The 56,672-nt window shown below is 64.7% G+C and carries 56 protein-coding genes and 2 tRNA genes (2 of these 58 only partly in view); 20 read left to right on the top strand and 38 right to left on the bottom strand.

Translation table 11 applies throughout. The annotated features are described in order from the left end of the window. On the bottom strand, window positions 1–407 hold the beginning of the coding sequence (locus ASC78_RS04160; RefSeq protein WP_055796806.1) for an asparaginase. 571 nt of this gene lie to the left of the window's left edge; 407 of the gene's 978 nt are visible here — the first part of the coding sequence; the start codon lies at window positions 405–407; its stop codon lies off the left edge, out of view. Between the two features lie 73 nt (window positions 408–480). On the opposite strand from ASC78_RS04160, the gene lexA reads away from it, so the two are divergent. From lexA to ASC78_RS04115, 9 genes are all read left to right on the top strand, one after another. After that, on the top strand, window positions 481–1,155 hold the full coding sequence (lexA, locus tag ASC78_RS04155; RefSeq protein WP_055796803.1) for a transcriptional repressor LexA: 675 nt from the start codon (window positions 481–483) through the stop codon (window positions 1,153–1,155). A 139-nt stretch (window positions 1,156–1,294) separates the two neighbouring features. Further along, the gene (locus tag ASC78_RS04150) at window positions 1,295–1,666 is read left to right on the top strand and encodes a hypothetical protein (RefSeq protein ID WP_055796801.1); all 372 of its coding nucleotides are present in this window, start codon (window positions 1,295–1,297) and stop codon (window positions 1,664–1,666) included. 92 nt (window positions 1,667–1,758) lie between these two features. Beyond that, entirely contained in the window at window positions 1,759–2,766 is a 1,008-nt protein-coding gene (locus tag ASC78_RS04145; protein ID WP_055796799.1) for a D-2-hydroxyacid dehydrogenase family protein, read from the top strand. A gap of 58 nt (window positions 2,767–2,824) precedes the next feature. Continuing rightward, a complete protein-coding gene (locus tag ASC78_RS04140) occupies window positions 2,825–3,982 on the top strand; it encodes an MFS transporter (protein WP_055796797.1) in 1,158 nt (385 codons plus the stop codon). A 128-nt stretch (window positions 3,983–4,110) separates the two neighbouring features. Next, entirely contained in the window at window positions 4,111–5,631 is a 1,521-nt protein-coding gene (locus ASC78_RS04135; RefSeq protein WP_055796793.1) for a 3-hydroxyacyl-CoA dehydrogenase, read from the top strand. 31 nt (window positions 5,632–5,662) lie between these two features. After that, window positions 5,663–6,442, top strand: a complete 780-nt coding sequence (locus ASC78_RS04130; protein WP_055796791.1) for an oxepin-CoA hydrolase, alternative type — start codon at window positions 5,663–5,665, stop codon at window positions 6,440–6,442. Window positions 6,443–6,501: 59 nt separating this feature from the next. Beyond that, entirely contained in the window at window positions 6,502–7,221 is a 720-nt protein-coding gene (locus tag ASC78_RS04125) for a Crp/Fnr family transcriptional regulator (protein ID WP_055796788.1), read from the top strand. 1 nt (window position 7,222) lies between these two features. Continuing rightward, window positions 7,223–8,329, top strand: coding sequence for a phosphotransferase (locus ASC78_RS04120; RefSeq protein WP_055796785.1), 1,107 nt, complete (start codon window positions 7,223–7,225; stop codon window positions 8,327–8,329). Between the two features lie 30 nt (window positions 8,330–8,359). Then, the gene (locus ASC78_RS04115; protein ID WP_055796782.1) at window positions 8,360–9,631 is read left to right on the top strand and encodes an acyl-CoA dehydrogenase family protein; all 1,272 of its coding nucleotides are present in this window, start codon (window positions 8,360–8,362) and stop codon (window positions 9,629–9,631) included. Between the two features lie 82 nt (window positions 9,632–9,713). On the opposite strand, the gene ASC78_RS04110 is transcribed toward ASC78_RS04115, so the two are convergent. The 5 genes from ASC78_RS04110 to ASC78_RS04090 all read right to left on the bottom strand — a co-directional run bounded on the left by ASC78_RS04110 (window position 9,714) and on the right by ASC78_RS04090 (window position 15,256). Continuing rightward, window positions 9,714–10,193, bottom strand: a complete 480-nt coding sequence (locus tag ASC78_RS04110) for a GNAT family N-acetyltransferase (protein ID WP_055796779.1) — start codon at window positions 10,191–10,193, stop codon at window positions 9,714–9,716. After that, entirely contained in the window at window positions 10,190–11,533 is a 1,344-nt protein-coding gene (gene glmM, locus ASC78_RS04105) for a phosphoglucosamine mutase (RefSeq protein ID WP_055796775.1), read from the bottom strand. Before glmM ends, ASC78_RS04110 begins: the two co-directional genes overlap by 4 nt. Before the next feature lie 26 nt (window positions 11,534–11,559). Further along, window positions 11,560–12,432, bottom strand: coding sequence for a dihydropteroate synthase (gene folP / locus ASC78_RS04100; RefSeq protein WP_055796772.1), 873 nt, complete (start codon window positions 12,430–12,432; stop codon window positions 11,560–11,562). Window positions 12,433–12,492: 60 nt separating this feature from the next. Further along, a complete protein-coding gene (gene ftsH / locus ASC78_RS04095) occupies window positions 12,493–14,409 on the bottom strand; it encodes an ATP-dependent zinc metalloprotease FtsH (RefSeq protein WP_055796770.1) in 1,917 nt (638 codons plus the stop codon). Between the two features lie 178 nt (window positions 14,410–14,587). Then, window positions 14,588–15,256 carry an RlmE family RNA methyltransferase gene (locus ASC78_RS04090; RefSeq protein WP_055796767.1) on the bottom strand — a complete coding sequence of 223 codons (669 nt, stop codon included), beginning with the start codon at window positions 15,254–15,256 and terminating at the stop codon, window positions 14,588–14,590. Between the two features lie 90 nt (window positions 15,257–15,346). Between ASC78_RS04090 and ASC78_RS04085 the strand changes: the two genes are divergently transcribed. Together ASC78_RS04085 and ASC78_RS04080 are read left to right on the top strand one after the other, a co-directional pair. Beyond that, window positions 15,347–15,826 (top strand): YhbY family RNA-binding protein, encoded by a 480-nt coding sequence (locus tag ASC78_RS04085; protein WP_055796764.1) that lies wholly within the window; start codon window positions 15,347–15,349, stop codon window positions 15,824–15,826. A 26-nt stretch (window positions 15,827–15,852) separates the two neighbouring features. Continuing rightward, window positions 15,853–16,572: a hypothetical protein gene (locus ASC78_RS04080; protein ID WP_055796761.1), complete on the top strand. Its 720-nt coding sequence runs from the start codon at window positions 15,853–15,855 to the stop codon at window positions 16,570–16,572. A gap of 46 nt (window positions 16,573–16,618) precedes the next feature. On the opposite strand, the gene ASC78_RS04075 is transcribed toward ASC78_RS04080, so the two are convergent. The 22 genes from ASC78_RS04075 to rpsB form a co-directional block, all read right to left on the bottom strand. Beyond that, the gene (locus tag ASC78_RS04075; RefSeq protein ID WP_055796758.1) at window positions 16,619–17,044 is read right to left on the bottom strand and encodes a DUF4149 domain-containing protein; all 426 of its coding nucleotides are present in this window, start codon (window positions 17,042–17,044) and stop codon (window positions 16,619–16,621) included. A 13-nt stretch (window positions 17,045–17,057) separates the two neighbouring features. Next, window positions 17,058–17,534 (bottom strand): transcription elongation factor GreA, encoded by a 477-nt coding sequence (greA, locus tag ASC78_RS04070; protein WP_055796756.1) that lies wholly within the window; start codon window positions 17,532–17,534, stop codon window positions 17,058–17,060. Window positions 17,535–17,597: 63 nt separating this feature from the next. Further along, window positions 17,598–18,467, bottom strand: coding sequence for a Kdo hydroxylase family protein (locus ASC78_RS04065; RefSeq protein ID WP_055796754.1), 870 nt, complete (start codon window positions 18,465–18,467; stop codon window positions 17,598–17,600). 5 nt (window positions 18,468–18,472) lie between these two features. Continuing rightward, a complete protein-coding gene (gene carB, locus ASC78_RS04060) occupies window positions 18,473–21,721 on the bottom strand; it encodes a carbamoyl-phosphate synthase large subunit (RefSeq protein WP_055796752.1) in 3,249 nt (1,082 codons plus the stop codon). A gap of 1 nt (window position 21,722) precedes the next feature. Continuing rightward, complete coding sequence (locus ASC78_RS04055) at window positions 21,723–22,262, bottom strand: ORF6N domain-containing protein (protein WP_235504981.1); 540 nt, start codon at window positions 22,260–22,262, stop codon at window positions 21,723–21,725. A 10-nt stretch (window positions 22,263–22,272) separates the two neighbouring features. After that, the gene (gene carA / locus ASC78_RS04050) at window positions 22,273–23,442 is read right to left on the bottom strand and encodes a glutamine-hydrolyzing carbamoyl-phosphate synthase small subunit (protein ID WP_055796746.1); all 1,170 of its coding nucleotides are present in this window, start codon (window positions 23,440–23,442) and stop codon (window positions 22,273–22,275) included. A gap of 198 nt (window positions 23,443–23,640) precedes the next feature. Then, a complete protein-coding gene (locus ASC78_RS04045; protein ID WP_055796743.1) occupies window positions 23,641–24,435 on the bottom strand; it encodes a TrmH family RNA methyltransferase in 795 nt (264 codons plus the stop codon). An 8-nt stretch (window positions 24,436–24,443) separates the two neighbouring features. Next, window positions 24,444–25,163 (bottom strand): ribonuclease HII, encoded by a 720-nt coding sequence (gene rnhB / locus ASC78_RS04040; protein WP_055796740.1) that lies wholly within the window; start codon window positions 25,161–25,163, stop codon window positions 24,444–24,446. Continuing rightward, on the bottom strand, window positions 25,135–26,283 hold the full coding sequence (lpxB, locus tag ASC78_RS04035; RefSeq protein WP_082517420.1) for a lipid-A-disaccharide synthase: 1,149 nt from the start codon (window positions 26,281–26,283) through the stop codon (window positions 25,135–25,137). Before lpxB ends, rnhB begins: the two co-directional genes overlap by 29 nt. A gap of 13 nt (window positions 26,284–26,296) precedes the next feature. After that, window positions 26,297–27,085: an acyl-ACP--UDP-N-acetylglucosamine O-acyltransferase gene (lpxA, locus tag ASC78_RS04030; protein WP_055796737.1), complete on the bottom strand. Its 789-nt coding sequence runs from the start codon at window positions 27,083–27,085 to the stop codon at window positions 26,297–26,299. 23 nt (window positions 27,086–27,108) lie between these two features. Then, a complete protein-coding gene (fabZ, locus tag ASC78_RS04025) occupies window positions 27,109–27,558 on the bottom strand; it encodes a 3-hydroxyacyl-ACP dehydratase FabZ (protein WP_055797294.1) in 450 nt (149 codons plus the stop codon). A gap of 23 nt (window positions 27,559–27,581) precedes the next feature. Further along, window positions 27,582–28,559, bottom strand: coding sequence for a UDP-3-O-(3-hydroxymyristoyl)glucosamine N-acyltransferase (lpxD, locus tag ASC78_RS04020; RefSeq protein ID WP_055796734.1), 978 nt, complete (start codon window positions 28,557–28,559; stop codon window positions 27,582–27,584). A 16-nt stretch (window positions 28,560–28,575) separates the two neighbouring features. Further along, window positions 28,576–29,121, bottom strand: a complete 546-nt coding sequence (locus tag ASC78_RS04015; protein ID WP_055796731.1) for an OmpH family outer membrane protein — start codon at window positions 29,119–29,121, stop codon at window positions 28,576–28,578. Then, entirely contained in the window at window positions 29,122–31,557 is a 2,436-nt protein-coding gene (gene bamA, locus ASC78_RS04010; protein WP_055796727.1) for an outer membrane protein assembly factor BamA, read from the bottom strand. It abuts the gene before it with no gap. Window positions 31,558–31,595: 38 nt separating this feature from the next. Then, on the bottom strand, window positions 31,596–32,966 hold the full coding sequence (rseP, locus tag ASC78_RS04005; RefSeq protein ID WP_055796724.1) for an RIP metalloprotease RseP: 1,371 nt from the start codon (window positions 32,964–32,966) through the stop codon (window positions 31,596–31,598). Window positions 32,967–32,991: 25 nt separating this feature from the next. Then, window positions 32,992–34,179, bottom strand: coding sequence for a 1-deoxy-D-xylulose-5-phosphate reductoisomerase (ispC, locus tag ASC78_RS04000; RefSeq protein ID WP_055796722.1), 1,188 nt, complete (start codon window positions 34,177–34,179; stop codon window positions 32,992–32,994). Continuing rightward, complete coding sequence (locus ASC78_RS03995) at window positions 34,176–35,021, bottom strand: phosphatidate cytidylyltransferase (protein WP_055796718.1); 846 nt, start codon at window positions 35,019–35,021, stop codon at window positions 34,176–34,178. The genes ispC and ASC78_RS03995 overlap by 4 nt, the downstream gene beginning before the upstream one ends. Before the next feature lie 29 nt (window positions 35,022–35,050). After that, complete coding sequence (uppS, locus tag ASC78_RS03990) at window positions 35,051–35,794, bottom strand: polyprenyl diphosphate synthase (protein WP_055797292.1); 744 nt, start codon at window positions 35,792–35,794, stop codon at window positions 35,051–35,053. 8 nt (window positions 35,795–35,802) lie between these two features. Then, on the bottom strand, window positions 35,803–36,372 hold the full coding sequence (frr, locus tag ASC78_RS03985; RefSeq protein ID WP_055796714.1) for a ribosome recycling factor: 570 nt from the start codon (window positions 36,370–36,372) through the stop codon (window positions 35,803–35,805). An 11-nt stretch (window positions 36,373–36,383) separates the two neighbouring features. Next, window positions 36,384–37,106, bottom strand: coding sequence for a UMP kinase (pyrH, locus tag ASC78_RS03980; protein WP_055796713.1), 723 nt, complete (start codon window positions 37,104–37,106; stop codon window positions 36,384–36,386). A gap of 102 nt (window positions 37,107–37,208) precedes the next feature. After that, entirely contained in the window at window positions 37,209–38,132 is a 924-nt protein-coding gene (gene tsf, locus ASC78_RS03975) for a translation elongation factor Ts (RefSeq protein WP_055796709.1), read from the bottom strand. Between the two features lie 81 nt (window positions 38,133–38,213). Next, complete coding sequence (gene rpsB, locus ASC78_RS03970) at window positions 38,214–38,969, bottom strand: 30S ribosomal protein S2 (protein WP_055796706.1); 756 nt, start codon at window positions 38,967–38,969, stop codon at window positions 38,214–38,216. A 220-nt stretch (window positions 38,970–39,189) separates the two neighbouring features. Here rpsB and ASC78_RS03965 point away from each other — a divergent pair, with 220 nt between their 5' ends. The 3 genes from ASC78_RS03965 (at window position 39,190) to ASC78_RS03955 (ending at window position 43,343) form a co-directional block, all read left to right on the top strand. Further along, entirely contained in the window at window positions 39,190–40,515 is a 1,326-nt protein-coding gene (locus tag ASC78_RS03965) for an amidase (protein WP_055796703.1), read from the top strand. A gap of 50 nt (window positions 40,516–40,565) precedes the next feature. Beyond that, the gene (locus ASC78_RS03960; protein WP_055796700.1) at window positions 40,566–41,819 is read left to right on the top strand and encodes a D-amino acid dehydrogenase; all 1,254 of its coding nucleotides are present in this window, start codon (window positions 40,566–40,568) and stop codon (window positions 41,817–41,819) included. Between the two features lie 69 nt (window positions 41,820–41,888). Continuing rightward, window positions 41,889–43,343, top strand: coding sequence for an NAD(P)H-hydrate dehydratase (locus ASC78_RS03955; RefSeq protein WP_055796697.1), 1,455 nt, complete (start codon window positions 41,889–41,891; stop codon window positions 43,341–43,343). A gap of 12 nt (window positions 43,344–43,355) precedes the next feature. Here the strand turns inward: ASC78_RS03955 and ASC78_RS03950 are convergent, their stop codons facing one another. Together ASC78_RS03950 and rnr are read right to left on the bottom strand one after the other, a co-directional pair. Further along, complete coding sequence (locus ASC78_RS03950) at window positions 43,356–44,120, bottom strand: SDR family oxidoreductase (protein WP_055796694.1); 765 nt, start codon at window positions 44,118–44,120, stop codon at window positions 43,356–43,358. 55 nt (window positions 44,121–44,175) lie between these two features. After that, window positions 44,176–46,455 (bottom strand): ribonuclease R, encoded by a 2,280-nt coding sequence (gene rnr / locus ASC78_RS03945; RefSeq protein WP_055796691.1) that lies wholly within the window; start codon window positions 46,453–46,455, stop codon window positions 44,176–44,178. Window positions 46,456–46,535: 80 nt separating this feature from the next. Here rnr and ASC78_RS03940 point away from each other — a divergent pair. From ASC78_RS03940 to ASC78_RS27360, 4 genes are all read left to right on the top strand, one after another. After that, window positions 46,536–46,620, top strand: a tRNA-Leu gene (locus ASC78_RS03940). Window positions 46,621–47,107: 487 nt separating this feature from the next. Then, window positions 47,108–47,500, top strand: a complete 393-nt coding sequence (locus tag ASC78_RS03935) for a YkvA family protein (RefSeq protein ID WP_055797289.1) — start codon at window positions 47,108–47,110, stop codon at window positions 47,498–47,500. A gap of 73 nt (window positions 47,501–47,573) precedes the next feature. Continuing rightward, window positions 47,574–47,852, top strand: a complete 279-nt coding sequence (locus ASC78_RS03930) for a hypothetical protein (RefSeq protein WP_055796688.1) — start codon at window positions 47,574–47,576, stop codon at window positions 47,850–47,852. 56 nt (window positions 47,853–47,908) lie between these two features. Beyond that, window positions 47,909–48,097, top strand: a complete 189-nt coding sequence (locus tag ASC78_RS27360) for a hypothetical protein (RefSeq protein ID WP_157634376.1) — start codon at window positions 47,909–47,911, stop codon at window positions 48,095–48,097. A 78-nt stretch (window positions 48,098–48,175) separates the two neighbouring features. On the opposite strand, the gene rimO is transcribed toward ASC78_RS27360, so the two are convergent. The 6 genes from rimO to ASC78_RS03900 form a co-directional block, all read right to left on the bottom strand. Next, window positions 48,176–49,582, bottom strand: a complete 1,407-nt coding sequence (gene rimO / locus ASC78_RS03925) for a 30S ribosomal protein S12 methylthiotransferase RimO (RefSeq protein WP_055796685.1) — start codon at window positions 49,580–49,582, stop codon at window positions 48,176–48,178. 39 nt (window positions 49,583–49,621) lie between these two features. Continuing rightward, the gene (gene phaR, locus ASC78_RS03920) at window positions 49,622–50,182 is read right to left on the bottom strand and encodes a polyhydroxyalkanoate synthesis repressor PhaR (protein ID WP_055796683.1); all 561 of its coding nucleotides are present in this window, start codon (window positions 50,180–50,182) and stop codon (window positions 49,622–49,624) included. Window positions 50,183–50,266: 84 nt separating this feature from the next. Beyond that, entirely contained in the window at window positions 50,267–50,635 is a 369-nt protein-coding gene (locus ASC78_RS03915) for a hypothetical protein (RefSeq protein ID WP_055796680.1), read from the bottom strand. 170 nt (window positions 50,636–50,805) lie between these two features. Next, window positions 50,806–50,882, bottom strand: a tRNA-Val gene (locus ASC78_RS03910). 48 nt (window positions 50,883–50,930) lie between these two features. Then, entirely contained in the window at window positions 50,931–53,174 is a 2,244-nt protein-coding gene (locus ASC78_RS03905; protein ID WP_082517418.1) for a RelA/SpoT family protein, read from the bottom strand. A 7-nt stretch (window positions 53,175–53,181) separates the two neighbouring features. Next, window positions 53,182–54,141 carry an alpha/beta fold hydrolase gene (locus ASC78_RS03900; protein WP_055796677.1) on the bottom strand — a complete coding sequence of 320 codons (960 nt, stop codon included), beginning with the start codon at window positions 54,139–54,141 and terminating at the stop codon, window positions 53,182–53,184. A 66-nt stretch (window positions 54,142–54,207) separates the two neighbouring features. Here ASC78_RS03900 and ASC78_RS03895 point away from each other — a divergent pair, with 66 nt between their 5' ends. Then, a complete protein-coding gene (locus tag ASC78_RS03895) occupies window positions 54,208–54,978 on the top strand; it encodes a 3-hydroxybutyrate dehydrogenase (RefSeq protein WP_055797283.1) in 771 nt (256 codons plus the stop codon). A gap of 24 nt (window positions 54,979–55,002) precedes the next feature. Here ASC78_RS03895 and ASC78_RS03890 read toward each other — a convergent pair whose 3' ends face one another. Continuing rightward, the gene (locus ASC78_RS03890; RefSeq protein ID WP_055796674.1) at window positions 55,003–55,713 is read right to left on the bottom strand and encodes an SIMPL domain-containing protein; all 711 of its coding nucleotides are present in this window, start codon (window positions 55,711–55,713) and stop codon (window positions 55,003–55,005) included. A gap of 57 nt (window positions 55,714–55,770) precedes the next feature. Beyond that, window positions 55,771–56,133 carry a hypothetical protein gene (locus ASC78_RS03885; protein ID WP_055796671.1) on the bottom strand — a complete coding sequence of 121 codons (363 nt, stop codon included), beginning with the start codon at window positions 56,131–56,133 and terminating at the stop codon, window positions 55,771–55,773. A gap of 172 nt (window positions 56,134–56,305) precedes the next feature. Here ASC78_RS03885 and ompR point away from each other — a divergent pair, with 172 nt between their 5' ends. Then, on the top strand, window positions 56,306–56,672 hold the 5' portion of the coding sequence (gene ompR, locus ASC78_RS03880; protein ID WP_012747691.1) for an osmolarity response regulator transcription factor OmpR. 365 nt of this gene lie beyond the right edge of the window; the window shows 367 of its 732 coding nt (coding positions 1–367); its start codon is at window positions 56,306–56,308; the stop codon falls past the right edge of the window.

The following is a 56,672-nucleotide window of genomic DNA, read 5'->3' as shown; positions in this document are numbered from 1 at the left end:
GGACCGTCTGGCGAAAGCGAGCTTGCCGGACGCATGGCACAGGTCAGCACCACGGGCTTGCCGGTTGCGAGCACTGCCTGGAGAAAAAAAGCTGTCTCTTCGATGGTGTCGGTACCGTGCGTGATCACCACGCCCGCCACGTCGGGGTCAGATAGAAAGAGTGCGCAGCGCCGAGCCAGTTGCAGCCAGACATCGAAGCCCATGTCCTTGCTGTCGAGCTGCGCCACCTGTTCGGCTTCGAGCACCACGCCCTCGGGCGCATCGATATCGCCGAGCAGGTCAGCCACCGCCACCTGCCCTGCGGTGTAGCCGATGTTGTCGCCGCCGCTGGCTGCGCGGCCCGCGATGGTTCCGCCGGTGCCCAGCACCACAACGCGCCGCAGGCTTGGCGAAAGGGAATTGACCATGCTTGCCAACTTTTAAAAACTGGTTAAAAATACAGGTACTGGATATTCAGCCAGTGCCGCAAGGAACCCACATATGCAGTTCGCCGTGAAGCTTACCGCCCGCCAGCAGCAAATCCTGGATTTGATCCAGAGCGCCATCGCACGTACTGGCGCTCCGCCCACGCGGGCCGAAATTGCCAATGAGTTGGGTTTCAAGTCGGCCAATGCCGCCGAGGAGCACCTGCAGGCGTTGGCCCGGAAGGGCGTGATCGAACTCGTCAGCGGTACTTCGCGCGGCATTCGCCTCAAGGGCGATGCGCTGCGTTCGCTCAACGAGTCGCGCAACAACCAGTTTTCCCTTTCGCTGCCCGGCATGGCGCAGCTTGCGCTGCCGCTCATCGGCCGCGTCGCGGCGGGCTCGCCCATCCTTGCGCAAGAGCACGTCGACCAGACCTACTACGTCGAGAACACGCTGTTCCAGCGCCAGCCCGACTACCTGCTCAAGGTGCGCGGCATGTCCATGCGGGACGCCGGCATCATGGACGGCGACCTGCTCGCCGTGCAAGCCACCAAGGAAGCACGCAACGGCCAAATCGTGGTGGCCCGCCTCGGCGACGAAGTCACGGTCAAGCGCCTCAAGCGCAACAAGCAGGTCATCGAACTGCACGCCGAGAACCCCGACTACCCCACCATCATTGTCCAGCCCGGCGAACCCTTCGAAATCGAAGGCCTGGCGGTCGGCCTCATTCGCAACACCATGCTGATGTAGGCCCTTCGGCCTGCAGAAACCAGCATCCCCATCCGGCCGCAACAGGTGGCGGGCGTATGGCGCAATGTCGCCATCACCCTGTTGCGTCCCTTCAAAGAAATCCTGCCTGTGTTCAACCTCAGACTTTTTTGGAGTTCACATGGGAATCGCCCTCCTCACCATCGTTGATTTGTGGATGCCGCTGCAATCGCTGGCAAGCCGTCTGCTGCCGGCGCGCCGGCCTCGTCACCGCGACAGCGTCAGTGCGTCCGCGGGGTTGCGCTACGTTGCGGTGCGCCCGGCCTGCACGGCGCGGGCTCATGCTTCGGCACCCCCCAAAGCGGCGCCGGCACCGAGCCGTCCGCTTCGCGTCATTCGCGTGGTCGATGGACCCCAGGGCCAAAAACGCAGCACCAACCGCATGGTGATCTCGGGTCGAATGGCCGACGTCTGCGCCGAACTCGACCGGCTCGCCGCGCTCGAAGCCATGGAAGCGCTCAGCGCCGCAGCGCGCCCCACGCACCTGCACTGAATCCGTGCATGCCCCGGTGACCATGGCCCGGGGCGGGTATCCAAACGTTCACGCGAGCGTCAGGTCAATGCTGCGAGGCACAATTGCACGCCATGAACATTGTGATCCTCGACGATTACCAGGACGCCGTGCGCAAATTGCGCTGCGCCGCCAAGCTGGACGCGTACGCGGCCAAGGTCTATACCAACACGGTCAAGGGCATCGGCCAACTTTCGGTTCGCCTGAAGGATGCCGATGTGATCGTGCTGATCCGCGAGCGCACCCACATCTCTCGCCAGCTGATCGAAAAGCTGCCCAAGCTCAAGCTCATTTCGCAAACGGGGCGCGTGGGCGGCCACATCGACGTCACGGCCTGCACCGAGCGGGGAGTGGCCGTGGCCGAGGGCACCGGTTCTCCCCAGGCGCCGGCCGAGCTGACCTGGGCGCTGATCATGGCGGCGATGCGCCGCCTGCCGCAGTACATCAGCAACCTCAAGCACGGGGCTTGGCAGCAGTCAGGGCTCAAGTCGGCCTCGATGCCGCCCAACTTCGGGCTGGGCTCGGTGCTCAAGGGCAAGACGCTCTGCATCTGGGGCTATGGCCGCATCGGCCAGTTGGTGGCGCGCTACGGGCAGGCCTTCGGCATGCAGGTGGTCATCTGGGGCCGCGAGGCCAGCTGCGCCAAGGCGCGGTCCGACGGCTTCCAGGTGGCGCAGAACCGCCACGAATTCTTTGCCGCCGCCGACGTTCTGTCGGTGCACCTGCGGCTCAACGAGGAAACCAGCGGCCTGGTCAAGCTCGAAGACCTTTCGCGCATGAAACCAACGGCACTCTTCGTCAACACCTCGCGTGCCGAACTGGTCGAGGCCGATGCGCTGCTGGCCGCGCTCAATCGCGGCCGGCCGGGGCTGGCTGCCGTCGACGTATTCGAGAGCGAGCCGCCGCTGCAGGGCCATGCGCTGCTGCGCCTGGAAAACTGCATCTGCACGCCGCACATCGGCTATGTGGAGCAGGACAGCTACGAAAGCTATTTCGGCCAGGCTTTCGACAACGTCGTGAGCTTCATCAAGGGCAACCCCACCAACATCGTGAATCCCGGCGCGCTGCAGGTTCGCCGGTGATCCCGAGCCGCCGGGCCGCCCCAAGGCGAATACGGCAGCCGAAGGCGAAGGTTCTTCAGTGAGCCAGCCAGCGCCCCGGGGCGCGCTCTGGGCGCTGCTGGCCGGCAATTTCGTGATCGGCACGGGTGTGATGGTGGTGCCCGGCACGCTCAATGAAATCAGCACCTCGCTTGCCATCACCGTTGCCACCGCTGGCCAACTGATCACGGCCGCCGCGGTCGTGATGTGCCTCGGCGCTCCGCTGCTGGCGGCCGTGGTTGCGGGCTGGGACCGCCGCCATTTGCTCGCCCTAACCCTTCTCTGGTACGCCGCCGGGCATGTCATTGCCGCTTTGATGCCGAGCTTCGGCGCCTTGCTGCCGGTGCGCATGCTCACGGTGGTCGCACCTGCCATCTTCACACCCCAGGCCGCGGCTTGCGCCGGCATGCTGGTGCCGCCGGAGCAGCGCGGGCGTGCCGTGACTTTCGTTTTTCTTGGCTGGTCGATGGCCTCGGTGCTGGGCCTGCCGCTCGGCGCGCTGATTGGCGGCCACCTGGGCTGGCGCATGGCTTTCACGGCCATTGCGCTGCTCAGCCTCGTGAGTGCCGTGTCGATCTGGCTGACGCTGCCGCGCGGCATCCGGCCCGCCGCGCTGACAGCAGCCGCGTGGTCGCGCGTGCTCCGCAGCCCCGTGCTGATGGGCATCGTGTCGGTCACGGCGCTCCAAGGTGGCGGCCAGTTCGTCCTGTTCAGCTATTTCGGGCCCTTGCTGAAGCAGAATTTCGGCGCGGACCCCACCACGCTGAGCCTGATGTGGGCCCTGTTCGGCGCCTTTGGGCTGGTGGGCAACATGCTCGTGAGCCGGTTCATCGATCGCGCGGGCGCGGGCCGCATGGTGCTGCTGACAAGCTCGCTGATCGCGCTCAGCCTCTTTCTCTGGCCCTGGGCCGGCTCACTCCCATGGCTGGCGGCGGTACTCGTGCCGTGGGGCCTGGGCTGCTTCGCGACCAATTCGGCGCAGCAGGCGCGGCTGGTGGGCCTGGCCCCGGCTCTTGCGCCGGGCTCGGTGGCGCTGAACAGCTCGGGCATCTACATTGGCCAGGCAGTTGGTGCAGGGCTGGGCGGATGGCTGCTTGCCAACGACGCGGTGGCTTGGATGAACTGGGTCGGTTTTACCTTGCTGCTGCTGGCCATCGGCCTGAGCGTGGCCATCGATCGCAGCCGCCGCGCGGCCTGAAGCGCGGACCCGCGTAAAACCGGGCACGCGGCCGCGGTCCATGGCTGCAAAATCGAAGGCTGCGCAAATTCCGGGGCCCGGCGCCTGCAAGCGGGCTCGGCTCCATCAACCAGCGAAAATCTTTTTCAATGACAGTGAACTACACCCGGATCGGCGTCGTCGGCGCCGGCGCCATGGGCCGAGGCATCGCCCAGATCGCCGCCCAGGCAGGCAGCGAAGTGCTGCTGCTCGACAGCTTCGCAGGAGCGGCCGAGCGCGGGCGCGAAGCTCTCGCGGCCCAATGGAACAAGCTGCACGAGAAGGGCAAGATCGACGCCGCGGCGCGCGATGCGCAGATCGCACGCGTCAAGGCGGTCGATTCGGTGGCTGCCCTCGCCCAGTGCGACCTCGTGATCGAAGCGGTGGTCGAAGACCTCGAGGTCAAGCGCTCGCTGTTCCGCGAACTCGAATCGGTGGTCGCGCCCACGGCCACGCTCGTCACCAACACTTCGTCGCTGTCGGTCACCGCCATCGCCGCCGAGCTCAAGCGGCCGGAGCGGGTGGCGGGCTTCCACTTCTTCAACCCCGTGCCGCTGATGAAGGTGGTCGAGGTGGTGGCCGGCTTCAAGACCTCCGCCGAAGTCTGCAAGCAGCTGGCCGGCTATGCGGTGCAGATGGGCCACAGCGCCGTGCAGGCGCAGGATACGCCGGGCTTCATCGTCAACCACGCCGGACGCGGTTACGGCACCGAGGCGCTGCGCATCGTGGGCGAAGGCGTGGCCGACTTCGCCACGGTCGACCGCATCCTCAAGGAGCAGGCCGGCTTTCGCCTGGGGCCCTTCGAGCTGCTGGACCTGACGGCGCTCGACGTGTCGCATCCGGTGATGGAATCGATCTATCGCCAGTACTACGAGGAGCCGCGCTTCCGCCCCAGCGTCATCACGGCCCAGCGCCTTGCGGCGGGCGTGCTGGGCCGCAAGACCAACGAGGGCTTCTACAAGTACCACGACGGCGTGATGCAGCAGGTGGCCGAAGCCCCGACGCCCACGGTCGAGGCGCTGCCCTCGGTCTGGGTTTCTCCCCGCGCCGCGCGCAGGGCGGAACTGCTGCGGCTGGTGAATGCGCTCGGCGCCCAGATCGACAGCGGCGCCGCGCCCGCACCCGGATCGGTGATCCTGGTCGCGCCATTGGGCTTCGACGTGACCACGGTGGCCGCAGTCGAACGCCTGGATGCCACGCGCACCGTCGGCATCGACATGCTGATCGACGATGCGGCCACCAAGCGCCGCGTGCTCGCCACCAATCCGGCCACGCGGCGTGACATCCGCGATGCGGCGCATGCCCTCTTCGCGCGCGACGGCAAGGCCGTGAGCGTGATCCGGGACAGCGGCGGCTTCGTCACGCAGCGCGTGATCGGCACCATCGTGAACATTGCCGCCGACATGTGCCAGCAGCGCGTCTGCTCGCCGGCCGATCTTGAAACCGCGGTTCAGCTGGGCCTCGGCTATCCGCGCGGTCCGTTGGCCATGGGCAACCTGTATGGCCCGACCAACATGCTCGAGGTGCTGTTCAACCTGCAGACCGTCTACGGCGATCCGCGTTATCGCCCGAGCCCTTGGCTGCGCCGCCGCGGCGCGCTGGGCCTGAGCCTGCTGCACGAAGAAGAATAAACAAGCAAACATCAACGAAAGCATCACAGCGATGACCGCCGAACTGAAGAGCACCAGCGAGGGACGCACCATGGTGCTCACCATCGCCAATCCGACCCAGCGCAATGCGCTGGGCCCCGAGATCTACGCCGCGGGCATCGAGGCGCTCAACGGCGCCGAGAGCAGCGATGAAATCCGCAGCGTCGTCATCGTGGGCGAAGGCGCATGGTTCTGCGCCGGCGGCTCGCTGCAGCGGCTCTCGGACAACCGCCAGCGCGATCCTTCGGTGCAGGCCGAAAGCATCGAGGGACTGCACAACTGGATCGATTCCATTCGCGCCTTCCCGAAGCCCATCATCGCGGCGGTCGAGGGCGCGGCGGCAGGCGCAGGTTTCTCGCTCGCGCTGGCCTGCGATTTCGTCGTGGCCGCGCGCGATGCGGTTTTTGCGGCTTCGTACAGCAACGTCGCGCTGTCGCCCGATGGCGGCCTGAGCTGGCACCTGGGCCAGGCATTGCCGCGCCAGCTGGCGAGCGAATGGCTGATGTGCGGCGAGCGCATCGGCGCGCCGCGGCTGCATGCGCTCGGGCTGGTCAATGAACTGAGCGAAAACGGCCAGGCGCTCGCCAGCGCGCTGGCGCTGGCAACCCGGCTCAACGCCCGCGCGCCGAACTCGCTCGCCAGCATCAAGGAGCTGCTGAGCGAGGCGCGCGGCGCCACGTTCGCGTCGCAGCTCTCGCAGGAGCGCGACCACTTCGTGCGCAACCTCCACCATCCGAATGCCGGCATCGGCATTGCCGCGTTTCTCGAGAAGAAGCCTCCGCAGTACGAGTAGCAGCGCAACGTCGCTCTCGTGACACCCTCCAGCCTTTCAGTCGCCGACAGGACAGACCAATGGACGACCCCATTCTTACCATCGAAGAACGTGAAGCGATCAACAGTGGTCGCTGGTTTTCTTCTCTATCTCCCTCGCTGCGGCACGACATTCTCCGATGTGCTTTCGTCAAACGCTACAAGGACGGCGACCTGATCGCCGCCCGAGGCGATCCTCCCGACCACTGGATTGCCTGCGCCAAGGGCGCGGTGCGCGTCAGTTCGACGGCCGTGTCGGGCAAGCAGGTGACGCTGACCTACGTGGAGCCGGGCATCTGGTTCGGCGACGTGGCGATGTTCGACGGGGACCGGCGCACGCACGACGCCTATGCGCATGGGGATACCACCAATCTGTGCGTGGCGCGGGCCGATTTCCAGAAGATTCTGGCCACGCACGTGGAGCTGTACGAGGCGCTGATGCGGCTGCAGGCGCGCCGCATCCGCACCCTCTTCGGGCTGGTGGAAGACCTCAACACCCTGCCCTTGCGCGCACGGCTGGCCAAGCAGCTCATTCACCTGGTGCGCAGCTACGGCGTACCCAACCTGGAAGACGGCAGCCAGATGCGCATCGGCCTGCAGCTTGCGCAGGAAGAGCTGGCGCAGCTGCTCGGCGCGTCGCGCCAGCGCGTCAACCAGGAACTCAAGACCATGGAACGCGAGGGCACCATCCGCATCGAGCCGGCCGGCCTCGTGGTCCTCGACCGCGTCGCATTGATGCGCGTCTCCGAAGCGGACATCTGACATGAGCCAGGACTTCTCCAACTTCATCGGCACCCGCGCGGTTTCGCAGCAGCACGCCTTCGACGTCGACGCACTCGCAGCCTGGCTCGAGAAGAACCTCGATGGCTTCAAGGGTCCGCTCACTGTGGAGATGTTCAAGGGCGGCCAGTCGAACCCGACCTACAAGCTCGTCACGCCCACGCAGAGCTACGTGATGCGCGCCAAGCCCGGCCCAGTCGCCAAGCTGCTGCCGTCGGCCCATGCGGTGGAGCGCGAATTCAAGGTCATGAGCGGCCTTGCCGGCACTGACGTGCCCGTGCCGCGCATGCACTGCCTGTGCGAGGACGAAGCCATCATTGGCCGCGCCTTCTACGTGATGGAGTTCATGCAGGGCCGCGTGCTCTGGGACCAGTCGCTGCCGGGCATGAGCAATGCAGAGCGCTCGGCCATCTACGACGAGATGAACCGCGTCATTGCGGCGCTGCACACAGTGAAGTTCACGGAGCGCGGTTTGGCGGACTACGGCAAGCCAGGTAACTACTTCGAGCGGCAGATCGGCCGCTGGAGCAAACAGTACAAGGCTTCGACCGATGGTGCCGGAGAACTGTCGCAGCCGATCGAGGCCATGGAGCGCCTGATCGACTGGCTCCCCGCCCACATGCCGGCGAGCGCGCGCGACGAGACCAAGGTCTCGATCGTGCACGGCGACTACCGCCTGGACAACGTGATGTTCCACGCCACGGAGCCGCGGATCATCGCGGTGCTCGACTGGGAGCTCTCCACGCTGGGCCATCCCCTGGCGGACTTCAGCTACCACTGCATGTCCTGGCACATGCCTCCCACCACCGGCCGCGGCATCGGCGGCGTGGATGTCGCGTCGCTGGGCATTCCCACCGAAGGCGAATACATCCGCCGCTACTGCGAGCGCACGCGCATCACCACGCCCGAGGCGCTGGCGCCGGACTGGAACTTCTACCAGGCCTACAACCTGTTCCGCATGGCCGCGATCCTGCAAGGCATTGCCAAGCGGGTCGAGGCCGGTACCGCATCGAGCGAGCAAGCAGTGGCCTCTGCCCGCGGCGCGCGACCGATGGCCGAGATGGCCTGGCAGTTTGCCCAAAAGGCGTAGCTGCCCCACACCCCCACCAGGAGACAAACGATGGACTTCGAATACTCGGCAAAAACCAAGGAACTCCAGAAGCGCGTGAGCGCATTCATGGACGAGCACATCTACCCGGCCGAAGCCGAGTATTCGGCCGAACTGGCCGCCAACACGGCCGCCGGCAAGCGCTGGACCGCGCTCAAGACCGTCGAGAAGGTCAAGGAGAAGGCCAAGGCCCAGGGACTGTGGAACCTGTTCCTGCCGGTCGACAGTGCCTCGGCCTCGGGTTATGAAGGCGCCGGCCTCACGAACCAGGAATACGCACCGCTGGCCGAGATCATGGGCCGCGTGCCATGGGCCTCGGAAGCCTTCAACTGCTCGGCGCCAGACACCGGCAACATGGAGACCATTGCCCGCTATGGCTCAGAAGCCATCAAGGCGCGCTGGCTCAAGCCGCTGCTCGAAGGCCAGATCCGCTCGGCCTTCGCAATGACCGAACCCGACGTTGCCTCGAGCGACGCAACCAACATTTCGACCCGCATCGAACGCCAAGGCAACGAGTATGTGATCAACGGCCACAAGTGGTGGATCTCGGGCGCCGCCGATCCGCGCTGTGCCGTGTTCATCACCATGGGCAAGAGCGACCCTGACGCGCCGAAGCATTCGCAGCAGAGCATGGTCATCGTGCCGGCAGACGCCAAGGGCATCCGCATCGTGCGCCCGCTCAACGTGATGGGCTATGACGACGCGCCGCACGGCCATGTGGAGATGTATTTCGAGAACGTGCGCGTGCCGGTCGACAACATCCTGCTCGGCGAAGGCCGCGGCTTTGAAATTGCCCAAGGCCGCCTTGGCCCGGGACGCATTCACCACTGCATGCGCCTCATCGGCCTGGCCGAGCGCGCGCTCGAGCTGATGTGCAAGCGTGCCTCGTCGAGGGTGGCCTTTGGCAAGACGGTCGCTTCGCAGACGGTGACGCAAGAGCGCATTGCCGAAGCGCGCTGCAAGATCGACATGGCCCGCCTGCTCACGCTCAAGGCCGCATGGCTGATGGACGTGGCCGGCAACAAGGTCGCGAAGAACGAGATCGCGATGATCAAGGTAGTGGCGCCGAGCATGGCCTGCCAGGTGATCGACTGGGCCATGCAGGTGCATGGCGGCGGCGGCATGAGCGACGACTTTCCGCTGGCCTACGCCTATGCCGGTGCACGCACGTTGCGCTTTGCGGACGGCCCGGACGAAGTGCACCGCAATGCGATTGCCAAATGGGAGTTGGGCAAGTACGCGCCCAGCAAGACCGACGCCGAAGCGCCCGTTACGCGCTTCTGATCTGTCTTACTCCCTCTCCCCTCGGGGAGAGGGTCGGGGTGAGGGCCGACGGCGCCAAACGCGCCCCGGCCCTTTTTCTTTTTCAGAGCTTCTTCTGCAAAAACACCGCGTGCCCGAACGCAGGGTCGAGCTGATAGCCGATGAACCCTTCGCGCTCGTAGCTGCGTAGCGCAGGCACATTGCCTGAGAGCACTTCGAGCGTGAGCTTGCAGGCGCCACGCGCACGGGCTTCTTGCTCCACCCGTTCGAACATGCGTTGCGCAACCCGCTGCCCGCGATGGCTGGCCAGCACGACCACGTCATGCACATTGACCAGCGGCTTGCAGGCAAAGGTCGAAAAACCTTCGATGCAGTTGATAAGGCCGACGGGCTGCGCACCGTCGTAAGCGAGCACGCTGAAGGCTTGCGGCCGCGCGGCCAATGCCGCGGGCAGCCCGGCGCGCACGCTGGCATCGAGCGGCGTGCCGCCGCCGGCGGGATCGCGTGCATAGCTGTCGAGCAGATCGACCAGCGCAGCCGCGTGCGCGGCGTTGCGGTAATCGACGAGAACGACCTCGATCATCGTTGCTGCGCGGACTCGAGGGTTGCCGCAAGGCGTTTCGCGCAAGACTCGGCCTGCTTGGCGTCTCGCGCCTCGACCATCACGCGAACCAGCGGCTCGGTGCCGCTTGCGCGAATCAGTACGCGGCCGCCGTCGCCAAGCTCGGCTTCGGTACGCTGCGTTTCGCTCGCCAAAGCGTCGTTGTTCTTCCAGTCCTGGCCGGGCGCCAGGCGGACATTGATCAGGACCTGGGGAAACAGCGTGAGATCCGCAAGCAGCTGCGCCACGGTCTTGCCGCTGCGCACGCAGGCTTGCAGCACCTGCAGCGCGCTCACGATGCCGTCGCCGGTGGTGTGGCGGTCGAGCACCAGCAGATGGCCCGAGCCCTCGCCGCCCAGCAGCCAGCCGCGCTTATCGAGCTCTTCGAGCACATAGCGGTCGCCCACCTTGGCGCGCACGAACTCGATGCCCTGCCCGCGCAGCGCCACCTCTACGGCCTTGTTGGTCATCAGCGTGCCGACCACGCCGACTGGCTTGTCGCCGCGCGCAATGCGCTCGGCCACCATCAGATAGAGCAGTTCGTCGCCGTTGAACAGGCGTCCGCTCGCGTCGACGAGCTGCAGGCGGTCGGCGTCGCCGTCGAGCGCGATGCCGTAGTCGGCCTTCTGCTCGGTCACGGCGGCCACCAGCGCAGCGGGATGCGTGGCGCCAAAGCCGTTGTTGATGTTCAGGCCGTCGGGTGTGCAGCCGATGCTGGTGACCTCGGCGCCCAGTTCGTGGAACACGTTCGGCGCGACCTGGTAGGCAGCGCCGTGCGCCGCGTCGATCACCAGCTTCATGTCGCGCAACGTCAGGTCGTTGGCGAAGGTGCTCTTGCAGAACTCGATGTAGCGGCCGGGCGCGTCATTGAGGCGGCGCGCCTTGCCAAGCTCGGCCGAGGTTGCCCACACTGGAGCCTCCTCGAGCGCGGCCTCCACCGCAAGCTCCCACTCGTCGTCGAGCTTGGTCCCCTGCGCGCTGAAGAACTTGATGCCGTTGTCGGGGTAGGCGTTGTGGCTGGCGCTGATCACCACGCCCAAGCTGGCACGCTGCGCGCGCGTCAGGTACGCCACGCCAGGGGTAGGCAGCGGGCCGAGCAGCACCACATCGACGCCCGCGGAATTGAAGCCGGATTCGAGTGCGCTTTCGAGCATATAGCCCGAGATGCGGGTGTCCTTGCCGATCAGCACCGTGGGGCGCGACTGGCTCTTCTTGAGCACGCGGCCCACGGCATGCGCGAGGCGCAGCACGAAATCAGGGGTGATGGGCGACTGGCCTACCGTGCCGCGGATGCCGTCGGTGCCAAAGTATTTTCGGGTCAAGGGATATCCTCTTGTTGTTGATCTTGTCAAACTTGCAGATCGGTATGCGGCTCTTCGGCCTTCATGGCGCGCCACACGGCGAGTGCCGACACGGTTTCGCGCACATCGTGCACCCGCACGACAGCCGCGCCGCGCTCTACCGCAAGCACCGCAGCCACCACGCTGGGCACGATGCGCCCGCTGGCAATCTCAATGCCGCTCACCGCGCCGATCGACGACTTGCGGGACCAGCCCAGCAGCAGCGGAAAGCCGGCTCCCAGCAATTCTCGCTGCCGCGCCAGCAGGGAAAAATTCTGCGCCACGGTCTTGCCGAAACCAATGCCCGGGTCCAGCGTGATGCGCGAGGGATCGACCTTCAGCGCCCGGAGCTGCGCCACCTGCTGCGCCCAGAACGACAGCACCTCGGGCACCACGTCGCCCTGCATTGGCGCAGCCTGCATGGTCTGCGGATCGCGGTGCATGTGCATCAGGCAGATGCCGCATGACGGATGCGCGGCCACGGCTTCGCGCGCACCGGGCTGCCGCAGCGCCCAGACGTCGTTGATGATGTCGGCGCCCAGATCGAGCACCGCCTGCATCACTTCCGGTTTGTAGGTATCGACGGACACCGGCACGTTGAGCTTGACCGCTTCACGCACCACGGGCAGCACGCGCGCCAATTCAGCGTCGAGCGGCACGGGCGGGCTGCCCGGTCGGGTCGATTCGCCGCCGATATCGAGGATGTCGGCGCCCTCTTTCAGCAACTGCTCGCAATGGCGCAGCGCAGCCTCTGTGGAAGCATGCGCCCCGCCGTCGGAAAAGGAATCCGGGGTGACGTTGACGATGCCCATCACGCGCGGCTGCGCCAGATCGATGGCAAAGCGCGCCGTCTGCCACACGGTTGCAGGGGCCTTCGTCATTCGGCACCTTCATCGAAAACGGGGCCCAGGGCCCCGTTGCTGTTTGACGCCGGTTGCACTTCAGGCAACTGTGGGCGCCGGATCCGGATTGACCGCCGGCGTGCCGCCGCTGCCGCCACTGCCCGAAGGGGGGGTGCGCGGCGTCCAGTCCTTGGGCGGACGCGGTGCGCGGCCTGCCATGATGTCGTCGAGCTGCTCGCTGTCGATGGTTTCCCACTCGAGCAGGGCCTTGGCCATGGTGTGCATCTTGTCGCTGTTCTCCTCGATGAGGCGGCGCGCCAGGGCGTACTGCTCGTCGATGATGCGGCGAACTTCGGCATCGACCTTTTCCATGGTCTGCTCGCTCATGTTCGTGGTCTTGGTGACCGAGCGGCCGAGGAACACTTCGCCTTCGTTCTCGGCGTAGACCATCGGGCCCAGGGCGTCGGTCATGCCGTAACGCGTGACCATGTCGCGGGCGATGGAGGTTGCGCGCTCGAAGTCGTTGCTAGCGCCGGTGGTCATCTGATGCATGAACACTTCTTCGGCAATGCGGCCGCCGAACAGCATGCTGATCTGGTTCAGCATGTACTCGCGGTCGTAGCTGTAGCGGTCTTGTGCCGGCAGGCTCATGGTCACGCCCAGGGCGCGGCCGCGCGGAATGATCGTGACCTTGTGGACCGGGTCGCACTTGGGCAGCAGCTTGCCGATGAGGGCGTGGCCGGACTCGTGATAGGCCGTGTTGCGGCGCTCTTCCTCGGGCATGACCATGCTCTTGCGCTCGGGGCCCATGAAGATCTTGTCCTTGGCCTTTTCGAAGTCCTGCATTTCGACCACGCGCGCATTGCGGCGTGCGGCCATCAGGGCGGCTTCGTTGCAGAGGTTGGCCAGATCGGCGCCGGACATGCCGGGCGTGCCGCGCGCGATCACGCTCGGGTTCACGTCCTGGCCCAACGGCACCTTGCGCATGTGGACGGCGAGGATCTGCTCGCGGCCGCGGATGTCGGGCAGCGTGACATACACCTGGCGGTCGAAGCGGCCGGGGCGCAGCAACGCGGCGTCCAGGATGTCGGGGCGGTTGGTGGCTGCCACCACGATCACACCAAGGTTGGTTTCGAAACCGTCCATCTCGACCAGCATCTGGTTCAAGGTTTGTTCGCGTTCGTCGTTGCCGCCACCCAGGCCGGCACCGCGCTGGCGGCCCACTGCATCGATTTCGTCGATGAAGATGATGCAGGGAGCGTTCTTCTTGGCGTTTTCGAACATGTCGCGCACGCGGGCAGCGCCCACGCCAACGAACATTTCGACGAAGTCGGAACCCGAGATCGAGAAGAACGGAACCTTGGCTTCGCCGGCGATCGACTTGGCCAGCAAGGTCTTGCCGGTACCCGGAGGGCCGACCAGCAGCAAGCCGCGCGGGATGCGGCCGCCTAGTTTCTGGAAGCGCTGCGGGTCTTTCAGGAAGTCGACGACTTCACGGACTTCTTCCTTGGCCTCGTCGCAGCCTGCGACGTCGGCGAAAGTAACCGTGTTGTTGTTTTCGTCCATCATGCGGGCCTTGCTCTTGCCGAAGCTGAACGCCCCGCCCTTGCCGCCGCCCTGCATCTGGCGCATGAAGTAGATCCAGACGCCGATCAAGAGCAGCATCGGGCCCCAGCTCACCAAGAGCGTCATGAGGAGCGAGCCTTCTTCGCGCGGCTTGACGTCAAACTTGACGTTGTGGTCGATCAAGTCGCCGACCAGGCCGCGGTCGAGCACGGTGGCGGTTGTTCGGATCTTGCGATCGTCGTTGGTGACGGCGACGATTTCTCCGCCGCCGGCGCCTTCAGGAATGATGGCGCTCTTGATCTGGTTGTTTCGGACCTGATCCAGGAACTCCGAATAGCTCACCGCCCCTGAGCCGACGCCGCCACGGGTGTCGAACTGCTTGAACACAGTGAACAACACCATGGCGATGACGAGCCATACGGCAACTTTGGAAAACCACTGATTGTTCAAACGAAGCTCCAGTCGAAAGCGCGTGACAAGATTGTGAAAGAACGCGCTATGGATACGCAATTGCGCCCCATTTTAGGCTTTTCAAGCTACGAAAAGCGGGCATTTCCCTAAAGCAGCCATAGCTTGATAAGGGTTTGCGCCTGGTTGGCGCCCTGCCAGGGCCTCCGGCATCAAGGTATCAAGGCGTTTCCTGGGCTTTCAGACCCATGCCAACGAGAAAGGTTTCCGACGATTTGTCGCGCGAAGCCTTGGGTTTGAAAGGCTTGACCGTGCGGAAATTCGCCTTGAACAGCTTCACCAGCTCGTCATAGCCACTGCCATGGAAAAGCTTGGCGACCAGCGCCCCTTCCGGCTTCAGATGGTGCTGGGCGAAATCGATTGCAAGCTCGATCAGGTGGGCTACGCGTGCGGCGTCTGCCGAATGGATGCCCGACAGGTTGGGCGCCATGTCGGACACCACCAGGTCGGCCTTGCGGCCCGCCAGCACGCCCAGCACCTGTTGCAGCAGCTCCGCCTCGCGGAAGTCGCCCTGCAGGAAGGTCACGCCCTCGATCGGTTCCATCGGCAGCATGTCGAGCGCGATGATGGTGCCGTTCAGTTCGCCGGCCGCGGCGCCGCCAGGCGACATGCGCCGCCGCAGGTACTGGCTCCAGGCACCGGGCGTGGAGCCCAGGTCGACCACCAGCTGGCCCGGTTTGACCAGGCCCAGTGATTCATCGATTTCCTTCAGTTTGTAGGCCGCCCGTGCGCGGTACCCCTCCCGCGTGGCCAGCTTGACGTACGGATCGTTGATGTGGTCGTGCAGCCACGCTTTGTTGACTTTTTTGCTTTTCGCCTTGGTGCTCATGGGGAGCCTCTCGTGCTTCGCGCTGCGGTATTCGCCTTGGAAGCGGCCGGGCGGTTCGAGAGGATGCTTTCTACCCTCGATAATACGGGGATGCCCGCCATTCAACTTACCCCTGCCGAGCGCAAGGTGCACCGCGCCGAAGCTCACCACCTGGATCCGATCGTCATGGTCGGTGGAGACGGGCTGACCCCTGCCGTTAAAAAAGAAGCCGACGCGGCGCTCAAGGCCCATGGCCTCATCAAGGTGCGAGTCTTTTCCGACGACCGCCTGGCCCGTGACGCCATGCTGCGCGAACTGGCCGAGGAGCTCGACGCAGCGCCCATCCAGCACATCGGCAAGCTGCTGGTGCTGTGGCGTCCGAAACCTGAAAAAGAGCGCGTGGTCGACGAAGACCGCATGCCCGGCCCGCGCGACATCAAGGTACTGAAGTACAGCAAGCGCGGCGGCCAGCGCCCCGAAATCAAGACCCTGCGCGTGCTCGGCAACCAGCGCCTCACCCCCGGCGGCACCATCAAGCGCGCCAAGGCGAAGCGACCGCTCTCGGCCAAGAAGCGCAACCAGTCGGATTGAGCTGGGTGACACGCCACATTCTCTGCATGAAGTGGGGCACCAAATACGGCCCCGAATACGTCAACCGCCTCTACGCGATGGTGCGCCGCAATCTCAGCGGCGACTTCAAGTTCGTGTGCCTGACGGACGACGGCACCGGCGTCCGCCCCGAAGTGACGTGCCTGCCGATTCCGCCGCTGAACCTGCAGCTGGCGCCCGGCCAGCGCGACGGCGCGTGGAAGAAGCTCACGACCTTCGAAAAGGACCTGCATGGCCTGCGCGGCACCGCCCTCTTCCTGGACGTGGACGTGGTGGTCGTGGGCAGCCTCGATGCCTTCTTCGAGCAGCCCGGCGAATTCCTGATCATTCACGACTATGCGCGCCCCTGGCGCCGCGAGCGGATCACGGGAAATTCATCGGTGTATCGCTTCGAACTGGGCGCCCATGCCGACGTGCTGGCGTATTTTCGCGACAACATGGACAAGGTGCAGGCCGAATACCGCAACGAGCAGGCCTACCTGTCCGACATGCTGCACAAGCAGGGCAAGCTCTCCTACTGGCCCACGGCCTGGTGCCCAAGCTTCAAGTACCACGGCATACCCATGTGGCCGACCAACTACTGGGAAGAGCCCTTCGTGCCCGAGGGCGCACGCATCATGGTGTTCCATGGCGAATGCAACCCGCCCGATGCGCTGGCGGGCCGTCGCAACCGGACTTTTCGCTTTATCCGACCTGCGAGCTGGGTCGCGAAGTTCTGGAAAGAATGAACTGAGGGGTTGGCGGGCGGGACACAGCCTGTCCTGCCGCCCCGCTTCAGCCTGCCGTGGGCGCCCTGACAGCGCCCATGCGCCACAGCAACACACCGGCGCAGAGCCACTGAACCAGGTACATACCGCTTCCCACGGCGTGCCACAGCTTGAGGTTGTCGCGCGCCAGAATGCGGGGCGCCACGGCATATTGCTGGAGCAGCGCCAGCAGCAGTGCGGCCAATATCAGAAAGATCGCGCCCATCGAGGCGCTGTCGATGCGCTCGTCCATCTTCGTCCTGAAATGAACCAGGAGCAGCAGGCCGCAGCCGATGGCGATCCAGCTCTGCGCCTCGAACAGCTGGCCGGCAAAATTGCCCGCGACAGCGGGATTGCCAAGCTTCGAGAACAGCATTGGCACCACGACGAAACCGATCGTCGTGAGACTGCCCCACCAGAAGGCGGCCAGCAGCAGCGCGAGGCGGTCTTTCATGCGGCGCGGCAGGTCAGAGGTAGCGGACCGCGACGATCTCGTACCGCTTGAGGCCGCCCGGGGCCTGCACTTCCGCAACGTCGCCCTCTTCCTTGCCGATGAGCGCACGCGCGATCGGGCTGGAGATGTTGATGAGGCCCAGCTTCAGGTCGGCTTCGTCCTCCCCGACGATCTGGTATTTGACGGCGTCGCCAGATTCTTCTTCCTCGAGCTCGACCGTGGAGCCGAACACCACCTTGCCGCCGGCGTCGAGCTCGGTCGGGTCGATGATCTGCGCGGCCGAGAGCTTGCCCTCGACTTCCTGGATGCGGCCTTCGATGAAGCCCTGGCGATCCTTGGCGACTTCGTACTCGGCGTTCTCGCTCAGGTCGCCCTGCGCTCGGGCCTCGGAAATCGCATTGATGACCCAGGGACGGTCCACGGTCTTGAGCTGATGCAATTCAGCGCGCAGCTTCTCGGCTCCGCGCTTGGTAATTGGAATGGTCGCCATGTTTGGTTCTCCATAAAGCGAAACCGCCGAACGCTGCCGTTCGGCGGTCGATGAGGGAAAGGATCAGACGAGGGTACGTCCGGTCAGCCGGCTCAGGATGGCGAGCGGGCTCGAATCTGGATTGTATTGCTTCGCTGCGGGCAGATGAAGGGTCTGCTCGAGCATGTACTGCCCCGCCATCACGGCGTGCGAGGTTTGGTCGGAAAAGCACACCCACACCGAACCTGGCGGGAACTCCGCCTTCTCCTGCGGCGATTTTTCCTGGTAGGCCATGTCCGACTTCATTCCGTCGTGCAGCTGCAGCATCAGGTGGTCGTACTCGCTGCGGAACGACTTGGTCACGTGCAGCGCCTGCAGCAGCTTCGCTTGCCAGCGCACATAGGGCTTGGCGCGCGGCAGGAAACGCCTGGCGATGTCCTCGAAGGGCTCGCCCACGCGCCACACCCGCGGCGCGCCATCGGGATTCACGTTGGTGAACACGCGAAGGATTCGCTCGCCGTAGTTGGGCCGCGAAGGAAACGCATCAACATGCAGGCGGCGGTCGTCGGCACGCCACGACTGCACGCGTGTTTCGACCTGCGCGGGCCGGTAGCTGGTCGGCGCCAGTCGCAAGGCCGGCGTGTAGTGCGGCAGCAGGCCGTGGATGAGTTGCTGTGCCTGCGCGCGAAAGCGCCCTACCATCGCCTCAGCAGCGCGCTGCACCTGCTCGTCGCCCGCCACTCCCTTGATGTGGCCGTTGGCATCGAGGCTGATGTTGCGCACGTCGGGAGACAGCAGGCTGGGCGTCAGCAGGCTGCGCTCTTCCGGCAGCAGTTCGAAGCCCAGTCGCGGAAAGTACAGCACCTTGCCAGCCTCGAGCGCCGCGATCCACGCCTCGTTGGGCGTGGCCGCGTTCCAGTCGGCCAGATCCAGTTCGACCAGCTGGGTTTCCATGACGCTCAGGCGGCAGCCAGTTGCGCGTGCATCTCCTGCACCGAGATCACGCCGAGCTCGTCCATGAAGCCCATGCCCTCGACCGCGGCTTCGGCGCCGAAGATCGTAGTGAACGTGGTCACGCGCGCCAGCAGCGCCGAGGTGCGGATCTGCCGCGAATCGGTGATTGCGTTGCGGCGTTCTTCCACCGTGTTGATGACCAGCGCAATCTCGTTGTTCTTGATCATGTCCACGATGTGCGGGCGGCCTTCGGTCACCTTGTTCACCGTCGCGCATTCGATGCCCGCGGCGCTGATGGCGGCTGCCGTGCCCTTGGTCGCGATCACTTCAAAGCCCAGCTTGACCAGCCCGCGCGCCACTTCGACCGCGCGTGCCTTGTCGTTGTTCTTCACCGAGATGAAGACCTTGCCCGACTTCGGCAGGTGCGTACCCGCACCGAGCTGCGACTTCACGAAGGCTTCGCCGAAGGTCTTGCCCACGCCCATCACTTCGCCGGTCGACTTCATCTCGGGGCCGAGGATGGTGTCCACGCCCGGGAACTTGACGAACGGGAACACGGCTTCCTTCACGCTGAAGTAAGGCGGCGTGACTTCCTTCGTCACACCCTGCGACGCGAGCGACTGGCCGGCCATGCAGCGTGCAGCCACCTTGGCGAGCTGGATGCCCGTGGCCTTGCTCACGTAAGGCACGGTGCGGGAAGCTCGCGGGTTCACTTCGAGCACGTAGATGACGTCCTTGCCGTCCTTCTGCTGGATGGCGAACTGCACATTCATCAGGCCGACCACGTTGAGCGCCTTCGCCATCGCGGCGCTCTGGCGCTTCAGCTCGGCGATGGTCTCGGCGCTCAGGCTGTAAGGCGGCAGCGAGCAGGCGGAGTCGCCCGAGTGCACGCCGGCTTGCTCGATGTGCTCCATCACGCCGCCGATCAGCGTGGCGCCTTCGCCGTCGCGGATGCAGTCGACGTCGCACTCGACGGCGTCGTTGAGGAAGCGGTCGAGCAGCACCGGCGAGTCGTTGCTCACCTTGACGGCTTCGCGCATGTAGCGCTCGAGGTCGCGCTGCTCGTGCACGATTTCCATCGCGCGGCCGCCGAGCACGTAGCTCGGGCGAACCACCAGCGGGTAGCCGAGAGCCGCAGCCTTTTCGAGCGCTTCGGGCTCGGTGCGGGCGGTGGCATTCGGCGGCTGGCGCAGGCCCAGCTCATGCAGCAGCTTCTGGAAGCGCTCGCGGTCTTCGGCCGCGTCGATCATGTCGGGCGAGGTGCCGATGATCGGCACGCCGTTGGCTTCGAGGTCGAGCGCGAGCTTGAGCGGCGTCTGGCCGCCGTACTGCACGATCACGCCAAGCGGCTTTTCCTTGTCGACGATCTCGAGCACGTCTTCGAGCGTGAGCGGCTCGAAGTACAGTCGGTCGGAGGTGTCGTAGTCGGTCGACACGGTCTCGGGGTTGCAGTTGACCATGATGGTCTCGTAGCCGTCCTCGCGCATGGCGAGCGCGGCATGCACGCAGCAGTAGTCGAACTCGATGCCCTGGCCGATGCGGTTAGGACCGCCGCCGAGCACCATGATCTTCTTCTTGTCGGTCGGGTCGGCTTCGCACTCGTCCTCGTAGGTCGAGTACATGTAGGCCGTGTTGGTCGCGAACTCGGCCGCGCAGGTGTCCACGCGCTTGTAGACCGGACGCACGCCGAGGGCACGGCGCTTCTCGCGAATCGCGGTATCGGTGGTCTTCAACTGGCGCGCCAAACGGCGGTCGGAGAAGCCCTTCTTCTTGAGCGCGAGCAGCGTGTCCTTGTCGATGTCGTCGAGCGACTTGGTTTCGAGCTCGAGTTCGATCTTCACGATCTCTTCGATCTGCACCAGGAACCACGGATCGATCTTGGTCAGCGCGAACACTTCGTCCACGCTCAGGCCCATGGCGAAGGCATCGCCCACGTACCAGATGCGCTCGGGACCGGGCTCGCCCAGTTCCTTTTCGAGCACTTCGCGGTCTTGCGTCTTCTCGTTGAGGCCATCCACGCCCACTTCAAGGCCGCGCAGCGCCTTCTGGAACGACTCCTGGAAGGTGCGGCCCATGGCCATCACCTCGCCCACCGACTTCATCTGCGTGGTGAGGCGCGAATCGGCCTGCGGGAATTTCTCGAATGCGAAACGCGGAATCTTGGTGACCACGTAGTCGATCGAGGGCTCGAACGACGCGGGTGTGGCACCGCCCGTGATCTCGTTGCGCAGCTCGTCGAGCGTGTAGCCCACAGCCAGCTTGGCCGCGACCTTGGCGATCGGGAAGCCCGTGGCCTTGGAGGCCAGCGCCGACGAACGCGATACGCGCGGATTCATCTCGATGACGACCATGCGGCCGTCCTTAGGGTTGATGGAGAACTGCACGTTCGAGCCACCGGTGTCCACGCCGATCTCGCGCAGCACGGCCAGCGAGGCGTTGCGGAGAATCTGGTATTCCTTGTCGGACAGCGTCTGCGCGGGGGCCACGGTGATCGAGTCGCCGGTGTGCACGCCCATCGGGTCGAGGTTTTCGATCGAGCAGACGATGATGCAGTTGTCGGCCTTGTCGCGCACGACTTCCATCTCGTACTCTTTCCAGCCGAGCAGCGACTCTTCGATCAGCAGCTCGTTGGTGGGCGAGGCTTCGATGCCGCGCTTGCAGATGGTCTCGAACTCTTCCGGGTTGTAGGCGATGCCGCCGCCGGTGCCGCCGAGCGTGAAGCTGGGGCGGATCACGGTGGGAAAGCCGACCGACTTCTGCACCGCCCAAGCCTCTTCCATCGAGTGGGCGATGCCGGAGCGCGCCGAGCCGAGGCCGATCTTGGTCATCGCGTCCTTGAACTTCAGGCGGTCTTCGGCCTTGTCGATGGCTTCGGGCGTGGCGCCGATGAGTTCGACTGGCTTGTTGGTGGCGGCGCCCGTGTACTTGTCGAGCACGCCGTTGCGCCAGAGGTCGAGCGCGCAGTTGAGCGCGGTCTGTCCGCCCATGGTTGGCAAGATCGCGTCGGGGCGCTCCTTGGCGATGATCTTCTCGACCGTTTGCCAGGTGATCGGCTCGATGTAGGTGACGTCGGCCGTGGCCGGGTCGGTCATGATCGTCGCGGGATTGCTGTTGATCAGGATGACCTTGTAGCCTTCTTCGCGCAAAGCCTTGCAAGCCTGCACGCCGGAGTAGTCGAACTCGCAGGCCTGGCCGATGATGATCGGGCCGGCGCCGATGATGAGAATGGATTTGAGGTCTGAGCGCTTGGGCATCTTATTTGTCCTTGGTGAAACCGATGCCGCGGCCGCTGTAGGCGCCCGGCTTCGGCTCATCCATCAGTTGATGGATCGCGTTGAATACATCGCGAAAGTTCTGGTCGTATCGCTGTTCCAGCGCGTTCAGCTTGCGCTTGAGATCGGCGTGCTCCGACAGCATGCTGCGCAGCTTGACGAAGGTACGCATGATCTCGATGTTGACGGCCACGGCGCGTTCGCTGCGCAGCACGCTCGACAACATGGCAACGCCCTGTTCGGTGAACGCCACGCTTCGGTAGCGCGCGCCGCCCGAGCCCGGCTTCTCGGGTTTTGAGATCACAAGTTGTGATTTCAAATTCTCGAGATCCTGGTCCTCCAGGATGAAGGCGAAATCAGCCGGAAAACGATCAAGGTTGCGGCGCATGGCCTGCAACAACACCCGGGTCTCGACGCCATAGAGCGCGGCAAGATCTTGCGCCAGCATGACCTTCAGGCCGCGCAGCACATAGATCTTGCCCTCGGCATCGCGCAAGGCGGCGATGACCGAGACGTCGAGCACCGCGGGCGCATCAGCCACGTGCCTGCTCCATGAGCGCGGTGAAGCGGTCGAACAGGTAGCCGATGTCGTGCGGGCCGGGCGAGGCTTCAGGGTGGCCCTGGAAGCAGAACGCCGGCTTGTCGGTGCGTGCGAGGCCTTGCAGCGTGTTGTCGAACAGGCTGATGTGGGTGGCGCGCAGATTGGCCGGCAGCGACTTCTCGTCGACCGCGAAACCGTGGTTCTGGCTCGTGATGCTCACGCGGCCGTTGTCCAGGTCTTTCACCGGATGGTTCGCGCCGTGGTGGCCGAACTTCATCTTGAAGGTCTTCGCACCCGAGGCCAGCGCCATGATCTGGTGTCCCAGGCAGATGCCGAAGGTGGGAATGCCGGTCTCGATGAGTTCCTTGACCGCGCTAATCGCGTAGTCGCAGGGCTCCGGGTCGCCCGGGCCGTTGGCCAGGAAGATGCCGTCGGGTTTGAGCTTGAGCACATCGGCGGCAGGCGTTTGGGCCGGCACCACGGTGATGCGGGCGCCGCGCTGCGCGATCATGCGCAGGATGTTCTTCTTGACGCCGTAGTCGAAAGCCACGACATGGAACTTGGGCGTGATCTGCACGCCGTAGCCCGCGCCCAGCTTCCACTCGGTTTCGGTCCACTCGTAGGTTTGCTTCACCGAAACGACCTTGGCCAGATCAAGCCCGGCCATGTTGGGCGCGCCCTTGGCGGCGGCAATGGCCTTGTCGATCAGCGCCTGCGTGACCGCCTCACCCGCGGCGAGGCCCAGGATGCAGCCGTTCTGCGCGCCATGGGTGCGCAGGTGGCGGGTCAGCTTGCGGGTGTCGATGTTGGCAATGGCCACCGTCTTGCCGGCCACGAGGTATTCGCTCAGCGTGGCCGTCTTGCGGAAATTGGACGCGACGAGCGGCAGGTCTTTGATGATCAGGCCAGCGGCATGGATCTTGTCGGCTTCGATGTCTTCCCCGTTGACGCCGTAGTTGCCGATGTGCGGATACGTGAGTGTCACGATCTGCTGGCAGTAACTCGGGTCGGTGAGGATTTCCTGGTAACCGGTCATGGAGGTGTTGAACACCACTTCACCGGTCGTGGAGCCGATGGCTCCGATCGAATTGCCTTGAAAGACCGTGCCGTCTGCGAGCGCCAGGATGGCGGGCGGGAAACTTCCCTTGAGAGACAAAAGCACTGGGTTCTCCGGATGGTTACGGTCGCCCGGAGCCCCAGGCGCGTTGCCTGCGGACTGCTGCTTAAGGGAAAGATGGCGTTGAAGGCGGCCGGGCGACGCTATTGCGAGTAAGCCCCCGATTGTAGCCCGGCGGCATCGCTCTCCCGCCGTGCGGGACCGTAAAACATACGCTGCTCATGCCTTTACGGCATCGGCAAATCAGGAAACGGCCTGCCCGAGCCCGGCCGCGCCGCTCGCGTGCAGGCAGATGGCCGCCGCGGCGGCCACGTTCAGCGACTCCTCGCCGCCCGGCTGCGCAATGCGGATGAGGTGCGTTGCCCGTGCTTCGAGTGCCGGCGAAACGCCCTGCCCCTCGTGGCCCATCAGCCAGGCGCACGGGCTTGGCAAGCGCGCCTGATGCAGCCATTCGCCCCGGTGAGAACTGGTGGCCACCAGCGGCACCTTCAGCTCGTCGAGCGCGTCCGCCTCGACGCCTTCGATCAGCCGGAGGCCAAAGTGCGCGCCCATGCCGGCGCGCAGCACCTTCGGCGCCCACAGCGCCGCCGTGCCCTTGAGCGCGATCACCTGTTTGAAACCGAAGGCCGCTGCGCTGCGCAAGATGGATCCGGCATTGCCGGCATCCTGCAGCCGGTCGAGCACGACGCTCGGCGCGTTGGGCAGCAGCGCGGGCCGGGAAGGCAGTTCAAGCACGAATCCCATGGGTGCCGGCGACTCCAGCCCGCTGGCAGCGCGCAGGAGTTCGTCGGAAACCACTACGGTTTTAGTAGCGGAATTCGCCCACTCGGCGGGAGCCAACGGCCAATATGTCTCCGAAAAAACGGCAATGGCGGGCTTGACTCCCCGCGCCAACGCTGCGCGGCAGAGATGGTCGCCTTCGAGCCACACGCGGCCGAGCTTGCGGTAGGCGCCCGGGTCCTGGGCCAGCTTGCGCAAGTCTTTGAGCAGCGGGTTGTCGCGCGAGCTGATGTGGCTCACGCCGTCAGGAGTGGTCATTTCGCGGCTCAGGGCTCGGCGCGCAGGTCGAGATGCACGGTTTCGACCGTTGCAATCAGCGCCGGCGTCGGCAGGGCGGCTTCGTCCAGCGCGGCGGCCTCACCCATCGTGCGCGCCAGCGCCGCGGCAACCGGACTGAACGACCGCCGGTGATGAACGCATGCCCCGTGGCGCAACAGCGCCTCCAGATGCTCCGGCGTGCCATAGCCCTTGTGGCCGGCAAATCCGTAAAGGGGGAACTCGACGTGCAGCTGCTGGCACAGGCGGTCGCGATGGACCTTGGCAAGAATCGATGCAGCGGAAATTGCCTTGATCCGGGCGTCTCCATTGACGATGGCTTCGGCCAGCACGTCGAGCGTCGGCAAGCGGTTGCCATCGACCAGCACCTTGGCCGGCTTCAAGCGCAGGCCCTCGACCGCGCGGCGCATTGCGATCATGGTGGCCTGCAGGATGTTGTGGGTGTCGATTTCTTCCACGCTGGCCTGCGCCACCGAGCAGCACAGGGCCTTGGCCAGGATCTGGTCGTTCAGGCGTTCGCGCTGCAGCGGCGTAAGCGTCTTGGAATCAGCAAGGCCCCGGATCGGGCGCTTGTCGTCAAGGATGACGGCTGCCGCGACCACAGGTCCGGCAAGCGGGCCGCGGCCCGCCTCGTCCACGCCCGCAACGAGGCCCGGAGCGTCCCACACGAGGGCAGCCTGCTCAGCCTTCAAGAACTTTCTGGATCGCATCGGCGCAAAGTGTCGGCGTATCGCGCTGCAGTTGCACGTGCAGCTCTGAAAATTTTTGTTGCAGCGCCCGCGTCTTTTCAGGTGCGTCAAGCCAGTCGAGCGTGGCTTGGGCCAGCGCTTGCGGCGTGGCCGAATCCTGCAACAGCTCGGGCACGACGAATTCACGGGACAGAATATTGGGCAAGCCCACCCAGGGCTGGAGTTGCTTGCGCTGCATGAGGCGCCACGACAGCGCGTTCATGTTGTAGGCAATGACCATCGGGCGCTTGAACAAGGCCGCCTCCAGCGTCGCGGTTCCGCTGGCGATCAGTGTGACGTCACAGGCCGCCAGCGCGGCGTGCGACTGGCCATCGAGCAGCATCACGCGGTCAGCGATGCCGCTGGCCTGCAGCAAGGCTTCCACCTCGACGCGCAGGCCCGGAAGGATGGGTGCGACAAACTGGAGCGCGGGCCGTGCCTTCAGCATTTGCGCGGCGGCGGCAAAGAACCGGGCTGCCAAATAGCGCACTTCCGACCGGCGGCTGCCGGGCAGCAAGGCGACGACTTCCGCATCCGGTGCCAAGCCCAATGCGGCACGGGCCGCGCCACGATCTGGCGCCATGGGAATCACGTTGGCCAACGGATGGCCGACGTAGCTGCCCTGCACGCCGTGCCCTGCAAGCAGCGCAGGCTCGAACGGAAAGATGCACAGCACATGGTCGGCCGCGGCACGGATCTTTTCGACGCGGTCCGGGCGCCATGCCCAGATCGAGGGACAGACGAAATGCACGGTCTTCATGCCGCGGGCCCGCAACCCCGCCTCGAGATCGAGGTTGAAATCGGGGGCATCGACACCGATGAAAAGCTCCGGCCATTCGCGCAGCAGCCGCGCCTTGAGCTGGCGTCGAATGCCTGCGATCTCGGCATAGTGGCGCAGCACCTCGATGTAGCCACGCACGGCCAGTTTTTCTTGCGGCCACCAGCTCTGCAGGCCATGCGCAAGCATGCGTGGCCCGCCGATGCCCACCGTCTGGAGCGAAGGCCAACGCGCCTGCAGGCCATCGAGAAGCAGGCCCGCGAGCAGGTCGCCGGACGCTTCGCCCGCGACCAGCGCGAACCGCCGCTGTTCGTCCTTGTCCATGCCGACAGCTACTTCAACGCGCGATGCCGCGCGTCGAATTGGCCAGGAAGCGCTCCATCAGCGCCACGTCCTCGGCTGCCTCGGGGGTATCGGCCGCCAGTGCGGCGATTCCGGCCCGAGCCTCTTCGAGTGTCTTGCCCTGCCGGTACAGCAGGCGGTGCATCTGTTTGACCGCGGCAAGGCGCGGCGCCGAAAAATCGCGGCGGCGCAGGCCGACCAGATTGAAGCCGCGCACCGCCAATGGATTGCCGTCGACCAGCATGAAGGGAGGCACATCCTGCGACACCGCACTGGCAAAGCCCACCATCGCGTGGGCGCCCACCGAGACGAACTGATGAATGCCGGTCAGTCCGCCGATGGTGACCCAATCGGCCAGGTGCACGTGGCCCGCCAGCGTGGTGTTGTTGGCCAGCGTGGTGTGGTCGTCGACACGGCAGTCGTGCGCGATGTGCGTGTACGCCATGATCCAGTTGTCGTTGCCCACCCGCGTGATGCCGCCGGCCCCCGGTACGCCGAGGTTGAAGGTGCAGAACTCGCGAATGACGTTGCGGTCGCCAATGACCAGCTCGGTCGGCTCGCCGGCGTATTTCTTGTCTTGCGGCACGGCGCCGATCGACGAAAACTGAAAGATCCGGTTGTCGCGGCCGATGGTGGTGCGACCCTCGATCACGCAATGCGCACCAATGGTCGTGCCGGCACCGATCCGCACGTGCGGACCGACGATGGTGTAGGGCCCCACCGAAACCGAGGCGTCCAGTTCTGCCTTCGGGTCGATGAGCGCTGTCGAATGAACCTGCGTCATGCCTTGTCGTAACCGCCGCAGGATCAGTTGATCTGGCGCATGGCGCACATCAGCGTGGCCTCGCAGGCAAGCTCGCTACCAACCAGGGCGCGGCCCTTGAACTTGGAGATGCCGGCCTTCATGCGCTCGATTTCAACCTCGAGCGTGAGCTGGTCGCCGGGCTCCACGGGGCGCTTGAAGCGCGCGCCGTCGATGGCAGCAAAGTAGTAGACCGTGTTGTCGTCGGGCACGATGTCCAGCGAATGGAACGACAGCAACGCCGCGGCCTGCGCCATCGCTTCGAGCATCAGCACGCCCGGCATGACCGGGCGATGGGGAAAGTGGCCGTTGAAGAACGGCTCGTTCATCGTCACGTTCTTGAGCGCCGTGATGCGCTTGCCCTTTTCCATGCCCAGCACGCGATCCACCAGCAGAAACGGATAGCGGTGGGGCAGCAGCTTGAGGATTTGATGGATATCGAGCGTCGTCGTCATGATTTTCTGTTCCTGCATCGTCTTCACTTTTTCTGGGGGGCCTTTTCCAGCGCCTTGAGTCGTTCGCGCAGGCTGTGCAACTGCTTGAGCGTTGCAGCATTTTTTTCCCAGCTCGCATTGTCGTCGATGGGGAACATGCCGGTGTACTGCCCGGCCTTGTGGATCGAGCGAGTGACCACCGTCGCGGCGGACACATGAACGCCGTCGGCAACCGTGAGATGGCCCAGCACGATGGCGCCGCCGCCGAACGTGCAATGCGCCCCGATGGTGGCGCTGCCCGCCACGCCAACGCAGCCGGCCATGGCCGTGTGCTTGCCGACTCGCACGTTGTGGCCGATCTGGATCAGGTTGTCGAGCTTGACCCCATCTTCGATGACGGTGTCGTCGAGCGCGCCGCGGTCGATGCAGGTGTTGGCGCCGATCTCGACGTCGTTGCCGATGCGCACCGCGCCCAGTTGCTCGATCTTGACCCACGTGCCCTGGTGCGGCGCCAGGCCGAAGCCGTCGGCGCCGATCACCACGCCGGGATGCAGCAGGCAGCGCTCGCCCACCACGCAGTCTTCGCTGATCGTCACGCGCGACTTCAGCACCGTGCCGGCGCCAATGCGTGCGCCCCGCTCCACCACGCACAAGGCGCCGATGCGCGCGGTGGCGTCCACGTGGGCTTCGGCATGGATCACCGCCGAGGGATGGATGCGGTCGGCCTCGGGACGCGCATGGTGCGCCTTCCACAACTGCGTGAGGCGCGCAAAGTAAAGGTAGGGATCAGGAGCGACGATGTACGCCCCGCGTGCCGCCGCGGCTTCGCGCATGGCGGGCGAGACGATCACGCAGGCGGCCTTGGAGGCCGCCAGTTCCTGCTGGTATTTGGGATGGCTCAGGAAGCTGAGCGCATCGGCCTGCGCATTCTGGAGCGGCGCAAGCCGCTCGATGGACAGCGCCGCGTCCCCGTGGAGCTCGCCCCCCAGGGCGCTGACAATGGCTCCGAGCTGCAGTGACACGCCGTCTTTTGCGGCGTTACTTGCCGCCCGTTGCCGAAGAAGGAGCCGAGGCGTTCAGCGCCTTGATCACCTTGTCCGTGATGTCGTGCTTCGGATTGATGTAGATCGCTTCCTGCAGGATCGCGTCGTACTTTTCAGCCTCGGCCACTTGCTTCACCACGCGGTTGGCACGCTCGTAGACCTGCTGGAGCTCTTCGTTCTTGCGCGCATTGAGATCTTCCTGGAACTCGCGGCGGCGCCGCTGGAAATCGCGGTCCTGGTCGACCAGCGCGCGCTGGCGCGAAGCACGCTGGGTTTCGGACAAGGTGGGCGCCTCGCGCTCGAATTTTTCAGAGGCCGTCTTCAGCGCCTCGCCCTGCGTCGTGAGATCTTTCTCGCGCTTGAGGAACTCGGCCTCGAGCTTGGCTTGCGCGGCCTTGGCCGGCTGGGCTTCACGCAGCACGCGGTCCGGATTCACGAATCCGATGCGAAAGGTTTCCTGCGCCTGGGCCGCGGGCACGGCGACCAGTGCAAAAACAGGAATCAACAACGCGCCAGCCGCAGCGCGAATCAAATGCTTCATTTAGAAAGACGTTCCAATCTGGAATTGCAAGCGCTGGATTCTATCCTTCGGGATCAAGACGAAGCCGGTATTCGGATCCAGCACTTCCTTTTGGGATTTGATGGGGAAGGCGTAGGCAAGGCGCAGCGGACCCAGCGGCGAGATCCAGCTGATTCCCAGGCCAACCGAGGCGCGCAGCTTCTTCTGGGCCTTGTACTGCTCGTCGGTGAGGCCTTCGGCGCGCGAGCCGAACACGTTGCCGACGTCGAAGAAGCCGTAAAGGCGCAGCGTGCGGTCATTGCCGGCGCCGGGGAACGGCGTGCTGAGCTCGGCATTGAAAACAGCCTTCTTGGTGCCGCCCAGCGCTGCGCCTTCGGTCTGGCCGATCAGCGGCACGTCGCGCGGACCGAGCGAGTTCTGCTCGAAGCCGCGGATCGAACCCAGGCCACCGGCGTAGAAGTTCTTGAAGATCGGGTAGACCTTGCCGCCCAGCGGCTTGGCGTAGCCCACGTCCGCGTTGATGGCGAAGGTGTATTGCTTGTTGATCGCGAAGAACTGCTGGTACTGGTAGTTCGTCTTGATGTACTGCATGTCGCCGCCGACACCAAGCTCCAGGTTGGCACGCTGCAGGCGTCCGGTGGTTGGAACCAGCGCGCTGTCGCGGTTGTCGCGGCCCCAGCCGACGGTGAGCGGCACGCCCCAGACGCTCTTCTGGTCGCACTCGGTCACGAACAAGCCGGTCGCATCCTTGGCGCACTGGAAGTAGCGCAGGTACGACGCTGGCGTGAAGAGCCCCGAGAACGAGGTCGAGGTGTTCGGATCGAACGCGTAGCGCTCGAGGCCGGCGCCGAAGAAGACCGTGTCGACTTCGCTGAACGGCACCCCAAAGCGGATCGAAGCGCCCTGGTTGACCAGCTTGTAGTCGCCGTCGATGTTGGTGGAGTACGGACGCGTGGTGGTGTGGTACACGCTGATCGTGCGCGAGATGCCGTCCTTGGTGAAGTACGGATCCGTGGTGGTCAGCGACAGCGTGCGGTTGTACTTGCTGGTGTTGACCTGCACGCCAAGGAAGTTGCCCGAACCGAAGACGTTCTCCTGCGAGATGCCGAAGGTAAGAGCCACCTTTTCAGCGCTGGAGTAGCCGGCACCGAGCTGAAGGCTGCCGGTGGGCTTTTCGTTCACGTTGACGACCAGGTCGACCTGGTCGGGCGAACCTGGGATCTCCTGGGTCTCGACATTCACTTCGGTGAAAAAGCCGAGGCGGTCCACGCGGTCGCGAGAGAGCTTGATCTTGTCGCCGTCATACCACGAGGCCTCGAACTGGCGGAACTCGCGCCGGATCACTTCGTCGCGCGTCTTGGCGTTGCCGCCCACGGCCACACGGCGCACGTAGACGCGGCGCGAAGGCTCGGCCTGCAGCGTCAACGTGACGCGGTTGTTCACGCGGTCGATTTCGGGGCGCGCCTGCACGCGGGCGAACGCGTAGCCGAAAGTGCCGAAGTAGTCGGTGAAGGCCTTGGTGGTTTCCGTGACCTGCTCGCCGTTATACGGCTCGCCCGGCTTGATAGTCACCAGTGACTTGAACTCCTCGTCGCGGCCAAGATAGTTGCCGTCGAGCTTGACGCCCGCCACCACGAACTTTTCGCCTTCGGTGATGTTGACGGTCACCGACATATCCTGGCGGTCCGGCGAAATGGCGACCTGGGTCGAATCGATGCGGAATTCGAGGTAGCCGCGCGTGATGTAGTACGAGCGAAGCGTCTCCAGGTCGGCGTTGAGCTTCGAACGCGAGTACTGGTTGGACTTGGTGTACCAGCTCATGAAGCCGCCGCTGTCCTGGTCGAACAGGCTCAGCAGGGTCGATTCGCTGAATGCCTTGTTGCCGACCACACGCACTTCGCGAATGCGGGCGGAGTCGCCCTCGGTCACGGTGAAAGTGAGGTTGACGCGGTTGCGCTCGATGGGCGTGACCGTGGTCACGACCTGTGCGTTGTAGAGATTGCGGCTCACGTACTGGCGCTTGAGCTCCTGCTCCGCCCGGTCGGCCAGCGCCTTGTCGTACGGCCGGCCATCGGCCAGGCCCACTTCGCGCAGCGCTTTCTGGAGCGCGGCCTTTTCGAATTCCTTGGTGCCGACGAAGTCGACGTCGGCAATGGTGGGCCGTTCTTCGACGATCACCACCAGCACGTTGCCGTTGACGTCGATGCGCACGTCCTTGAACAAACCCAGGTCGAACAGCGCGCGAATGGCAGCGGAGCCCCGTTCGTCGCTGTAGGTGTCGCCGACACGCAGCGGCAGCGATGCGAAGATCGTGCCGGGCTCGACCCGCTGCAAGCCCTCGACGCGAATGTCGCGCACCGTGAAAGGCTCGACGGCCCAAGCTGCCGTGGCCGCCAGCGCGCTGGCCACCACCGCGGCAACGCTACGCAGGCGAAAGCGACTGAAGTTTGTGTTCATCTGTGAATTGGGCCGGCGCGGAAAGGGCCAGCAGAAAGTTAACCAAAGAGCCGCGTGACGTCGTTGAAAAGTGCGACCGACATCATGACCAGCAGCAAGGCGACACCGCCACGCTGCAGCCGTTCCATCCAGGCGTCAGAGACGCTCTTGCCGGTCAGGCCCTCCCAAAGATAATACATCAGGTGTCCCCCATCGAGGACCGGCAGCGGCATGAGATTCAGCACGCCAAGGCTCACGCTGATCAGCGCAAGAAACACCAGGTACTGGGTCAAGCCGAGACTCGCGGACTTGCCCGCATAGTCGGCAATCGTGAGCGGCCCGCTCAAATTCTTGAGTGAAGCCTCGCCGATCACCATCTTGCCCATCATGCGAACGGTGAGCGCCGAGACCTCCCAGGTGCGCACGATGCCGAGCCAGACACCATCGATAGGGCCCTGTCGAACCATGACCATTTCGGGCGGCGCACCGACATACGCCCCAATGCGGCCGACCTTCACGGCGCCCTCTTCGCGCAGTTCAGGCTTGACTTCAAGCTGGACCGGCTGGCCGCCGCGCTGGACCTGCCAGGTCTGCGCACGCGGCTGGTCGCCGTCGATCGAGGTGCGGATCACCTCGCGCAATTGCTGCCCGTCGACGATGGCGGTGTTCCCCACGGCGCGAACCAGGTCGCCGCTGCGAAGGCCCGCGCGTTCCGCGGCGCTGCCAGCCATCACCTGGCCGATCTCGGGCAGGGTCAACGGCGCTATCACGCCGATCTTGCGGAACATCTGCGGGTCGGCATCCTTGGCTTCGATGCGGCTCAGCGGCAGCACGATCTGGCGCGCGGCCTTGCCGCCCTCTCCCGCGATTTCGAGCGTGAGATCGCGGCCGTCGAGCGCGCCGCGCGTCAGGCGCCAGCGCAGGTCCTCGAACGATTGCACCGGCTCCAGGCTGCCCTCGAAACCGGCACGCGTGACGTGCTCGCCACCGCGCAGGCCAGCGTCTTCCGCGATCGAGGCTGCGACCGGGCGCCCCAGCTTGGCGACGGGCTCGTCCACACCGATCCAGTTGACGGCCGTGTAAAGCACCACCGCGAGCAGCAAATTGGCAATGGGTCCCGCAGCAACAATCGCAGCACGCGAGCGCAGCGGCTGCGTGTTGAAGGCACGCTGGCGCTCTTCCGGGGCAACCGGCCCTTCGCGCTCGTCGAGCATCTTGACGTAGCCACCAAAAGGGAACGCGCCAATGACGAATTCGGTTTCCTGGCCCGGATGCTGCCGCTTGGGCTGCCAGCGGTAGAGGGTCTTGCCAAAGCCCACCGAGAACCGCAGGACCTTGACGCCGCAGGCTACCGCGACGCGGTAGTGGCCGTATTCGTGCACGGCAATGAGGACGCCGAGTGCAACCACGAAAGCGATGACGGTGAGCATCCGGTTCCTCTATCGACGGGAAGGGTCAGGCCGCGAAGCGCAGCGCCGCGGCATTGGCGGCCGCACGCGCACTGGCATCGAGCGCCAGCAGGTCGGCCAGCGATGCGGGCTTGGAGGGTGCAACAGCCTCCAAAGTTTCCATGTTGACCGCATGAATGCGGTCGAATCGCAGGCGCCGATCAAGAAAGGCCTCGACTGCGACTTCATTGGCAGCGTTGAGCACCGCCGTGGTACCGGGTGCCGCGCGCAATGCATGCCAGGCCAGGCCCAGGCCCGGAAACAGCGCCGCATCGGGGGCATCGAAGCTCAGGGCTGCCATCTGGCGGAAGTCCAGGCGCCCTGCTCCGCTTTCGATGCGCTCGGGCCATGCCAGGCCGACGGCGATGGGCACGCGCATGTCGGGAGTGCCTAGTTGGGCGATGACCGATGCATCGGTGAACTGCACCATCGAATGCACCACGCTCTGGGGATGGATGACCACCTCGATCTGCTCGGGCAGCACGCCGAACAGGTGGCGCGCCTCGATCACCTCGAGCGCCTTGTTCATCATGGTGGCGGAATCGACCGAAATTTTGCGGCCCATGACCCAGTTCGGATGGGCGCAGGCCTGCTCTGGCGTGACTGAACCAAGGGTTTCGGGTGCGCGCGTGCGAAACGGGCCGCCCGACGCGGTCAGGATGATCTTGTCGATGCGGCGCGCCCAGGTCGATGGATCTTCCGGCAGCGACTGGAAGATGGCCGAGTGCTCGCTGTCGATCGGCAGCAGCGTGGCGCCGCCCTCGCGCACGGTGCGCATGAACAGTTCGCCGCCGACCACCAGCGCCTCCTTGTTGGCCAGCAGCAGGCGCTTGCCGGCGCGGGCCGCGGCCAGGCATGGCCCAAGACCCGCGGCACCGACGATCGCAGCCATGACCGCATCGACCTCTTCGTGAGACGCTATTTTTTCAATAGCATCAGAGCCAATCAGGACTCGCGTCGGAAGATTGTTCTGCTTCAGCTTTTCTGCCAGCTGTGCTGCATGCACCGGGCTGGCCATGACCGCGAAGCGCGGCAAAAAACGCGCGCACTGCGCCAGCAGTTCGTCGACCTTGGTCGAAGCGGACAGCGCGAAGACCTCGAAACGGTCAGGGTGCCGCGAAATGACATCGAGCGTGCTGACCCCGACCGAACCGGTCGAACCCAGCACCGTGATGCGTTGTTTGGGTGTGTTCACAAGGAAGCCAGCATCATTGCAATGGGGAGTACCGGCAAGAGGGCATCCACGCGGTCGAGCACGCCGCCGTGGCCCGGCAGCAGCCGGCTGCTGTCCTTGGCGCCGGCGCTGCGCTTGATCAGCGATTCGACCAGGTCGCCGACGACGCTCATCGCCGCAAGGAACACCACGCCCACCAGCAGCAGCCACCAGCCGCGTTCATGCAGCCGGGTATAGAGGCTTGCCACCGTGGCGCCGGCGGCCTTGTCGGCCCAGACCCAGGCGAAGGCCAGAACCACCACGCCAGCCATGCCGCCCCACACCCCTTCCCAGCTCTTGCCGGGGCTGATGGCAGGCGCGAGCTTGCCGCGTGTGAACTTGAGGCCGAAGGCGCGGCCCGCAAAGTACGCGAAGACGTCGGCCACCCAGACCAGCACGAGAATCGAAAGCAGGAAGTTGATGCCGACCATGCGCGCCTGCACCGCCGCGAGCCACGCCACCCAGAGCGCCAGCAACCCGCCCACCAGGCGCAGGCCGCGCGGAATGCGAGGCCAGCCCGGAACCGACACCCTCAACAGCGCAGCCCCGCCAAGCACCCAGGCGGCGCTGGCCAGCAGCCACATGAGCATGAGCGGCTGCGCGAGCAGCCCGAGCCACCATGAAAGCGCGCACAGCACGACCGTTTCGAGCCCGAGGAACACCGACAGCCGCTGGCTGTATCCGTTGAGGCGGCCCCACTCCCAAGCTCCGGCGCCAATCAGTACCAGCATGACACAGGCAAAAGGAACGTGGGACGGATAGAAGAGCGCCGGCAGCAAGATCGCCAGCAGGACGATCGCCGTGAGGATGCGTTGTTTGAGCATGCGGCTGAGTTGTCGGGCCGTGAAGGCCCTCAGGCCATCTGGCGATCTGAAGTGGAATCGCTGCCGGCCGTGACCTGCGCGGAAGTCTTGCCGAACCGGCGCTCGCGAGCCTGGAACGCGGCAATTCCGGCGTCGAGTTCGGCTTCGTCGAACTCGGGCCAGAGCTTGTTGCTGAAGAAAAGCTCCGCGTAGGCGCTCTGCCAGAGCAGGAAGTTCGACAGCCGCTGCTCGCCGCCGGTGCGGATGAGCAGGTCAGGGTCGGGTACGTGCGCCAGGGCCATGGCGCGGTCGAGATTGGCTTCGGTGAGCGCTTCGCCGCGCTCCATCAGCGTTGCGGCGGCGCGTGCAATGTCCCAGCGGCCGCCGTAGTTGAAGCAGACGTTGAGGATCAGCTTGGTGTTCTGCGCGGTGGCTTCCTCGGCATCGACCAGGCCCTGCACCATTTTCTTGGAGAGTCCGGCCCGTTCGCCGACGAAGTGCAGCCGCACGCCGTCGCGACTCAGCTTGGGCACCTCGCGCGCGAGCGCACCGACCATGATTTCCATCAGGCCCGACACCTCTTCGGGCGGACGGTTCCAGTTTTCCGAGGAGAACGCGAAGACCGTGAGAATGCCCACGCCGCGATCGACGCAGGCCCTGACGCAGCGCCGCAGCGACTCGACGCCCTGCTTGTGCCCCGCCACACGAGGCAGGAACCGCCGCGTGGCCCAGCGTCCGTTGCCATCCATGACGATGGCAATGTGACGGGGAATCTGCGGCAAGGAGGAGGCCATGCGCAGCTTCAAACGGCCATGATCTCCGCTTCCTTGGCCGCGACCAGCCGGTCGATTTCCGCAATGTGGCGGTCGGTGACCTTCTGGATCTCGGCTTCGGCGCGTTTCTGGTCGTCCTCGGAAGCGAGCTTTTCCTTGACCAGTTTCTTGACAGCTTCGTTCGCATCGCGGCGCAGGTTGCGCGTGGCGATCTTGGCGGTTTCGCCTTCGTTGCGGACCAGCTTGGTCATTTCCTTGCGGCGCTCTTCGCTCATGGCGGGAAGCGGCACGCGGATCAGGTCGCCCATCGAGGCCGGGTTCAAGCCCAGGTCGCTTTCGCGAATGGCTTTCTCGATCTTGGCGCCCATGCCTTTTTCCCAGGGCTGGACGCTGATGGTGCGCGAGTCGAGCACCGACACGTTGGCCACCTGGCTCAGCGGGACTTGCGAGCCGTAGTAATCGACATGGATCGAGTCGAGCAGCGCGGAGTTGGCGCGGCCGGTACGGATCTTGGTGAGGTTGTTTTGGAACGCAGCGAGCGACTGGTTCATCTTCGCATCGGTCGTGCTGCGAACTTCTGCAATGGTAGGGGTCGTCATCTCAATACTCCTCAGGCATGCACCAGCGTGCCTTCGTCCTCGCCCATGACAACGCGCTTGAGCGCGCCGTTCTTGAAGATCGAGAACACCTTGATCGGCAACTTCTGGTCGCGGCACAGCGCAAAAGCCGTGGCGTCCATGATGCCGAGATTTTGCGCGATCGCCTCATCGAAGGTAAGCGTCGAATAGCGCGTTGCATTGGGGTTGGTCTTCGGGTCGGCGGAATACACGCCATCGACCTTGGTGGCCTTGAGCACCAGCTCTGCACCGATCTCGGCACCGCGCAGCGCGGCCGCCGTGTCGGTGGTGAAGAAGGGATTGCCAGTGCCCGCGGCAAACACCACGACCTTGCCCTCTTCGAGATACTGCAACGCTTTGGGCCGCACGTAAGGCTCGACCACCTGCTCGATGGCGATGGCCGACATGACGCGCGCCACCAGCCCCTGCTTGTTCATGGCGTCGGCCAGTGCCAACGAATTCATGACCGTGGCCAGCATGCCCATGTAGTCGGCCGTGGCGCGGTCCATGCCAACGGAGCCTCCCGCGACGCCGCGGAAGATGTTGCCGCCGCCGATCACGACCGCAAGCTCCACACCCATGTTCACCACCTCGGCGATCTCTTCGACCATGCGAACGATGGTGGCGCGATTAATACCAAAGGCATCGTCTCCCATTAATGCCTCGCCCGACAGCTTCAACAAGATTCGCTTGTGGGCTGGGCGGGGAGCAGACATGGGCAATTTCCTTACTTGGGGTTGGCGGGGCGAGTGTAGAACGAGGCGGTGAAAAAGCGGCGGCACACACAAGTGCACAGCCGCTTTGGGGCGTAACAGTTTTTACGCGGCGGCCTTGGCGGCAGCAACCTGGGCTGCAACTTCGGCTGCGAAGTCGTCGACCTTCTTTTCGATGCCTTCACCGACCACATACAGGGTGAAGCCCTTGATGCTGGTGTCGGCGGCCTTGAGCATCTGCTCGACGGTCTGCTTGTCGTTCTTCACGAACGGCTGGTTGTGCAGCGAGACTTCCTTGAGATACTTTTGCACGCCGCCTTCGATGCGCTTGGCAACGATGTCTGCAGGCTGCGGCTTCTTGCCTTCGGCTTCGGCCGTCTTGCGGTCTTCCTCGGCCTTGCCGGCGGCAACAGCACGCTCTTTTTCAATCAGGTCGGCGGGCACGTCGGCGGCCGAGATGGCAACCGGCTTCATGGCGGCGATGTGCATCGCAACGTCCTTGGCCGAAGTGTCGTCGCCTTCGAACTCGACCATCACGCCGATGCGCGTGCCATGCAGGTACGAAGCCAGCTTGCCGTTGCCGCCAAAGCGCTTGAAGCGGCGGAAGCTCATGTTCTCGCCGATCTTGCCGATGAGGCCCTTGCGCACGTCTTCGAGCGTGGGACCGAAGCCATCTTGCTCATAGGGCAGCGCGCCCAGCGCGGCGATGTCCGCGGGATTGTGCTTGGCGACCAGCATCGCGGCAGCGTTGGCCAGGGCCAGAAAGCTGTCGTTCTTGGTGACGAAGTCGGTTTCGCAGTTGATCTCGATCATGCCGCCGGCAGCGCCGTCGACGAAAGCCGTGACCACGCCTTCGGCGGTGATGCGGCCCGATGCCTTACCTGCCTTGTTGCCGAGCTTGATGCGCAGCAGCTCTTCGGCCTTTTCCATGTTGCCGTCGGCCTCGGTCAGGGCCTTCTTGCACTCCATCATCGGCGCGTCGGTCTTTGCGCGCAGTTCGCCGACCATGCTTGCGGTGATTGCAGCCATTGTTGTATCTCCGTAAATCCAAAAATCAGGTTAAAAAAAAGGGGCACCAAAGCCCCTTCTTCAGGCTCGCGAGAGCACCAATCAGGCCGAAGCGCCTTCTTCGACTTCGACGAATTCGTCGCTGCTGCCTTCGGCGATGGCCTTGACCACGTCACCACCAGCGCTGTTGCGGCCTTCGATGATCGCGTCGGCGATGCCGCGTGCGTACAGCGTGACGGCCTTCGACGAGTCGTCGTTGCCCGGAATGACGTAGTCGATGCCTTCGGGCGAGTGGTTGGAGTCAACCACGCCGATCAGCGGAATGCCGAGCTTCTTGGCTTCGGCCACGGCGATCTTGTGGAAGCCCACGTCGATCACGAAGATGGCGTCCGGCAAGGCGGCCATATCCTGGATGCCGCCGATGTCCTTCTCGAGCTTCGCGATTTCACGCGAGAACGTGAGCTGCTCTTTCTTGCTCAGGCTGTCGAGGCCGGCTTCCTGCTGGGCCTTCATGTCCTTCAGACGCTTGATCGAGGTCTTGACGGTCTTGAAGTTGGTCAGCATGCCGCCGAGCCAGCGGGTGTCGACGAAGGGCACGCCGGCACGGCGAGCTTCTGCCGCGACGATTTCACGGGCCTGGCGCTTCGTGCCGACCATCAGGATCGTGCCGCGGTTGGCCGTGAGCTGCTTGGCGTACTTCATCGCGTCCTGGAACATCGGGAGCGATTTTTCCAGGTTGATGATGTGAATCTTGTTGCGATGACCGAAGATGAACGGGGCCATCTTGGGGTTCCAGAAGCGGGTTTGGTGACCAAAGTGGACACCGGCTTCCAGCATTTCGCGCATGGTGGTAGACATTGAAATTACTCCAAAGGTTGGGTCTAAAATCCAGCCCGTTTTGCGCCTCCTTCGAATGGAGTCGCAACACCTTGATTGGGCCGGTTTGCGGATGTGTCAGGCTGTGTGTGGCGGTAGCCGTCACGCAGTCAGCGAAACCCAAAGAGTATAGCACGGCCCACCCTGTCTTTTCCCTTGCACCACTCTCGCAACCGAGCCGTCTGCGCCCACGCACCTACCCATGAACGACCTTCACGCCACCCGTCTGAATCTGTTGGCAGGTGGCACCGATGCACGCACCGAATTGGAGCATGCCATCGGCATCGCCCAGTCTCCGGCCTGCAGCCACGTCTTCACCCGCACGCTGTTCGACGAAGCCCGCCAGCAGGTCGAACTGGCGGCGCCGCAAAGCAGGCTCGCAGGGCTCGCCTTCACCGCCAAGGACCTGTTCGACATCGAGGGCCAACCAACCCCCGCTGGCTCCGTCGTGCTTTCGCATGCCCCGGCAGCCAAGGCCGACGCCGTGGCGGTCGCGCGGCTGCGCGCCGCGGGCGGCGTGCTGACCGGCCGCACCAACATGAGCGAGTTCGCTTTCTCGGGCGTGGGAGTCAACCCGCACCATGGCACGCCGGTCAACGTGAGCGACGCCGCCACGCCGCGCATTCCAGGGGGTTCGTCGTCCGGAGCCGCCATTTCGGTCGCGACCGGGGCGGCTTTCATGGGGCTCGGTTCGGACACGGGCGGCTCGATCCGCATTCCGGCGGCACTGAACGGCATCGTGGGATTCAAGAGCACCGCCCGCCTCGTGCCGGCCGATGGCGCCCTGCCGCTCTCGACCACGCTCGACACGGTCTGCGCCATGACGCGCTCGGTCCGGGACGCCATCGCCGCGCACGAGATCCTCGCAGCCCGCCGTGTGACCGCCGGCGCCGCCTCCCTGGCGGCCTACCGGCTCGCCGTGGTGAAAAACGTATTCTTCGACGGCATCGAGCCCGCGGTGGCCAGCGCCTTCGAGGACGCGCTGCAAACACTGCGCAGTGGCGGTGCCCAGGTCGAGGAAATCGAGCTGCCGGAACTGGCCGAGTTGCAGGCCATCAACGCCACGGGCGGGTTTTCGGCGGCCGAGTCCTATGCCTGGCACCGGCTGCTGCTGGAGCGCAGCGGCGCCGGCTACGACCCGCGCGTCGCTCAACGCATCGTCCGGGGCGCCGGCATGAAGGCGCACGAATACATCGACCTCGTGAATGCCCGGCGCGCGTGGATTGCCCGCATCGAAACAGCGCTGGCGTCCTTCGACGCCGTGCTGTCACCGACGGTGCCGATCACCGCACCCTCCATCGCCAGCGTGGCGCCGGGTGCCGAGCGCGACGACGAATTCTTTCGCATCAATGCACTGCTGCTGCGCAATCCGTCGATCGTCAACATGCTCGACGGCTGCGCCATCTCCCTGCCCTGCCATGCGGCCGGCAAACTTCCGGTCGGCCTGATGGTGTGGCACGCCGCGCTGCACGATGACGCGGTTCTTGCGATTGCCCTGCAAGCGGAACACGCACTGCGAAGACAATAGCTCCACGCCCATCGAAGGGCGTCAGCCATCCCTTCTTACTCAAAAATTCAATGAAAATCGCGATCGTGGGCGCCGGCATCATCGGCGTCACCACCGCCTGGGAACTGGTTTCAGATGGGCATGAAGTCTCCGTGTTCGAGCGTCGCGGCGCCGCCGCCGAGGAGGCCAGTTTTGCGAATGCAGGCGTGGTCGCGCCGGGTTATGTGACGCCATGGGCCGCGCCCGGCATGCGGGGCAAGGTGCTGCGCTCGCTGCTCTCTCCGCACGGCGCCATCAAGCTGCGCTGGCCGCTGAGCACACGCGATCTGGGCTGGATGTCGCGCTGGCAGAAGGCCTGCAAGCTCGAAACCTATCTCGCCAACCGCGCCCGCATGCAGCGCCTGGCGTTCTACAGCCGCACCCGGCTGCACGAAGTGACCGAGGCGCGCGAACTCACTTATGAGCGCAGCGACGGGTACCTCGTGCTGCTGCGCTCCAAGCGCGAGAAGAAACTGGTGCAACCCGGGCTCGAGGTGCTGCGCGCGGCCGGCAGCGTCTTCAAGGAAGTCGACGCCGACGAAGCCCGGCGCATCGAACCCGCGCTCAACGCCGACACGGCACTCGCGGGCGCTATTCACCTGCCCGAAGACGAGGTGGCCAACTGCCGCCAGTTCGCGCAGTTGCTCAAGTGGGAGTGCGAGGCGCTCGGTGCCCAATTTCATTTCAATTGCGACATCGCACCCCTGAGTCGCGCCGACCCCACCTCGATCTCGCTTGCAGGCGGTTCACCGCCGCTGCGCTTCGATGCGGTGGTGGTGTGCGCGGGGCTTGCCTCGGCCCAGTTGCTGCGGCCGCTCGGCCTCAAGATTCCGCTTGCGCCGGTGTATGGCCATTCCATCAGCGCGCCGATTCGCGAATCGCTCAACGCCCCCCGCAGCGCCGTGATGGACGAGCGCTACAAGATCGCCATCTCGCGCCTGGGCCAGCGCGTGCGGGTGGCGGGCAGCGCCGAGATTGGCGGTTCGCTGAGCACGCTGAATGCATCCGCGGTGCAAACGCTCTACAAGGTGCTCCACGACTGGTTTCCCGGCGCCGTCACGCTGCAGTCGGGCGTACAGCAATGGAAGGGTGCACGGCCGATGCTGCCCGACGGCCCTCCTGTGCTCGGTGCCAGCGGCGTGCCGGGCGTGTGGCTCAACCTGGGCCACGGCTCCAGCGGCTGGGCTTTGTCGTGCGGCAGCGCACGCGTAGTGGCCGACCTGGTCGGTGGCCGCGATGCCGGTGTCGACCTCGAAGGCCTTGGCGTCGAGCGGCTCGGCCTCTAGGATTTCAGGCGCCAGAGCGCCATTTATTCAAGCGCTTCATTCATCGTCGCCGAGCGGCAAAATGGCCCGATGCAACGCATCACGTCCGCCACCGCCGCCGATCTGTTCGACATTGTGGCGACGCGGCGCATCGAGCACGCGGCCGCGGCCACCCTGCCCTCCCACACGTTGATGCAGCGCGCGGGCCTCGCCGTGGCGCGGCTTGCCATGGCGCTCGCGCCGCACGCGCGCACGATCTGGATCGCCTGCGGGCCGGGCAACAACGGCGGCGATGGCTTCGAGGCCGCGGCGCAGTTGCAGCGCCGGGGCTTCCAGCCGACCGTCACGTTCGTGGGCGATGAAAACCGCCTGCCACCCGATGCCAAGGCCTCGCTGCAACGCGCGCTCGATGCGGGAGTGATCTTTGCACCGCAGCCGCCTGCCGCCTATGAACTGGCCATCGATGCGCTGCTCGGCATCGGGTCGACCCGGCCGCCCGCCGGCGTCATGGCCGAGTGGCTGCGGCAGATGCATGCAGGCGGGCAACCGGTGCTCAGCGTCGATTTGCCTTCCGGTTTGAATGCCGACACGGGGGTCTGGCACGCAGCCCATCCAGCGGCCGACACCTCGGCTTGCGTGACCTTCCTGACCCTGAAGCCTGGCCTCTTCACGGCCCAAGGCCGCGATGCGGCGGGCACAGTCTGGTTCGACGACCTGGGTTGCAGCAGCAAGGCCGAGCCGCCCGTTGCACGCCTTGCAGGCGCACCAACGAACCGGCCGCGCAGCCACGCATCGCACAAGGGCAGCTATGGCGACGTCGCGGTGATCGGCGGTGCACCTGGCATGGCGGGCGCCGCACTGCTCGCTGGATCGGCCGCGCTGCATGCGGGTGCCGGACGCGTGTTCGTCGGCTTGCTCGACCCCAGTGCAGCCCCAGTTGATTTGGCACAGCCCGAGCTGATGCTGCGAGACGCCAACACGCTCGATCTCACCGGCATGACGGCGGTCTGCGGATGCGGTGCAGGCACAGCCGTGCGCGCGGTGCTGCCGCGCGTGCTGGCGACAGCGGCTGCATTGGTGCTCGATGCCGATGCGCTGAACGCCATTGCGGCCGACAGTGGATTGCAAACGCAACTGGCGTCGCGCGCTCGGCGCGGAAAGCCGACCGTGATCACCCCGCACCCGCTCGAAGCCGCACGCCTTCTGAACTGCACAGCCGTCGACATCCAGGCAGACAGGCTCGCAGCAGCCCGTCAACTGGCGTCCCGCTACGGCGTGGTTGCCGTGCTCAAGGGCTCAGGAACGGTGATTGCGGATGGCAGCGGTGCGCCGCCGGTCCTCAATGCGACCGGCAACGCCAGGCTCGCGACCGCCGGCACGGGCGACGTGCTGGCCGGAATGATCGGCGCCGCGCTGGCGGCGCAAAACCCGGCCTTCGAGGCAGCGCACGAAGCCGTCTGGCGCCATGGCCGCATCGCCGATACGTGGCCGGCCAGTGCGCCGCCGCTGACAGCTGGCGCCTTGGCGCGCCAGGCGCCGCGCTGACCAGGTTTTGCTCTACCCGCGCCCGACGAAGGGCATCTTCGTCGCCATGACGGTATGGAACAGCACGTTGGCTTCCAGTGGCAGGTTCGCCATGTAGAGCACTGACTGGCCCACGATCTTGACGTCCATCAGCGGCTCGATGGCGAGTTCGCCGTTGGCTTGCGGCACACCTTTGGCCATGCGCGCCGCCAACTCTGTCATGGCATTGCCCACGTCGATCTGGCCCACGGCGATGTCGTACTTGCGCCCGTCGAGCGAAGCGGTCTTGGTGAGGCCCTCCACGCCGTGCTTCGTCGCGGTGTAGGCCGCCGAATTGGGCCGCGGTGCCGTGGCCGAAATAGAACCGTTGTTGATGATTCGGCCGCCGCGCGGGGTTTGCGCCTTCATCGTGCGGAACGCCTGCTGAATGCAGAAGAACATGCCGGTCAGGTTGATGTCGACCACGCCGCGCCATTGGTCCGCCGTCCAGTCTTCGAACGGGCCTGGGGGGTTGCCCACGCCAGCGTTGTTGAACAGCAGGTCGACGCGGCCGAAGCGTTCCACCGCGGCGGCGAACAGCGCCTGTACAGATTCGGCGTTGGCCACATCGGTAGGCACCGCGAAGGCCCGAGCGCCGGCGCCCGACTCTTCCGCCACCTGCTCCAGCGGCTCCAGGCGGCGCCCGGCCAGGGTCACGTTCCAACCGTCGGCCAGCAAAGCCAGCGCTGCGGCGCGTCCGATGCCGGTGCCAGCGCCTGTGACGATCGCGATGCGGCCCTTGTTGTTTTCCACGCTCATGTTCAGTGTCTCCTTCTCGGTGTGTCTGTAAGGGATGGGTGCAGTGCGTTGCTCGTCATGCGCGGCGCGGCTTGCGCCCCTTCATCTTGTTGGCGGCCTTTTTGACCGCCGACTTGAAGGCCTGCATGGCCGACTGCGGGCCCACCGCAACGGCGCTCGCGCCGCGCTCGATGCGCGGCTCGGGAACAGCTTCGGCCTTGTGTTCGGCCTTGTGGCGCGAGCTGCGCTTGGCCGATGCCTTGACCGGCACGCCGCCCGCGCCAACGCCCTTGTCCTTCATGGCACGCGCCGTGAGCTCTTCGCCTTCGCGCACCAGGCGGAAATCGATCTTGCGCCCATCCAGGTCGACACGGCTCACCTGCACCCGCACGCGCGTGCCGATGGCATAGCGGATGCCGGTGCGCTCGCCGCGCAGTTCCTGGCGCATTTCATCGAACTTGAAATACTCGCCGCCGAGTTCGGTGATGTGCACCAGTCCCTCAACATACATGGCGTCGAGCGTGACGAAGATGCCGAAGGTGGTGGCCGCAGTGACCACGCCGCCGTATTCTTCGCCCAGATGCTCGCGCATGTACTTGCACTTGAGCCATGCCTCGACATCGCGGCTGGCTTCGTCGGCGCGGCGCTCGTTGGCGCTGCAATGCAGGCCCGCTGCTTCCCAGGCCAGCACTTCCTTGGTTGGCGCGACGGTGGCTTTCTGCGGCTTGGTGGTCGGCGCCTTGACACGCGAAGCCAGCCGCTTGGCCAGCTTGGCATGCGCCTCGCCCGGCGTCGGCAGCATCGGCAGCTGATAGCGCGTCTTGCCGAGAATTGCCTTGATCACGCGGTGCACCAGCAGGTCCGGATAGCGCCGGATCGGGCTCGTGAAGTGGGTGTAGGCCTCGTACGCCAGGCCGAAGTGGCCGCTGTTGATGGGCGTGTAGATCGCCTGCTGCATCGAGCGCAGCAGCATGGTGTGGATCTGTTGCGCGTCGGGCCGCTCCTTGGTGGCGTCGGCAATCGCCTGGAACTCGCCGGGCCGCGGATCGTCGGTAATGCTCAACCCCACGCCCATGGCCTTCAGATAGCCGCGCAAGATTTCCTTCTTCTCGGGGGTCGGGCCTTCGTGCACGCGGAACAGGCCCGGGTGCTTGCCTTCGGCGATGAAGTCGGCGCTGCACACGTTGGCTGCGAGCATGGCTTCTTCGATCAGGCGGTGCGCCTCGTTGCGCGTACGCGGCACGATCTTCTCGATACGGCCCGCGTCGTCGCAGATGATCTGCGTCTCGGTGGTTTCGAAGTCAACCGCGCCGCGCTTGCCGCGCTGCTTGAGCAGTGCCTTGTAGACGTCGGCCAGGTTCAACAGGTCCTTCACGCGGTCTTTGCGCTTGGCCGCCTCGGGGCCACGCGTGTTGCCAAGAATGGCAGCCACTTCGGTATAGGTGAAGCGTGCGTGGCTGAACATCACAGCCGGATAGAACTGGTAGGCGTAGATCTCGCCGTCGGCCGCCACGAGCATGTCGCACACCATGCACAGACGCTCGACCTCGGGGTTCAGCGAGCACAAGCCGTTCGAAAGCTTTTCGGGCAGCATCGGAATAACGCGGCGCGGGAAGTAGACACTGGTGGCGCGGTCGTACGCATCGATGTCGATCGCCGAGCCGGTCTGCACATAGGCGCTGACATCGGCAATGGCAACCAGCAAACGCCAGCCCTTGCCGCGGCCAACCTTCGCGGGCTCGCAATAAACAGCGTCGTCGAAGTCGCGAGCGTCTTCGCCATCGATCGTGACCAGCGGCACGTCGGTCAGGTCGATGCGGCCCTTCTTGTCGGCGGGCCGGACCTTCTCGGGCAACGCCTTGGCTTCGGCCAGGCAATCCGCGGAAAACTCGTGCGGCACGCCGTACTTGCGCACGGCAATTTCGATCTCCATGCCCGGGTCGTCGATCTCGCCCAGCACTTCCTTCACGCGGCCCACGGGCTGGCCGAACAAGGCCGGCGGCTCGGTGAGCTGCACCACCACAACCTGTCCCACCTTCGCGGGACCGGTTGCGCCTTTGGGGATCAGTACGTCCTGACCGTAGCGTTTGTCTTCAGGCGCGACGAGCCATATGCCGCCTTCGTGCAACAGGCGGCCGATGATCGGCTGCTCCGGGCGCTCGACGATTTCGACCACCCGCCCCTCGGGACGCCCGCGCCGGTCTTGCCGCACCACACGCGCCTTGACGCGGTCCTTGTGCAGCACCGCACGCATCTCGTTCGGGGGCAGATAGATGTCGGCTTCGCCGTCGTCGCGCTGCACAAAACCGTGCCCGTCGCGATGCCCTTGAACAGTTCCTTCAAATTCATCCAGCAGACCGCTGGAGTGGCCATTATTTTTGATATGATTCTCTCTTTCCTGAAATTCAAAACATAACTGCTTCGGCAGCTATGTGGGCCCAGATGGCGGAATTGGTAGACGCACTAGTTTCAGGTACTAGCGAGTAACATCGTGGAGGTTCGAGTCCTCTTCTGGGCACCACCCCTACCAAGCTGAAACCCCTGTGAATCATCGATTTACAGGGGTTTTTTCTTTGCCCTGGGAACATGAGCGAGGGATGCTCTCCCTCGCGAAAGCCGATCGCGGCCAAACAAGGCCGATCCGATAGCAAGCCGCCGCGTTCGCACACACCTTCGCTGCCCCGGTTCGGGACCTCTTGCGGGATTGTTTCGGGTGGCACGGATTCGAACAGATGCAACGGGCTTCGTCTTCTCATGAAATGCTGCGGCAACCGCTCAAGGAGAGCGGCTTTCTCGCCATTCTGACGCAGTACATCGACGAATGATCGCGCACAGTCCCAAGAAGCGGGGCAACCAATCAATACACCGTGTTGCCAGTAAAGGTGAACCGCAAACCCAACCTGATGGGCGCGGCGCCGAAGATGATCATGGTTGGATCCGAGTTCGCGGCGGGCTGTCAAGCCGATGTGCACCTTACCACGCGATGCGCTCTGGCAATCTCTACGTTCATGGCCATTTTTCAAAGCATCAAACTGTGGGCGTCGCGCATCAAGCGCGACGCCGTCACGCTCTGGTTTGCCTACCGCCACCCCGGCACGCCCTGGTTCGCCAAGGCGCTTGCAGCCTTTGTCGTCGCCTACGCGCTGAGCCCGATCGATCTCATACCTGATTTCATTCCGATCCTGGGCTACGTCGACGATGCCCTGCTGCTGCCCGCCCTCATCTGGCTGAACATCCGGCTCATTCCGGCCGCTGTGCTGGAGGAATGCCGCGCTCAGGCCGACAAGTGGATGAAAGAACAAGGCACCAAACCCCAAAGCATTGCCGGCGCAGTGATCATCGTTGGCATCTGGCTCGGCCTGGGCGCTGCTCTTTGGGCGTGGTTCAACAGGCACGGTTGAGTCCACTCGCCAAGCTGGACAGATCTTGAAATTACTGTACATTTATACAGTCTTTTCACAAAGGATAACTACCATGTCCAAGCCTGAAGAAACCCCCTCCCCGCGCAACCATGCCTTGGCAGAAGCCCTGGCTTGGATCTCAAGATTCGCCCACGCATGGAAGGCAATCGAACCCACGCCTCACCGGTTGAGCATCGATGGATTCATCATCTGGGGGCCCGTACTTTACGAAAAGCACGGCAAAGATGACCCCGTGGCACTCGCCGCACAGCTGTACGGCAACGCGGGCGAGTACTCCAAATACCTCTATCCAAGCCTCCCGCGGGCCGGTGGCGAAGCGCTTCCGTTTTAGCGAGGGTCGGGGAAGCAAAACCCGGCGCTCAGCACATGTTTTCAAATGGCAAAGTCGTGGCAAAAATCACACTTTTCCACCAAGATGCTTCAGAAAGTAACGCCGAAGCGATGCAAAATGTTACCTTTGGTTTGAGCATTCAAATTAAGGAGCCCATCGTGGTCGCAGCATTTACTCTGATAGCCGGCATGTTTCTTGGAGCGTTGTTCATGAGTCTTCTGGTCATCTCGCGTTCGGATGACTAGGAACAACCGGGCCTTGCCAGCCCCGATCAAGCCTTTGAGAAAAGCCCGCTTCATGCGGGCTTTTCCATTTGGCGGATCTCAGATCGGCAGCGCTATCAGGTCGTGGCCCTCGGCACCCACGACGCGGGCCTTGGTGAATTCACCCACTTTGAGCGTCTTGCTGATTTTCTCGGGCGGCAAGAGGCGCACGGTGCCGTCGATCTCAGGTGCGTCGGCGTAGGTTCGGCCGACCCCGCCTTTTCGGCCCATGCCCGGCGCGGAATCGACGAGCACCTGCATGGTGGCGCCGATGCGCTGCCGCAGTTTGGCGATCGACACCGCTTCTGCCACTTCCATGAATCGGGCCCGCCGGGCTTCGCGCTCGGCCGGCGGCAGCATGCCGGGAATCTCGTTGGCCGTGGCACCCTCGACGGGGCTGTAGGCAAAGCAACCGGCCCGGTCGATCTGCGCCTCGCGGATGAAGTCGAGCAGGTGTTCGAACTCCTGCTCGGTTTCGCCGGGAAAGCCCGCAATGAAGGTGCTGCGGATCACGAGCTCCGGGCAGACCTCGCGCCAACGCGCGAGCCGCTCCAGGTTTTTCTCGCCGCTGGCCGGCCGCTTCATTCGCTTGAGCACGTCGGGGTGGCTGTGCTGCAGCGGCACGTCGAGGTAAGGCAGCACCTGCCCGCTCGCCATCAGCGGAATGATCTCGTCCACGCTCGGATACGGGTACACGTAATGCAGGCGCACCCAGGCACCGTAAGGCTCCGCGATTTCGCCCAGCGTGCGCACCAGCTCGAGCATGCGCGTCTTGACAGGCTTGCCGTCCCAGAAACCGGTGCGGTACTTGACGTCCACGCCATAGGCCGAGGTGTCCTGGCTGATGACCAGCAGCTCCCTCACGCCGCCTTCGAACAGGGCCTTGGCCTCGCCGAGCACGTCGCCGACAGGACGCGACACCAGGTCGCCGCGCATCGACGGAATGATGCAGAAGGTGCAGCGGTGATTGCAGCCTTCGCTGATCTTCAGATATGCATAGTGCCGCGGCGTGAGCTTGAGGCCTGCGATGCCGAAGGTGTTGGGCACCAGGTCGATGAAAGGATCGTGCGGCTTGGGCAGGTTCGCATGGACCGCATCCATGACCTCTTGCGTGGCGTGCGGACCAGTCACGGCCAGCACGCTGGGGTGCATCTGCCGCACCAGGTTGCCGCCCTGGTCGCCGGTCTTGGCGCCCAGGCAGCCCGTGACGATGACGCGGCCGTTTTCCGCCAGTGCCTCGCCGATGGTGTCGAGGCTTTCCTTGACGGCATCGTCGATGAAGCCGCAGGTGTTGACGATCACCAGGTCGGCGCCTTCGAAGGTCTTGGCCGTCTGGTAGCCCTCGGCGCTTAGCTGGGTCAGGATCAGTTCGGAATCGGTCAGGGCCTTGGGACAGCCCAGGCTCACGAAGCCGACTTTGGGGGCAGCCGGCTTGGCAGTACGTTCAGGGGAGGCAACTTCGCTCATATGCCCCTATTGTCCCAGCTATCTGCCAGCGCAGGGATTTCAAGGGCGTTTGATGCCGAATGCGCCCAGAACCTGTTCGGTGTTCTTCTGCATTTGTTCCTGCATTTGCAGGAACACGTTCTTGGACTGCTCGACGTAGTTGCCCATCAACCCCTGGAGCACGGGTGACTGCAAGGTCATGAAGCGCGACCACATCTCGGGCGTGAGGCCTTCGGCCTTGTCTGCAAGCTGGGCCTGCACCTCGGTCATTGCCTGGATGTTCTTTTCCAGATAGGGACCCATGTAGCCCTGCATCGCCTGTCCGTAGAAACGGATGATGTTGGCCAGCACCTGCTCGGTGAACATCGGCGCGCCACCTGCTTCTTCTTCGAGAATGATCTGCAGCAGGATGCTTCGCGTGAGGTCGTCACCGCTCTTGGCATCGCGCACCACGAACTGCGCATTCTGGATGACGAGCTGCTTCACCTCGGTGAGGGTGATGTACGTGGATGTCTCGGTGTCGTAGAGCCTTCGGTTGGGGTACTTCTTGATTACACGTTGCTCCGGCTTGACCCCGGACTTCTTGCTCTGCACTGAGGACTCCTTCACATGGACTCCCATGTCATCCGATCAATTCTAGGTAGCGGTTTTGCTGCATCGCGACAAGGTTTACCCTGACCGCCTGGCGCAACCTGCATTCATCTTTCAGTCGAGCGTTGTCGCGTACTCGGCGCCGCATGCAGCGCAGGCGGCCGTCTCGGGGCGTTCTTCGGTGGCCTCCCTGAAGCGCAGGGGGCTCTTGTGGCCATAGACCACCCAGCAGCGCGGACAGTGCTCGTGGCCGGAGGTCGGCAGATACGCGCGCGCACGCTGTTCGGCGCGCTCTTGCGTCACGGGCATGCCCTGCCGCTGGGCGCGCGCCACTTCGCGCGCAGCCATGGTGTCGGTGCGGCCGCCTGCGTGGTCGTTGATGCCATAGACCGCGCGCGCAAATTCAATGGGGGCTTGCCTGAGCAATGCGGCCAGGCGCTTTTCAGCATGAGCCCGATCAACCAGCGTTGATCGCGTATTCATCAGATCGCTTGTCAAGAAATTTGGAAAAGGTTTGCAGTGCGGCCAAGGTAGCACAACAACGTGGCCATGGTCTTTGTCTGCTTCACCGAAAGGACGATTGAGACACCGGGGAACCCGGTGAAAGCTCTGTTCAACAGACCCGGTGGTTGGCCGGATGTTGGAACAGAAATTGGTAGGCGCGATTGGACTCGAACCAACGACCCCCACCATGTCAAGGTGGTGCTCTAACCAGCTGAGCTACGCGCCTAAGGATGTGTCCGAGAAGCAGCTATTGTAGCAGGAGAAAACGTGCTTTTTAGCGCCGACGTGCAGATCGCACACCGGCAACTGCCGTCACGATGCCGAGCACCTGCGTCAAGCGCGCCGCATCGGTGATCTCCACAGTGAAAGTCATCCACGCCGTGCCCTTGACCGACTGCGTCTGCACACCGATCACGTTCATCTTCTCCCGTGCGAAGACGTCGGAAATGTCGCGCAAGAGGCCTTGGCGGTCCGCCGCTTCCACGGCCACGTCCACCGCATAGACCGGCGCCTCGCCGCCCTTCTTTGCCGCTCCCCATTCGACATCGATCACGCGCTCGCCGTCGCGCGCAGCCATCGTGCGGAAGTTGCTGCAATCGGTGCGATGCACGCTGACGCCGTGACCCCGGGTCACGAAGCCGCTGATGGGATCCGGCGGTGCCGGCTTGCAGCACTTGGCAAGCTGCGTCATCAATGAAGACACTCCCACCACCAACACGCCGCCCTTGCCAGATTTTTCGCTCGCGCGCGGCTTCTTGATCTGCACGCCGTCATCCGGATTGGGCGCGGGCTCCGGCGGGCGCAGCAGCATCTCGATATTGCGCAGCGAGAACTCGTCCTTGCCGACCACTTCGAACAGATGGTCCGCCGACTTGAAGCCCAGCTGCGAAGCGAGGTCCTCGAGCCGCGTCGACGTCTTGCCTTCGCGCTGCAGCAGCTTCTCGACCGCTTCGCGTCCGCGCGCCACGGTCTCGTGCGTGATCTGCGCGTTGAACCACGCGCGCACCTTGGCACGCGCGCGGTGGCTCGCAAGATAGCCCAGCTCGGCATTGAGCCAGTCGCGCGACGGGCCGCCCTCCTTGGCCGCGATGATCTCCACCGTTTGCCCGTTAGAGAGCGGCGTGTTGAGCGGCACCATCGCGCCATCGACACGCGCGCCGCGGCAACGATGGCCGAGCGTGGTGTGCACGGTGTAGGCAAAGTCGACCGGCGTCGCACCCTGCGGCAGCTCGACGATGGCGGCATCCGGCGTCAGTACATAGATGCGATCGTCGAAGAGCCCCTGGCCCTGCGAGCCGCCCGAAAGATCGCGCTCCCATGCCAGTAGCTGCCGCAGCACGGCGATCTTGGCGTCGTACTCTCCGCTCGCCCACACGCCCGCGTAGCCCTTGTGCCCTGCTTCCTTGTAGGCCCAGTGCGCCGCCACGCCGTGCTCGGCATGGTCATGCATTTCTTCCGTGCGGATCTGGATCTCGATCGGCTTGCCGGGCTTGCCGTCGACCATCTCGCGCACCACCGTGTGCAGCGACTGGTAGCCGTTGGGCTTGGGGCGCGCAATGTAGTCGTCGAACTCTTCGTCGATCGGGAGGAAATGCGAATGCACCCAGGCCAGCGCCGCGTAGCAATCTTTCACGTCGGGCACCACCACGCGCAGCGCGAGGATGTCGAACACCTGCGCGAAGTCGAGCGACTTGCCGCGCATCTTCTTCACGATGCTGTAGATGTTCTTCGGCCGCCCCTGCACGATGGCGCGTACGCCCTCGGCCTGCAGTTCGCTTTCGAGCTGCGAGCGCAGCTGCTCGACGTGGCCTTCGCGTTCGACCCGCTTCTCGTCGAGCAGGCGCGCAATCAGCTTATAGGTTTCAGGTTCCAGAAAGCGAAAAGAAAGATCCTCGATCTCCCACTTCACCTGCCAGATGCCCAGGCGGTTGGCCAGTGGCGCAAACACCTGCAGCGACTCGCGCGCCACGCTCTCGGGCGCCGGCTGCTTGCTGGCCGCGGCATGCCGCAGCGTCTGAAGGCGAGAAGCCAGGCGCAGCATCACCACGCGCAGGTCGCGCGAGAACGCGAGCAGCATCTTGCGCACGTTCTCGGTTTGCGCTCCCGCGCCTTCCGACAGGTGATGGCCCTGCGAAGCCGAGCGGGCTTGCTCCTGCACGCGGACCAGCTTGGTGGTTTCGACCGCCAGCGCCGCAAAGTTGTCGCCGAACACCTTGGCAATCACTTCCTGCGGCCGGTTCAGGTGCTGGCAGGCATAGACCAGATAGCTCGCGGCCTGCATGGCTTCGGAGCCGCCCATCTTGGCGACGATGGCCGCCACGGCATCCGCGTGGGCCAGCGTGTTCTCGCCAGTGTCTAGCTTTTCGTCGGCGATCAGCGGCTCGGCAAATGCGCGCGCACGGGCGAGCATGTTCTCCATCACCGGGGTGCGATCGGCCGTGGCGGCTGACAGCGGATAGTCCGCCACGGCCGAATCGGGACTGTGTGCCGTTTGAAGGCTCGAAGAATCGCGCTTCACGCTGCCCTCAATCGAACAGGAAGGATGTGACGACGGACACCTGCGCGGGGTCGACGAAGGTGGGCGCGTGGCCCACGCCTTCGAATTCGACCAGCGCCGCGCGAGGTCCGCGCTGCGTCATGGCCAGCGCCGTTTCGCGCGCCAACAGATCCGATTGGGCGCCGCGCGTCACCAAGGTTTTCGCCTCGATGGCGTCGTAGAGGCTCCACATCACCGCGCCGCCTTGGGCCGCGGCCTCGGGCGTGATGGCGCGCAGCGAGACTGCGATGGACGGGTCGTAGTGAAGCAGAAAGGGACCGGCTTCGGTTCCGCCGGCCTCCTCGGCCTCGACCTTGCGAACACCATCGCCTGTGCGTCGCGACGCCGGCACCACCATGTGCTGCGACAGCGAAAGCCATTGCTCAGGCGTATGCGGACCGAAGCTGGTCGAGATCGCCCACATGGCGTCGGCTGCTTCCTGCACCGTTGCATAGCGGCCGCCCTGCCCCACGTAGCCGCCAATGCGCTGGATGGCCGCGGCCTCGACCGTCGGGCCGACGTCGTTCACGATGAAGCGGCGGATAGGCCGAGGTAGCGGCAATTGCTTGTGGCCGGCCAGCACGAAACCGATGAGTCCGCCCATGCTGGTACCCAGGTAGTCGAGCGTCTCGATAGGCTGTTCACGATGCAGTTGCGCCAGCAGCGCCACCATGTCGGCCGCATAGACCGGCACCTGGTAGAGCGCCGGATCGCGCAGCCAGTCGCTTTGGCCGCGCCCAGCGACATCGGGGCAGACCACGCGCACGTTGCCGCCGGCGCGCGCCACGATGGCCTTGGCCAGAACGTCGAAATCGCGCCCCTGGCGGGTCAGGCCGTGCACGCACATCACCACATGCGCACTGCGCGCGCTGCCCCATTGCCAATAGGCCATGCGATGACCGCCCTGGGGGTCGTCGCACGCCACGTAATGAAGCGTCGGTTCTGTCATGAAAACGAAGTCGTCCTGGTGCGGATAATGTCTCGTCCATCCTAATTCATTCGGAGATTGAACTTCATGCTCAAAGGCAAAACCGCGCTTGTCACGGGGTCCACCAGCGGCATTGGCCTTGCCATTGCCGAGGCCCTTGCACAACAAGGCGCACACGTCGTGCTCAACGGTTTCGGCGATGCCGAGACGCCCAAGGCCCGCATCGAAGCGCTCGGCGTGCGCGCCGAATATCACGGCGCCGACATGAGCAAGCCCGACCAGATCGAGGACATGATGAAGTTCGCCGCGTCCAGGTTCGGCCGCGTCGACATCCTCGTCAACAACGCCGGCATTCAGCACGTGGCCAAGGTCGAGGACTTTCCGCCGGAGCGCTGGGACGCCATCATTGCAATCAACCTCACAAGCGCGTTCCACACGACGCGGCTCGCGATTCCCGCCATGCGCGAAGCCAATTGGGGACGCATCGTCAACATCGCGTCGGCCCACGGGCTCGTCGCTTCGGCGCGGAAGTCTGCCTATGTAGCGGCCAAGCACGGCATCGTCGGCTTCACCAAGTCGGTGGCGCTCGAAACCGCGACCACCGGCATCACCAGCAACGCGATCTGCCCAGGCTGGGTGCTGACGCCGCTGGTTCAAAAGCAGATTGACGACCGCGCGGCACGGGACGGCATTTCGGCCACCCAGGCGCAGAACGATCTTCTGGGAGAGAAGCAGCCCTCACTGCAGTTCACCACGGTCGAGCAGCTCGGCGGCCTGGCGGTGTTCCTGTGCTCGCCGGCGGCCGACCAGGTCCGCGGCGTGGCCTGGCAGATGGATGGCGGCTGGACCGCACAGTAAGAAAGAGAAAGAAAGAAGCGGGAGCTACTTGAGCTGCACCGACCCCGACACGTTCACCACCACACTGGTCTTCCCAGCTTCCACCGGCACCGGCGCGTCGGGGGAAAAGGATTTGGCCGATGCGGCCATGACGCGCGGCCGGATCGGGCCGCTGTCGTTCGCGTTCACCGCGACCTCGCGCAGCGTGTAGCCCGCAAAGCCGAAGCCCTTGGCCAGCTCGGTCGCCTTCTGCTTGAAGTTTTCAATTGCGATGGTCTGGGCCTCGGTTTCGCTTTTGGCGCGCTGCTCGCGGCTCAGTGCAAAGCCGACGTTGCCGACGTTGAGCGTGGTGATGCGGCCCGCGGTCTGCGTGATGCGCGGGAAGTCGCGGCCCTCGAGCACCATTTCGGCCGAGCCCTGCCAGCCGTTGATCTTTCCTTCCCGGGTGTAGCGCGGCGACAGGCTGAAGTTGCCGGTGCGCACGTCGAGCTGCCCGGGCTGGGCATTCTTCTTGGCTTCGGCCAGCGCGGAATCCACCGCGGCCTTGAGCTGCGACTGGACCGTGGCGGCATCGACGGCGTCGCGCGTGGTGGTGAGCGTCATGCTCAGCAAGTCCTGCTGCACTTCGACCGTGCCCGACGCAGTGAGCTGCAGCACGTTCTGCGGCGGCGGGGTCATGCTCTGAGCCGTGGCGCTGCCTGCGGCCGCTGCCGCGGCCAAGGCGGCGCAGGCCGCGATCCAACTGATTTTCTTCAAGACGAGTTACCCCCTGGATTGGTATGCAAGAAACGCAGAAACGCGCGCCGCGCCGCCTTAGCGGCGCTGGCTGCGGGGCAAGGTCAACGCGCGGGCCGCCGACATCGGCGGCGACGGCGCGATTCGCTCGGCCGGCTGCGATTCTGCCGAATTCATTGCCCTGGGGGGTGTGCCGGGCGGCGTCCACTGGCCGCGCACCTGCTGCCGCAATTCGAAGAGTTCGGCGGCCGTCAGGCGCCTGCCGGCCGCCGCCTCCTCCCGCCGGATCTCGGCGCGCTGCGCCGCGCGGTGAGCCGCCACCGCCTCGCGCACCTCGCTGCGGCGCGAATCCCCAACCTTGAGGAATTCGTCAGCCGTGGCCCATGTGGAGCCGCAGCTGCAGGCAACGAGGATCGGCAACGCGGAAAGGAGGGTTCTCATTGAGCAGAAGTCATAGGACAAGTGGACTTTGCCACCGCTGGACAAACGGCGGATGGCTAGACAGCTAGCGACCGCAAGTTTTGTAACTTAGTGTCAAACCATAAGTAAAACTGGCTCAGCGACGGCTCAACGCCTTCAGAATCGACGCTGTTACAAATTCAACGTTGTAGAAATGACTCAAGTTCCCGCTCGCACCGACAAGATCGTGATCGTCGACGACGACGCCCGCATCCGCGACCTGCTTCGCCGCTACCTGACCCAGGAAGGTTTCGAAGTGATCGTGGCCGAGGACGGCAAGGCGCTCAACCGCATCCTGTTGCGCGACACGGTCGATTTGATCGTGCTCGACCTGATGATGCCCGGCGAGGATGGCCTTTCGGTCTGCCGCCGCCTGCGCGCCGCCAACGACCGCACGCCGATCATCATGCTCACCGCCAAGGGCGAAGACGTCGACCGCATCGTCGGTCTCGAAGTCGGCGCCGACGACTACCTTGGCAAGCCCTTCAACCCCCGCGAACTGCTGGCGCGCGTGCACGCAG

Source organism: Variovorax sp. Root318D1 (assembly GCF_001424835.1).
Classification (GTDB): Bacteria; Pseudomonadota; Gammaproteobacteria; order Burkholderiales; family Burkholderiaceae_C; genus Variovorax.
The sequence above is the reverse complement of the archived record's forward strand: the minus strand, read 5'-3'. Positions and strand labels throughout refer to the sequence as shown.

Coding starts and splice junctions, on each gene's coding strand:
- lexA (WP_055796803.1), top strand. CDS start 481: ATGCAGTTCGCCGTGAAGCTTACCGCCCGCCAGCAGCAAATCCTGGAT.
- ASC78_RS04150 (WP_055796801.1), top strand. CDS start 1,295: ATGGGAATCGCCCTCCTCACCATCGTTGATTTGTGGATGCCGCTGCAA.
- ASC78_RS04145 (WP_055796799.1), top strand. CDS start 1,759: ATGAACATTGTGATCCTCGACGATTACCAGGACGCCGTGCGCAAATTG.
- ASC78_RS04135 (WP_055796793.1), top strand. CDS start 4,111: ATGACAGTGAACTACACCCGGATCGGCGTCGTCGGCGCCGGCGCCATG.
- ASC78_RS04130 (WP_055796791.1), top strand. CDS start 5,663: ATGACCGCCGAACTGAAGAGCACCAGCGAGGGACGCACCATGGTGCTC.
- ASC78_RS04125 (WP_055796788.1), top strand. CDS start 6,502: ATGGACGACCCCATTCTTACCATCGAAGAACGTGAAGCGATCAACAGT.
- ASC78_RS04120 (WP_055796785.1), top strand. CDS start 7,223: ATGAGCCAGGACTTCTCCAACTTCATCGGCACCCGCGCGGTTTCGCAG.
- ASC78_RS04115 (WP_055796782.1), top strand. CDS start 8,360: ATGGACTTCGAATACTCGGCAAAAACCAAGGAACTCCAGAAGCGCGTG.
- ASC78_RS04110 (WP_055796779.1), bottom strand. CDS start 10,193: ATGATCGAGGTCGTTCTCGTCGATTACCGCAACGCCGCGCACGCGGCT.
- folP (WP_055796772.1), bottom strand. CDS start 12,432: ATGACGAAGGCCCCTGCAACCGTGTGGCAGACGGCGCGCTTTGCCATC.
- ASC78_RS04090 (WP_055796767.1), bottom strand. CDS start 15,256: ATGAGCACCAAGGCGAAAAGCAAAAAAGTCAACAAAGCGTGGCTGCAC.
- ASC78_RS04085 (WP_055796764.1), top strand. CDS start 15,347: ATGCCCGCCATTCAACTTACCCCTGCCGAGCGCAAGGTGCACCGCGCC.
- ASC78_RS04080 (WP_055796761.1), top strand. CDS start 15,853: ATGAAGTGGGGCACCAAATACGGCCCCGAATACGTCAACCGCCTCTAC.
- ASC78_RS04075 (WP_055796758.1), bottom strand. CDS start 17,044: ATGAAAGACCGCCTCGCGCTGCTGCTGGCCGCCTTCTGGTGGGGCAGT.
- greA (WP_055796756.1), bottom strand. CDS start 17,534: ATGGCGACCATTCCAATTACCAAGCGCGGAGCCGAGAAGCTGCGCGCT.
- ASC78_RS04065 (WP_055796754.1), bottom strand. CDS start 18,467: ATGGAAACCCAGCTGGTCGAACTGGATCTGGCCGACTGGAACGCGGCC.
- carB (WP_055796752.1), bottom strand. CDS start 21,721: ATGCCCAAGCGCTCAGACCTCAAATCCATTCTCATCATCGGCGCCGGC.
- ASC78_RS04045 (WP_055796743.1), bottom strand. CDS start 24,435: ATGACCACTCCTGACGGCGTGAGCCACATCAGCTCGCGCGACAACCCG.
- rnhB (WP_055796740.1), bottom strand. CDS start 25,163: ATGCGATCCAGAAAGTTCTTGAAGGCTGAGCAGGCTGCCCTCGTGTGG.
- lpxB (WP_082517420.1), bottom strand. CDS start 26,283: ATGGACAAGGACGAACAGCGGCGGTTCGCGCTGGTCGCGGGCGAAGCG.
- lpxA (WP_055796737.1), bottom strand. CDS start 27,085: ATGACGCAGGTTCATTCGACAGCGCTCATCGACCCGAAGGCAGAACTG.
- fabZ (WP_055797294.1), bottom strand. CDS start 27,558: ATGACGACGACGCTCGATATCCATCAAATCCTCAAGCTGCTGCCCCAC.
- ASC78_RS04015 (WP_055796731.1), bottom strand. CDS start 29,121: ATGAAGCATTTGATTCGCGCTGCGGCTGGCGCGTTGTTGATTCCTGTT.
- bamA (WP_055796727.1), bottom strand. CDS start 31,557: ATGAACACAAACTTCAGTCGCTTTCGCCTGCGTAGCGTTGCCGCGGTG.
- rseP (WP_055796724.1), bottom strand. CDS start 32,966: ATGCTCACCGTCATCGCTTTCGTGGTTGCACTCGGCGTCCTCATTGCC.
- ASC78_RS03995 (WP_055796718.1), bottom strand. CDS start 35,021: ATGCTCAAACAACGCATCCTCACGGCGATCGTCCTGCTGGCGATCTTG.
- uppS (WP_055797292.1), bottom strand. CDS start 35,794: ATGGCCTCCTCCTTGCCGCAGATTCCCCGTCACATTGCCATCGTCATG.
- frr (WP_055796714.1), bottom strand. CDS start 36,372: ATGACGACCCCTACCATTGCAGAAGTTCGCAGCACGACCGATGCGAAG.
- pyrH (WP_055796713.1), bottom strand. CDS start 37,106: ATGTCTGCTCCCCGCCCAGCCCACAAGCGAATCTTGTTGAAGCTGTCG.
- tsf (WP_055796709.1), bottom strand. CDS start 38,132: ATGGCTGCAATCACCGCAAGCATGGTCGGCGAACTGCGCGCAAAGACC.
- rpsB (WP_055796706.1), bottom strand. CDS start 38,969: ATGTCTACCACCATGCGCGAAATGCTGGAAGCCGGTGTCCACTTTGGT.
- ASC78_RS03965 (WP_055796703.1), top strand. CDS start 39,190: ATGAACGACCTTCACGCCACCCGTCTGAATCTGTTGGCAGGTGGCACC.
- ASC78_RS03960 (WP_055796700.1), top strand. CDS start 40,566: ATGAAAATCGCGATCGTGGGCGCCGGCATCATCGGCGTCACCACCGCC.
- ASC78_RS03955 (WP_055796697.1), top strand. CDS start 41,889: ATGCAACGCATCACGTCCGCCACCGCCGCCGATCTGTTCGACATTGTG.
- ASC78_RS03950 (WP_055796694.1), bottom strand. CDS start 44,120: ATGAGCGTGGAAAACAACAAGGGCCGCATCGCGATCGTCACAGGCGCT.
- ASC78_RS03935 (WP_055797289.1), top strand. CDS start 47,108: ATGGCCATTTTTCAAAGCATCAAACTGTGGGCGTCGCGCATCAAGCGC.
- ASC78_RS03930 (WP_055796688.1), top strand. CDS start 47,574: ATGTCCAAGCCTGAAGAAACCCCCTCCCCGCGCAACCATGCCTTGGCA.
- rimO (WP_055796685.1), bottom strand. CDS start 49,582: ATGAGCGAAGTTGCCTCCCCTGAACGTACTGCCAAGCCGGCTGCCCCC.
- phaR (WP_055796683.1), bottom strand. CDS start 50,182: ATGGGAGTCCATGTGAAGGAGTCCTCAGTGCAGAGCAAGAAGTCCGGG.
- ASC78_RS03915 (WP_055796680.1), bottom strand. CDS start 50,635: ATGAATACGCGATCAACGCTGGTTGATCGGGCTCATGCTGAAAAGCGC.
- ASC78_RS03900 (WP_055796677.1), bottom strand. CDS start 54,141: ATGACAGAACCGACGCTTCATTACGTGGCGTGCGACGACCCCCAGGGC.
- ASC78_RS03895 (WP_055797283.1), top strand. CDS start 54,208: ATGCTCAAAGGCAAAACCGCGCTTGTCACGGGGTCCACCAGCGGCATT.
- ASC78_RS03885 (WP_055796671.1), bottom strand. CDS start 56,133: ATGAGAACCCTCCTTTCCGCGTTGCCGATCCTCGTTGCCTGCAGCTGC.